General features: G+C 62.8%; 52 protein-coding genes and 1 riboswitch (2 of these 53 cut by a window edge). Of the genes, 13 read left to right on the forward strand and 39 right to left on the reverse strand.

The window, feature by feature from the left end; genetic code table 11:
* From AC1DWZ_RS17845 to AC1DWZ_RS17910, 14 genes are all read right to left on the reverse strand, one after another.
* Positions 1-274 carry the 5' end (the start) of a tetratricopeptide repeat protein gene (locus AC1DWZ_RS17845; protein ID WP_477170280.1) on the reverse strand. 731 nt of this gene lie to the left of the window's left edge, so the window shows 274 of its 1,005 coding nt (coding positions 1-274); the start codon lies at positions 272-274; its stop codon lies off the left edge, out of view.
* Positions 275-383: 109 nt separating this feature from the next.
* Positions 384-962: a hypothetical protein gene (locus AC1DWZ_RS17850; RefSeq protein WP_477170281.1), complete on the reverse strand. Its 579-nt coding sequence runs from the start codon at positions 960-962 to the stop codon at positions 384-386.
* A 35-nt stretch (positions 963-997) separates the two neighbouring features.
* On the reverse strand, positions 998-1,966 hold the full coding sequence (locus tag AC1DWZ_RS17855) for a DMT family transporter (protein ID WP_477170282.1): 969 nt from the start codon (positions 1,964-1,966) through the stop codon (positions 998-1,000).
* A 39-nt stretch (positions 1,967-2,005) separates the two neighbouring features.
* Complete coding sequence (locus AC1DWZ_RS17860; RefSeq protein WP_477170283.1) at positions 2,006-3,406, reverse strand: NAD(P)H-dependent flavin oxidoreductase; 1,401 nt, start codon at positions 3,404-3,406, stop codon at positions 2,006-2,008.
* A 66-nt stretch (positions 3,407-3,472) separates the two neighbouring features.
* Complete coding sequence (gene ugpQ, locus AC1DWZ_RS17865) at positions 3,473-4,222, reverse strand: glycerophosphodiester phosphodiesterase (RefSeq protein ID WP_477170284.1); 750 nt, start codon at positions 4,220-4,222, stop codon at positions 3,473-3,475.
* A 62-nt stretch (positions 4,223-4,284) separates the two neighbouring features.
* Entirely contained in the window at positions 4,285-6,450 is a 2,166-nt protein-coding gene (gene pnp / locus AC1DWZ_RS17870) for a polyribonucleotide nucleotidyltransferase (RefSeq protein ID WP_477170285.1), read from the reverse strand.
* A 263-nt stretch (positions 6,451-6,713) separates the two neighbouring features.
* Positions 6,714-6,983 (reverse strand): 30S ribosomal protein S15, encoded by a 270-nt coding sequence (rpsO, locus tag AC1DWZ_RS17875; protein WP_303979975.1) that lies wholly within the window; start codon positions 6,981-6,983, stop codon positions 6,714-6,716.
* Between the two features lie 19 nt (positions 6,984-7,002).
* Entirely contained in the window at positions 7,003-7,929 is a 927-nt protein-coding gene (gene truB / locus AC1DWZ_RS17880) for a tRNA pseudouridine(55) synthase TruB (protein WP_477170286.1), read from the reverse strand.
* Positions 7,926-8,408, reverse strand: coding sequence for a 30S ribosome-binding factor RbfA (rbfA, locus tag AC1DWZ_RS17885; protein ID WP_477170287.1), 483 nt, complete (start codon positions 8,406-8,408; stop codon positions 7,926-7,928). Before rbfA ends, truB begins: the two co-directional genes overlap by 4 nt.
* 164 nt (positions 8,409-8,572) lie before the next feature.
* Positions 8,573-11,179, reverse strand: a complete 2,607-nt coding sequence (gene infB / locus AC1DWZ_RS17890; protein WP_477170288.1) for a translation initiation factor IF-2 — start codon at positions 11,177-11,179, stop codon at positions 8,573-8,575.
* Between the two features lie 79 nt (positions 11,180-11,258).
* Positions 11,259-11,960, reverse strand: a complete 702-nt coding sequence (locus AC1DWZ_RS17895; protein ID WP_477170289.1) for an RNA-binding protein — start codon at positions 11,958-11,960, stop codon at positions 11,259-11,261.
* 52 nt (positions 11,961-12,012) lie between these two features.
* Positions 12,013-13,539 (reverse strand): transcription termination factor NusA, encoded by a 1,527-nt coding sequence (gene nusA, locus AC1DWZ_RS17900; RefSeq protein WP_477170290.1) that lies wholly within the window; start codon positions 13,537-13,539, stop codon positions 12,013-12,015.
* A 17-nt stretch (positions 13,540-13,556) separates the two neighbouring features.
* The gene (gene rimP, locus AC1DWZ_RS17905) at positions 13,557-14,057 is read right to left on the reverse strand and encodes a ribosome maturation factor RimP (protein WP_477170291.1); all 501 of its coding nucleotides are present in this window, start codon (positions 14,055-14,057) and stop codon (positions 13,557-13,559) included.
* A 252-nt stretch (positions 14,058-14,309) separates the two neighbouring features.
* Entirely contained in the window at positions 14,310-14,930 is a 621-nt protein-coding gene (locus AC1DWZ_RS17910; RefSeq protein WP_477170292.1) for a TetR/AcrR family transcriptional regulator, read from the reverse strand.
* A 107-nt stretch (positions 14,931-15,037) separates the two neighbouring features.
* Here AC1DWZ_RS17910 and AC1DWZ_RS17915 point away from each other — a divergent pair, with 107 nt between their 5' ends.
* From AC1DWZ_RS17915 to AC1DWZ_RS17925, 3 genes are all read left to right on the forward strand, one after another.
* Positions 15,038-16,270 carry an MFS transporter gene (locus AC1DWZ_RS17915; RefSeq protein WP_477170293.1) on the forward strand — a complete coding sequence of 411 codons (1,233 nt, stop codon included), beginning with the start codon at positions 15,038-15,040 and terminating at the stop codon, positions 16,268-16,270.
* A 94-nt stretch (positions 16,271-16,364) separates the two neighbouring features.
* Positions 16,365-16,578: riboswitch (cobalamin riboswitch) on the forward strand.
* A 137-nt stretch (positions 16,579-16,715) separates the two neighbouring features.
* A complete protein-coding gene (locus AC1DWZ_RS17920; protein ID WP_477170294.1) occupies positions 16,716-17,960 on the forward strand; it encodes an aromatic ring-hydroxylating oxygenase subunit alpha in 1,245 nt (414 codons plus the stop codon).
* A gap of 5 nt (positions 17,961-17,965) precedes the next feature.
* On the forward strand, positions 17,966-19,033 hold the full coding sequence (locus AC1DWZ_RS17925; protein WP_477170295.1) for an FAD-binding oxidoreductase: 1,068 nt from the start codon (positions 17,966-17,968) through the stop codon (positions 19,031-19,033).
* Positions 19,034-19,158: 125 nt separating this feature from the next.
* On the opposite strand, the gene AC1DWZ_RS17930 is transcribed toward AC1DWZ_RS17925, so the two are convergent.
* Genes AC1DWZ_RS17930 through AC1DWZ_RS17940 form a run of 3 tightly spaced genes read right to left on the reverse strand, consistent with a single transcriptional unit; the run spans position 19,159 to position 21,574 of the window.
* Entirely contained in the window at positions 19,159-20,514 is a 1,356-nt protein-coding gene (locus AC1DWZ_RS17930) for a sensor histidine kinase (RefSeq protein WP_477170296.1), read from the reverse strand.
* Positions 20,511-21,176, reverse strand: coding sequence for a response regulator transcription factor (locus AC1DWZ_RS17935; protein ID WP_477170297.1), 666 nt, complete (start codon positions 21,174-21,176; stop codon positions 20,511-20,513). The genes AC1DWZ_RS17930 and AC1DWZ_RS17935 overlap by 4 nt, the downstream gene beginning before the upstream one ends.
* Complete coding sequence (locus AC1DWZ_RS17940) at positions 21,173-21,574, reverse strand: PepSY domain-containing protein (RefSeq protein WP_477170298.1); 402 nt, start codon at positions 21,572-21,574, stop codon at positions 21,173-21,175. The genes AC1DWZ_RS17935 and AC1DWZ_RS17940 overlap by 4 nt, the downstream gene beginning before the upstream one ends.
* 219 nt (positions 21,575-21,793) lie before the next feature.
* On the opposite strand from AC1DWZ_RS17940, the gene AC1DWZ_RS17945 reads away from it, so the two are divergent.
* Both AC1DWZ_RS17945 and AC1DWZ_RS17950 read left to right on the forward strand, forming a co-directional pair.
* Positions 21,794-22,105 carry a PepSY domain-containing protein gene (locus tag AC1DWZ_RS17945; RefSeq protein ID WP_477170299.1) on the forward strand — a complete coding sequence of 104 codons (312 nt, stop codon included), beginning with the start codon at positions 21,794-21,796 and terminating at the stop codon, positions 22,103-22,105.
* Complete coding sequence (locus AC1DWZ_RS17950; protein WP_477170300.1) at positions 22,105-23,445, forward strand: sugar-transfer associated ATP-grasp domain-containing protein; 1,341 nt, start codon at positions 22,105-22,107, stop codon at positions 23,443-23,445. Before AC1DWZ_RS17945 ends, AC1DWZ_RS17950 begins: the two co-directional genes overlap by 1 nt.
* A 143-nt stretch (positions 23,446-23,588) precedes the next feature.
* On the opposite strand, the gene AC1DWZ_RS17955 is transcribed toward AC1DWZ_RS17950, so the two are convergent.
* Positions 23,589-24,593, reverse strand: coding sequence for a Gfo/Idh/MocA family protein (locus AC1DWZ_RS17955; RefSeq protein WP_477170301.1), 1,005 nt, complete (start codon positions 24,591-24,593; stop codon positions 23,589-23,591).
* A 13-nt stretch (positions 24,594-24,606) separates the two neighbouring features.
* Entirely contained in the window at positions 24,607-25,305 is a 699-nt protein-coding gene (locus AC1DWZ_RS17960; protein ID WP_477170302.1) for an aspartate/glutamate racemase family protein, read from the reverse strand.
* Between the two features lie 165 nt (positions 25,306-25,470).
* Here AC1DWZ_RS17960 and AC1DWZ_RS17965 point away from each other — a divergent pair, with 165 nt between their 5' ends.
* Together AC1DWZ_RS17965 and AC1DWZ_RS17970 are read left to right on the forward strand one after the other, a co-directional pair.
* Positions 25,471-26,577: an aromatic ring-hydroxylating oxygenase subunit alpha gene (locus AC1DWZ_RS17965; RefSeq protein WP_477170303.1), complete on the forward strand. Its 1,107-nt coding sequence runs from the start codon at positions 25,471-25,473 to the stop codon at positions 26,575-26,577.
* A gap of 171 nt (positions 26,578-26,748) precedes the next feature.
* Complete coding sequence (locus AC1DWZ_RS17970; protein ID WP_477170304.1) at positions 26,749-27,255, forward strand: hypothetical protein; 507 nt, start codon at positions 26,749-26,751, stop codon at positions 27,253-27,255.
* Between the two features lie 12 nt (positions 27,256-27,267).
* Here AC1DWZ_RS17970 and AC1DWZ_RS17975 read toward each other — a convergent pair whose 3' ends face one another.
* The 5 genes from AC1DWZ_RS17975 to AC1DWZ_RS17995 all read right to left on the reverse strand — a co-directional run bounded on the left by AC1DWZ_RS17975 (position 27,268) and on the right by AC1DWZ_RS17995 (position 32,215).
* Positions 27,268-28,758, reverse strand: coding sequence for a tripartite tricarboxylate transporter permease (locus AC1DWZ_RS17975; protein WP_477170305.1), 1,491 nt, complete (start codon positions 28,756-28,758; stop codon positions 27,268-27,270).
* Positions 28,759-28,761: 3 nt separating this feature from the next.
* On the reverse strand, positions 28,762-29,316 hold the full coding sequence (locus AC1DWZ_RS17980) for a tripartite tricarboxylate transporter TctB family protein (protein WP_477170306.1): 555 nt from the start codon (positions 29,314-29,316) through the stop codon (positions 28,762-28,764).
* On the reverse strand, positions 29,313-30,314 hold the full coding sequence (locus AC1DWZ_RS17985; protein WP_477170307.1) for a Bug family tripartite tricarboxylate transporter substrate binding protein: 1,002 nt from the start codon (positions 30,312-30,314) through the stop codon (positions 29,313-29,315). Before AC1DWZ_RS17985 ends, AC1DWZ_RS17980 begins: the two co-directional genes overlap by 4 nt.
* Before the next feature lie 345 nt (positions 30,315-30,659).
* Positions 30,660-30,782 carry a hypothetical protein gene (locus AC1DWZ_RS17990; protein ID WP_477170308.1) on the reverse strand — a complete coding sequence of 41 codons (123 nt, stop codon included), beginning with the start codon at positions 30,780-30,782 and terminating at the stop codon, positions 30,660-30,662.
* 383 nt (positions 30,783-31,165) lie between these two features.
* Positions 31,166-32,215: a zinc-dependent alcohol dehydrogenase family protein gene (locus AC1DWZ_RS17995; RefSeq protein WP_477170309.1), complete on the reverse strand. Its 1,050-nt coding sequence runs from the start codon at positions 32,213-32,215 to the stop codon at positions 31,166-31,168.
* Between the two features lie 126 nt (positions 32,216-32,341).
* Between AC1DWZ_RS17995 and AC1DWZ_RS18000 the strand changes: the two genes are divergently transcribed.
* Positions 32,342-33,244 carry a LysR family transcriptional regulator gene (locus tag AC1DWZ_RS18000; protein WP_477170310.1) on the forward strand — a complete coding sequence of 301 codons (903 nt, stop codon included), beginning with the start codon at positions 32,342-32,344 and terminating at the stop codon, positions 33,242-33,244.
* 702 nt (positions 33,245-33,946) lie between these two features.
* On the opposite strand, the gene mutS is transcribed toward AC1DWZ_RS18000, so the two are convergent.
* Entirely contained in the window at positions 33,947-36,556 is a 2,610-nt protein-coding gene (gene mutS / locus AC1DWZ_RS18005) for a DNA mismatch repair protein MutS (RefSeq protein ID WP_477170416.1), read from the reverse strand.
* A gap of 325 nt (positions 36,557-36,881) precedes the next feature.
* Here mutS and AC1DWZ_RS18010 point away from each other — a divergent pair, with 325 nt between their 5' ends.
* Complete coding sequence (locus tag AC1DWZ_RS18010) at positions 36,882-37,547, forward strand: hypothetical protein (RefSeq protein ID WP_477170311.1); 666 nt, start codon at positions 36,882-36,884, stop codon at positions 37,545-37,547.
* Positions 37,548-37,554: 7 nt separating this feature from the next.
* Here AC1DWZ_RS18010 and AC1DWZ_RS18015 read toward each other — a convergent pair whose 3' ends face one another.
* The 5 genes from AC1DWZ_RS18015 to AC1DWZ_RS18035 all read right to left on the reverse strand — a co-directional run bounded on the left by AC1DWZ_RS18015 (position 37,555) and on the right by AC1DWZ_RS18035 (position 42,873).
* A complete protein-coding gene (locus AC1DWZ_RS18015) occupies positions 37,555-38,382 on the reverse strand; it encodes an ABC transporter permease (RefSeq protein WP_477170312.1) in 828 nt (275 codons plus the stop codon).
* Positions 38,382-39,254, reverse strand: coding sequence for an ABC transporter permease (locus AC1DWZ_RS18020; protein ID WP_477170313.1), 873 nt, complete (start codon positions 39,252-39,254; stop codon positions 38,382-38,384). The genes AC1DWZ_RS18015 and AC1DWZ_RS18020 overlap by 1 nt, the downstream gene beginning before the upstream one ends.
* The gene (locus AC1DWZ_RS18025; protein WP_477170314.1) at positions 39,251-40,354 is read right to left on the reverse strand and encodes an ABC transporter ATP-binding protein; all 1,104 of its coding nucleotides are present in this window, start codon (positions 40,352-40,354) and stop codon (positions 39,251-39,253) included. The genes AC1DWZ_RS18020 and AC1DWZ_RS18025 overlap by 4 nt, the downstream gene beginning before the upstream one ends.
* A gap of 203 nt (positions 40,355-40,557) precedes the next feature.
* On the reverse strand, positions 40,558-41,739 hold the full coding sequence (locus tag AC1DWZ_RS18030; protein ID WP_477170315.1) for an ABC transporter substrate-binding protein: 1,182 nt from the start codon (positions 41,737-41,739) through the stop codon (positions 40,558-40,560).
* Between the two features lie 324 nt (positions 41,740-42,063).
* On the reverse strand, positions 42,064-42,873 hold the full coding sequence (locus AC1DWZ_RS18035; RefSeq protein WP_477170316.1) for a helix-turn-helix transcriptional regulator: 810 nt from the start codon (positions 42,871-42,873) through the stop codon (positions 42,064-42,066).
* A gap of 173 nt (positions 42,874-43,046) precedes the next feature.
* Between AC1DWZ_RS18035 and AC1DWZ_RS18040 the strand changes: the two genes are divergently transcribed.
* From AC1DWZ_RS18040 to AC1DWZ_RS18050, 3 genes are all read left to right on the forward strand, one after another.
* Entirely contained in the window at positions 43,047-44,081 is a 1,035-nt protein-coding gene (locus AC1DWZ_RS18040) for a zinc-dependent alcohol dehydrogenase (protein ID WP_477170317.1), read from the forward strand.
* Between the two features lie 257 nt (positions 44,082-44,338).
* Positions 44,339-46,621, forward strand: a complete 2,283-nt coding sequence (locus tag AC1DWZ_RS18045; protein WP_477170318.1) for an NADP-dependent malic enzyme — start codon at positions 44,339-44,341, stop codon at positions 46,619-46,621.
* A 2-nt stretch (positions 46,622-46,623) separates the two neighbouring features.
* Positions 46,624-47,535 (forward strand): hypothetical protein, encoded by a 912-nt coding sequence (locus AC1DWZ_RS18050; protein ID WP_477170319.1) that lies wholly within the window; start codon positions 46,624-46,626, stop codon positions 47,533-47,535.
* Between the two features lie 90 nt (positions 47,536-47,625).
* Here AC1DWZ_RS18050 and AC1DWZ_RS18055 read toward each other — a convergent pair whose 3' ends face one another.
* From AC1DWZ_RS18055 to AC1DWZ_RS18075, 5 genes are all read right to left on the reverse strand, one after another.
* Positions 47,626-48,522: a prohibitin family protein gene (locus AC1DWZ_RS18055; protein ID WP_477170320.1), complete on the reverse strand. Its 897-nt coding sequence runs from the start codon at positions 48,520-48,522 to the stop codon at positions 47,626-47,628.
* 255 nt (positions 48,523-48,777) lie between these two features.
* Positions 48,778-49,128: a VOC family protein gene (locus AC1DWZ_RS18060; protein ID WP_477170321.1), complete on the reverse strand. Its 351-nt coding sequence runs from the start codon at positions 49,126-49,128 to the stop codon at positions 48,778-48,780.
* A gap of 10 nt (positions 49,129-49,138) precedes the next feature.
* A complete protein-coding gene (yczE, locus tag AC1DWZ_RS18065) occupies positions 49,139-49,759 on the reverse strand; it encodes a membrane protein YczE (RefSeq protein ID WP_477170322.1) in 621 nt (206 codons plus the stop codon).
* A 180-nt stretch (positions 49,760-49,939) separates the two neighbouring features.
* Entirely contained in the window at positions 49,940-50,332 is a 393-nt protein-coding gene (locus tag AC1DWZ_RS18070; RefSeq protein ID WP_477170323.1) for a hypothetical protein, read from the reverse strand.
* Positions 50,329-52,038 carry a methyl-accepting chemotaxis protein gene (locus tag AC1DWZ_RS18075; protein ID WP_477170324.1) on the reverse strand — a complete coding sequence of 570 codons (1,710 nt, stop codon included), beginning with the start codon at positions 52,036-52,038 and terminating at the stop codon, positions 50,329-50,331. Before AC1DWZ_RS18075 ends, AC1DWZ_RS18070 begins: the two co-directional genes overlap by 4 nt.
* A 693-nt stretch (positions 52,039-52,731) precedes the next feature.
* Here AC1DWZ_RS18075 and AC1DWZ_RS18080 point away from each other — a divergent pair.
* Positions 52,732-53,250, forward strand: coding sequence for a helix-turn-helix domain-containing protein (locus tag AC1DWZ_RS18080; RefSeq protein WP_477170325.1), 519 nt, complete (start codon positions 52,732-52,734; stop codon positions 53,248-53,250).
* Positions 53,251-53,289: 39 nt separating this feature from the next.
* Here the strand turns inward: AC1DWZ_RS18080 and AC1DWZ_RS18085 are convergent, their stop codons facing one another.
* The 4 genes from AC1DWZ_RS18085 to AC1DWZ_RS18100 all read right to left on the reverse strand — a co-directional run.
* Positions 53,290-53,853: an HNH endonuclease gene (locus AC1DWZ_RS18085; protein WP_477170417.1), complete on the reverse strand. Its 564-nt coding sequence runs from the start codon at positions 53,851-53,853 to the stop codon at positions 53,290-53,292.
* Positions 53,854-54,044: 191 nt separating this feature from the next.
* On the reverse strand, positions 54,045-54,722 hold the full coding sequence (locus AC1DWZ_RS18090; protein WP_477170326.1) for an alpha/beta hydrolase: 678 nt from the start codon (positions 54,720-54,722) through the stop codon (positions 54,045-54,047).
* 279 nt (positions 54,723-55,001) lie between these two features.
* Positions 55,002-55,511, reverse strand: coding sequence for a PAS domain-containing protein (locus AC1DWZ_RS18095; RefSeq protein WP_477170327.1), 510 nt, complete (start codon positions 55,509-55,511; stop codon positions 55,002-55,004).
* Positions 55,512-55,518: 7 nt separating this feature from the next.
* Positions 55,519-56,305, reverse strand: partial view of a pirin family protein gene (locus AC1DWZ_RS18100; protein ID WP_477170328.1) — the 3' portion only. Its footprint extends 92 nt past the window's final position; the window shows 787 of its 879 coding nt (coding positions 93-879); its start codon lies beyond the right edge, outside the window; its stop codon occupies positions 55,519-55,521.

A 56,305-nucleotide genomic window follows, 5' to 3' on the forward strand; every position in this document is an offset into this window, starting at 1 on the left:
CCGCGGCATCGCCCTGCTCAAACAGGATGCTGCCCAGCAGCAGCTGGAAATCGGCGCGCTCGGCGCAGGGTGGGCAGATCTCGATGGCTTTGCGATAGGCGGCGATGCCCCCGTCGACATCGCCATCGGCCAGCATGTCGTCCGCGGTCGAAATGGTCATGACAGAGGCAATGAACCGCCGCGACGCCCCATCGCCCCGAGCAAGGCCGCATGCCTGGCCGCTGTTGATCTCTGCATCGTCCTTGCTGTCGTCCTTGATGTTTGCCGGCCGCATGTCCATTGCCTCAATTGTTCATCTTATGTTCCATTCTAAGAACAATGCCCGTAGGTTGTAAATACGAAACTTATACAATTTTTAAAATTTATAGAGCAGCCGGCGGATGTTATGGCTGCGCCGCCATGAGGGCCATTTCGGCCTTGGTCATCGCCTGGACCGGGTCATCGCGGTTGCAGGTCTTGCTGGCCTTTTCCAGGAGGGCCTGGGCGAACTTTGCCTGCCCGTCCGCCGCAGCGAAGGCACCGGCATAGAATGCCAGCTCACAGATATGCTGGCGCTGGATTTCGGCATTGTTGCCGGAATGGCGCTCGCCGTCGGCCACCTCCTGCAATTTCTGCTCGCCCAGCAGATAGGCGATGATCGGCCGTGGCCATTCATGGCTCTCATGGGCACCTGTGGCGGCACCCAGCAGGCTGCGCCCATCGCTGCCCATGCGTGTCGCGATCAGCCCCTGGAGCAGCGCCAGGCGGTTGAAATCATCGTTGGTGGCCAGGGCAATGGCGGCACGGATATTTTCATCGGCGAGACCATATTGGCCGGCGATGAAATCCGCCTGCGCTGCCGCTTCAAGGCTGGAGAGGGTCGGCGGGTCTTCGGCCCGTACGGTGGTTGGGCGGAGCAGCGGGCAGAACAGCACGGCCAGCAACACAGCGCTGCGCAGAGTCCGCCCCCGCTTTCCCCTCATTCCCACGATGCGCGTCCCCTTTGCGCGGACAATCTTCAGTCGAGGTGCTGCCCCAACTGCCTGGCCCCCATCTGCCGAGCCCGGGCCTGCCGGCTGCTGACCCAGCCAAGGCCTGCAATCGCCACCAGGATAAGCCCCATCCCCACCCCTTCGACAAGCCCCGGCCGCTCACCCAATTGTAGGGTTGAGAGAAGAAGCCCCAGAAGTGGTGTCAGCAGAATGCCGAGCGAGGCCAGGCCCGCATCCAACCGGTTGAGGAGCGTGAACCAGATGACATAGGCCAAGGGCGTTGCCGGGCCGATATTGTAGAGGAGTGCCGTGATGAAGCCCGGCGTCCAATTGATGGGCGCCTCCGGCACGATGAGCGCCACGATGCACAGCATGATGGCGCCAGCCAGCATCTGCCAGGCTGTGAGCGCCAGATTGTCCATGGCGCCGTCGCGCGTCGCGCGCTTGGTGACGACCACGCCGAGGCCCCAGGTGAGGCCAGCCCCCAGCGCCAGCATGACGGCGGGCAGTGACCCGGACTTTCCGCCAGCCGCCGAGATCAGCACGATGCCGATGAGGGCGAGGCCCGCCGCCCACCATTGAGCACGCGGGACACGTTCCTTGAGCAGTAGCACCGAGAAGACCAGGACCCAGAGCGGCATGGTGTAGTTGAGGACGGCACTGCGCCCGGCCGTCCCGGTCGAGAGCGCCCAGGTCACGAGGCCGAAACAGAGCGCCGTCTGCAGGGCGCCGATGAGCACGACGATGCGCCAGCGCGGCAAGAGTGCCCGAAAATGCAGGGATCGTCCCATCAGCTTGAACGTGGTCATGAGGACGATGCTGCCGCCGAGGAAGCGGATCGCCGCAAAAGCAAACGGCGGTGCATACATCACCGCCGTTTTCATCATCACCCAATTATAGCCCCAGATCAGCGACAGCGAGGCGATGAGCGCCAGGGCCTGCCAATGCTTGAGGCGCGCTGGCTTGAGATAAGCAGGCGCGAGTGGTGCGTTCATGACATCAACCCGCGCAGGAGAAAATCAATCGCCCGTTAATCAATCACCCGTCACCAGGCGTTCGACCAGCTGCTTCACCGTGGGCACGAAGCCGTTCGAGTAGAACGGGTCGTCGGAGAAGCGATAGGCCTTGTTGCCGGCGAACATCAGCTGGTCTTCGATCTTGTCGGAATGGCTGATCTCCTGAAGCGTCTTCTGGATGCAGAAGCTCCGGGGGTCGGCCTTGTGGCCGGTGGTGCCGGCCTCGTTCTGCGCCCAGTTCGAGAACGCACAGGCGGAGAGGCAGCCCATGCAGTCGATCTGGTCCTTCAAGATCTCGTCGGCCTTTTCGCGCGTGACGAAAATCAACGTCGATTCCGGCGTGCGCAGGGTTTCGGTGAAGCCCTGGGCCACCCATTGCTCCGCGCGCAATTTGTCAGCTGCGGTCAGGTACACCAGACGGCCGCGCGCACCCACGGCAAACGCCCATTCATGTTCGCCGACCTTGTGCTGCGAATAGGCGACCTGATGTTCCGAACGCTGGCGCAGTTCCTGGATGAAATCATTGTTGACCGCCGACGAATAGAAACCGGTCGGGCTGAAGCGGTTGAGGAACACATCGCCTGCCTTCAAGGTCACCAGGCGGCGCTTCCAGGCGTCCGAGATCGGGCTTTCCTGGGTGAGCAGCGGACGCGTACCGAACTGGAAGGCGATCGGGCCCAGTTCCGGATTGCCGATCCAGTTTTCCCATTCGCGCAGGTACCAGACGCCGCCCGCCATGATGATCGGCGTTTGGCCAAGACCGCATTCGTCGCGCATGGTGTTGCGCAGTTCGCGCACGCGCTCATAGGGCGCCTGCGGCTCGTTGGGGTCTTCGCTGTTGGAAAGGCCGTTATGGCCGCCGGCCAGCCACGGATCTTCGTAGACGACACCGCCCAGGAGATCCTGGAATTTGTGATAGGCGCGCTTCCACAAGGCACGGAAGGCGCGGGCCGAGGAGACGATCGGGTAATAATGGATGCCATATTGCGCGCAGATTTCGGCGATGCGGTAGGGCATGCCGGCGCCGCAGGTGACGCCGTGGATGAGGCCCTTCGCCCCTTCGAGAACACCGTGCAGCACGCGCTCGGCGCCCGCCATCTCCCACAGCACGTTCATGTGCAGGCGGCCATTGCCACCCATGCAATCATGAGCGATGCGCGCCTGGGCGATGCCGCCCTTGATCGCGTAATTGAGCAGTTCCTCATGGCGGTCGCGGCGCGTCTTGCCGTGATAAAGCTGCGGGATCGGCTTGCCGTTCTCGTCATAGGAATCGGCATTGACGCCGGAGAAGGTGCCGACGCCGCCGGCCAGGGCCCAGGCGCCGGAGGATTGCCCGTTCGACACCGAAATGCCCTTGCCGCCTTCGATAAGCGGCAGGACTTCGCGTCCCGAAATGATCAACGGCTGCAATGATTTCACCCGAGCCTCCCGCTCGCCGCCCCCGTCCCAATGCCCTGGTGGGAAGCAGCATCCATACTTATATAATTATTGTGCGACGGCAGCCAAGATGCGCGCCGGCGCATCGGTAAACACACCGTCCACACCCCAGCTGATCAGCTGCTTGGCGCGGGCGGCATCGTTAACGGTATAGACCAGAAGGCCGTAACCTTCAGCCTTGATTTCAGCGGCCCATTCCGGGGTCGCGTCACGGTCCCAGATATTGACCGTGGCCACTTTCAAATTCTGGGCCAGGTCCAGCCAATTGGCCGGATGTTCCTCGAACAGCAGGCCGCGCGGGAATTCCGGCGCCTGGTCGCGGGCGATTTCCAGGCATTCCAGCACGAAGCTGGAGACGAGCGGCTTGGGCTTGGCTTGTGGCCACAGATGCTTGAGTTCGTCGAGGACGATAATGGCCGTATCGCGCGCCCGGCCCGGGCAGGGCTTCAGTTCCAGGTTGAACTGGATATCTTCCTGCGCAAAGAGCTTCAGCGCCTCAGCCAGCAGCGGCATCTTCTCGCCAGCGAATTGCGGACCCTTCCAGCTACCCGAATCGAGCACGCGGAGCTCGTCATAGGTCAGCGCCCGCGCCGGACCCGTGGCGTTGCTGGTGCGGTCGAGATTATCGTCATGAAGGAGAAAGGCACGGTTGTCGGCCGACAGCTTGGCGTCGAATTCGACCCAGGCGGCGCCTTGGCGCTTGGCCTCGCGGAAGCTGGCCAGGGTGTTCTCCGGGGCCGCTTCGGCGGCACCCCGATGGCCGATCACCCGTGGCAGGGAAAGCGTCGGTATTGGCATCGGGCTAATATATCAGAAGCGAAGAGCGGGGATGATGGCCAAAAGCCATCATCCCCAAACCTTCACGATTCCACGCGTTCGGCACCGCGCGAGGCGCGACGCTCGGCATCGGCCTTGGCGATCTCTTCCGAGAGGTCGGCGCCGGTCTTCTGGTCGACGACACGCATGGAGAGCTTCACCTTGCCGCGATCGTCCATGCCCAGCACCTTGACCTTCACGGCCTGGCCGACTTCGACCACGTCCGAGGTCTGCTTGACGCGCTGCGGCGCCAGCTCGCTGATATGGACGAGGCCGTCCTTCGAACCCAGGAAGTTCACGAAGGCGCCGAAATCCATCAGCTTCACGACCTTGCCGTCGTAAATGACGCCGACTTCCGGCTCCGCGACGATGCCGCGGATCCAGTTGATGGCTGCTTCGCCAGCCTTGGCATCGACCGCCGCCACCTTGATGGTGCCGTCGTCTTCGATGTCGATCTTGGCGCCGGTGACTTCGCAGATTTCGCGAATGACCTTGCCGCCCTGGCCGATCACTTCACGGATCTTGTCCTTCGGGATGTTGATAACCGTGATGCGCGGGGCGTTCTGGTTGACGCCGTCGCGGGCGCCGGTCATGGCCTTGGCCATTTCACCGAGGATGTGCAAACGGCCATCCTTGGCCTGACCCAGGGCGATCTGCATGATCTCGGCCGTGATCGAGGTGATCTTGATATCCATCTGCAGGGCGGTGATGCCCTGGTCGGTACCGGCCACCTTGAAATCCATGTCGCCGAGATGATCTTCGTCGCCGAGGATGTCGGAGAGAACGGCAAATCCGTCCTTTTCCTTGATCAGGCCCATGGCGATACCGGCGACCGGGCGCTTCAGCGGCACACCGGCATCCATCATCGCAAGCGACGAACCGCAGACCGAGGCCATCGACGAGGAGCCGTTGGATTCGGTGATCTCGGACACCACGCGGATGGTGTAGGGGAAGTCTTCCTTGCCCGGCATCATCGGATGCACGGCGCGCCAAGCGAGCTTGCCATGGCCGATTTCGCGGCGGCCGGGCGAACCCATGCGGCCGGCTTCACCGGTCGAATAAGGCGGGAAGTTGTAATGCAGCATAAAGGTCTCGCGGAATTCACCTTCCAGCGCATCGATGATCTGCTCGTCATCGCCGGTACCGAGCGTGGTCACGACCAGCGCCTGGGTTTCACCACGGGTGAACAGCGCCGAACCGTGGGCGCGCGGCAGGATGCCGACTTCAGCCGTGATCGGACGAACCGTCTTGGTGTCGCGGCCATCGATACGCAGGCCGGTTTTGAGGATGTTGCCGCGAACGATGTTCTTCTCAAGCTCCTTGAACTGCTTGCCGACGAGTTCGGCCTTCTTGTCATCGGTGCCGATCGTCTTCTTGGCTTCGTCCTTCACAGCCGCGACCTTGTCGGTGCGCGCCTGCTTGGCGGTTTCCTGATAGGCGGTCGTGAGCTTTGCGGAGAACTGGGCCTGCAAGGCGTCGTACACTTCGGCGGCAGCAGCGTCCGGCGGCGTGAGATCGCGCGGATCCTTGGCACATTGTTCGGCCAGTTCGATGATCGCATTGATCACCGGCTGGAAGCTCTGGAAGCCGAAATTGACGGCGCCCAGCATGACTTCTTCGGACAGCTCCTGTGCTTCCGATTCCACCATCAGAACGCCTTCCGAGGTGCCGGCGAGGACGAGGTCGAGCTTCGACTCGGCAAGGTCGCTGCGCTTCGGGTTGATGACGTATTCGCCGTTGATGAAGCCGACGCGCGCCGCACCGATCGGCCCCAGGAACGGGATGCCGGAAATGGTGAGAGCGGCCGACGCGCCGATGAGGGCGACGATGTCCGGATCGTTTTCGAGATCGTGGCTCAAGGTCGTGCAGACGACCTGGGTCTCGTTGCGATAGGTCGAATGGAACAGCGGGCGGATCGGGCGATCGATGAGGCGGCTGGTCAGCACTTCCTTTTCGGTCGGACGGCCTTCACGCTTGAAGAAGCCACCGGGGATCTTGCCCGCGGCGAAGGTCTTTTCCTGGTAGTTGACGGTGAGCGGGAAGAAGTCGATGCCGACCTTCGGCTGCTTGGCGCCGACGGCGGTGCACAGCACGACGGTTTCGCCATAGGTCGCCAGCACGGCGCCATCGGCCTGGCGCGCGATGCGGCCGGTTTCGAGCGTCAGCTTGCGCCCGCCCCACATCAGTTCCTTGCGATAGATCTTAAACATGTAATGGTCCTTTCAGGGCTCCGCCCGCCAATTGGGACGATAGCCAGTCATCTCGACCGGATGAATGCCGGACCCGCGAAAGCAACGCATGGAATGTCGGTGTGCGTTGCTTGCGTCGGCCCGGCTCGTTGCGGCTTGGGCGCGGCGGTCGATGAACCGCGCCGGCCGGTTTGGGAAGGGAATCGTATCGGAAAGAATCGCAATTCCCCCAATACGACAATCCCGCCCATGACACTTGGTCTTGGGCGGGATCCCCGATGGGTTTAGCGGCGCAGGCCCAGCTTGGCCAGGATTTCCTGGTAACGCTGGTTGCTGGTCTTCTTCAAGTAATCGAGCAAGCGGCGACGCTGCCCGACCATGACCAGCAGACCGCGACGGGAATGGAAATCCTTGTCGTGGCTCTGCAGATGCTCGGTCAGATTCTTGATCCGCTCGGTGAGGAGCGCGATCTGCACTTCAGGCGAACCGGTATCGTTGGCGGCCTTGGCAAATTCCTTGAGAACTTCTTGCTTACGTTCGGCAGTGATCGACATCGACCTTCTCCTTCTGGTCCTAATGGTTGATGACGCGCACCGGGACGAGCTCGCCGCCCTCGTAACGGGTGAGGGCCACGATTTTGCCTTCCGACATGGCGCAAACCATGCCGCCGGGAGTGAACTCCCGAAGTCGATCGCGGTCTTGGCGGTGGAGTAATCCAACCGGTTGCCCGGACCGAAGGCGTATCGCCTCGGTGGCCGATAAGGCCAGTGCCGGGATGTCGTCCAGCGCGGTCTCTATCGGCAACAAATGCTCAAAAGCGGCCGGAATATGCCCCAATGACTTGAGAGCGTCCAGCGAAATCGCCTTTTCTTCGGTGAAACCCCCAACAGATAGTCGGCGGAGGGCGGAAATATGGCCGACAGACCCAACATGTTGAGCCAGATCCCGCGCGAGGCTCCGCATATAGGCGCCTTTCCCGGATTTGACCTCAAATACGGCCTCGTCCGGACCCAGGAATTCGACCAGGCGGAAATCGTCGATGCGGATCTTGCGGGCGGCCAGTTCCACGGTTTCACCGTCGCGGGCGAGATCATAGGCCCGTTCGCCATCGACCTTGATCGCCGAAAACTGCGGCGGCACCTGGTCGATGAGGCCGATGAAAGTGGGGAGTGCCGCCACGATGGCAGCCGCATCCGGGCGGACGTCGGACCGGGCGATCACCTCGCCCTCGGCATCGTCGGTCGAGCGCTGCTCGCCGAATTTCAGGGTGAAGCGATAGGCCTTGGTGCCGTCCATGACATAGGGCACCGTCTTGGTGGCTTCGCCCAAGGCAATCGGCAGGATGCCGGACGCCAACGGGTCAAGCGTGCCGCCATGCCCCGCCTTCTGCGCATCGAAGATGCGCCGTACGGCCGCCACGGCCTGTGTCGAGGTGATCCCTAACGGCTTGTCGAGGATGACCCAGCCATCGACCTTCTGGCCCTTCTTGCGCCGGCTCATTCTGATGAATCGTCGCCCGGGTTAATAACCTTGGGCTCGGCCTCCGCGAGCTTCGCGGCCTTGGCTTCTTCCTTGGCCTTGGCAAGGTCGGCCCGCACCACGGGATCGTGCAGCAGGGCCTCGATGCGGCTTGCCTCATCAAAGCTGTCGTCGATCTTGAAGCGCAATTGCGGGCTGACGCGCATCTCGACCTGGCGGGCGAGTTCGCCGCGGAAATAGCCGGCAGCACGGTTGAGCGCGCGCACGACCTTCTCTGCATCGCCCGGCTCATGGGCGCCGCCGAACGGCGCCATGAAGATGGTGGCATTGCGCAGATCCGGGCTGATCTTCACCACCGTCACCGTGACCATGCGGCCGGCGAGATCGGGATCGGCAAGATTGTTATCGGCGATGATACCCGCCAGCACATGCCGGATTTCTTCAGCAATGCGCAACTGGCGCTGGCCGGCCTTGGGTGTGACGGTTTTCTTCTTTTGCATAATTTGGCGTCCAATCGCCCCCTCTCCCTAACCCTCTCCCACTTAGGGGAGAGGGGATCTGAGCCAGCTTGAACGCAAGCGTCTCAGCGAACTCGGTCGGGCTCCCTCCCCCCAACGTGGGGGAGGGTTGGGGAGAGGGGGATTGAGGTGATTTCCGGCTTAAATCAAGCCAGTTCGCGGGCGACTTCTTCCATCTCGAAGCATTCGATGATGTCGCCCTTGTTGATGTTGTCGTAGTTCTCGAAGGCCATGCCGCACTCGAAGCCTTCCTTGACGTCGCGGACTTCGTCCTTGAAGCGGCGGAGAGTCTTGAGCGTACCTTCGTGGATGACCACGTTGTCGCGCAGCAAGCGCACCTTGCCACCGCGCTTGACCATGCCTTCGGTGACCATGCAACCAGCGACCTTGCCGGTCTTGGTGACGTTGAACACTTCGCGGATCTCGGCATTGCCGAGGAACTTTTCGCGCAAGGTCGGTGCCAGCATGCCGGACATCGCCGCTTTGATATCATCCACGACGTTGTAGATGATCGAGTAGTAGCGGATGTCGACATGGTCGCGCCGTGCCATTTCGCGGGCCTGCGGATTGGCACGCACGTTGAAGCCGATGATCATGCCGCCCGAGGCACGGGCCAGCGTGATATCGCTTTCGTTGATGCCGCCGACTGCCGCATGCAGGATGCGCGCCTTCACTTCCTCGGTGCCGAGCTGCTTCAAGCTGCCCGAGATTGCTTCCACGGAACCCTGCACGTCGGCCTTGATGACCACGGGCACTTCCTTGGCTTCACCGGCCTGGATCTTCGAGAACATCTGCTCCAGCGTCGAGCGGCCGGCAGTAAGCGCCAGCTGTTCGCGCTGACGATGCAGGCGGAACTCGGTGATCTCGCGGGCACGCGCTTCGGTATCGACCACGACGAAGACGTCACCGGCAAGCGGTGTGCCCTGCAGGCCCAGCACTTCGACCGGGCTTGCGGGACCGGCACTGTCGATGGTGCGGCCGCGATCGTCCTGGAGCGCGCGGACGCGGCCCCATTCGGCACCGGCCACGAAGATATCGCCGACTTTGAGCGTGCCTTTCTGCACCAGCAACGTCGCCACCGTGCCGCGGCCACGCTCGACCTTGGCTTCGACCACGGCGCCCATGGCCTGGCGATCGGGATTGGCCTTCAAGTCGAGGATTTCGGCCTGCAGCAGCAGGGTTTCCTCAAGCTTGTCGAGGTTCATCTTCGACTTCGCCGAGACTTCGACGCTGAGCACGTCGCCACCCATGTCTTCGGTGACGAGTTCATGGTTCAAGAGTTCGCGACGCACGCGGGTCGCATCGGCACCGGGCTTGTCCATCTTGTTGATGGCAACGATGATCGGCACCTTCGCGGCCTTGGCGTGATGGATGGCTTCGATGGTCTGCGGCATGATGCCGTCATCGGCCGCCACGACGAGGACGACGATGTCGGTCACGTTGGCACCGCGGGCACGCATTTCGGTGAAGGCCGCGTGGCCCGGCGTATCGATGAAGGTGATCTTCTTGGCCGAAGGCAAGGTCACCTGATAGGCACCGATATGCTGGGTGATGCCACCAGCTTCATGGGCCGCGACATCGGTCTGACGCAAGGCATCCAGCAGCGAGGTCTTGCCGTGATCGACATGGCCCATGATGGTGACGACCGGGGGACGCGGCAGCAAATTCTCTTCGACATCGACTTCGCCTTCGAGACCGACTTCGACGTCGGCCGCGGAGACGCGACGCACGGTGTGCCCGAACTCACTGATGATGAGTTCAGCCGTGTCGGCATCGATCGTCTGGTTGATTGTGGCCATAACACCCATTTTCATCAGCGCCTTGATAACGTCGGCGCCGCGTTCGGCCATACGGCTGGCCAGTTCCTGAACAGTAATCGCCTCGGGCAGCACAACTTCGCGCAGCACTTTCTGCTGCTGCTGGTTGGCCAGCATCATGGCGCGCTTTTCTTTTTCGGTGCGGCGGCGGAAGGCTGCCAGCGAGCGTTGACGCTCGCCACCCTCGGAATCCAGCGCCTGCGTCACCGACAGCTTGCCGGCGCGACGCGCTGGCTGGTCCTTGCCACGACCGGCGACGGGCTTGGCAGCCGGCGCACGGTGGCCGGTGGTACGGCGGCGGGCTTCTTCGTTTTCTTCCTCGCCCTGCTTGGCGACGGCCTTGGCAAGATGCATGCGCCCGACATGGGGCACAGCACCCGGCACGGCGACCGGCACGTCAGGCTCGGCAGCAGCAGCAGCGGCAGGCTTGGTCGCAGGCGCCTCAGCCACGGTCTCGCGCGCCTTGCGGGCGGCGTCTTCGGCGGCTTTGCGCTCTTCTTCCTCGCGGCGGCGGCGATCCAGCTCGACACGTTCGCGCTCTGAACGCTCTGCGGCGAGGCGGGCTTCCTCGGCTGCCGAGACCTTGCGGACGTCTTCGTCCTTCTTGGCCTGCTCCAGCACCTTCAAGCGGTTCTGGCGTTCCTGGTCGGTCAGCGTGTGGTGCGGACGGTCGTCGACCTCGACAACCGGCGCCACCGGTGCCGGTGCCACGGGCGCCGCCTTCACCTCGATCTCGGGAACTGCTTCGGCCGCCTTGCCACCGGCGCCGGTCGTATAGGTACGCTTCTTCTTCACCTCGACCGCGACCGTCTTCGACCGGCCATGCGGGAAGCTCTGGCGCACCTGGCCGCCATCCACCGTCTTCTTCAACTCGAGCTTGCCCGACGAAGAAAGCTTCAGCGGCTTGCGGGTTGGCGTATCGGTATCACTGGACATGCTGCGCGTATTTCCGTTCGTAAAGTACGTCGTTAGGTAGACATCAGGTTGCGCCACAAGGGGGCGTCGTCAAATCTCATTAAAGTGTCCCGGGCACAGCGGTCCCTCCCGTGGAACCCACAGCCGCGGAATCCGCCGCCGGCATGAAGCCAGCATGGCGCCGCAGCGTGACACTCAGTCGGTCGGCCATACCGCCCGGCTTAACCGCCACATGCACCGCGTGCAGCCGGCCAAGGGCCGGCGCCAGGGCTTCGGACGGCAGGGGCGCCCATATCTCTACTCCAGGACCGGCCAGTCGCGCCAGCTTGCCTCGACCTTCGGCGGCCCCATCGCTGGCTTCGAGCAGCAATTTGACCTTGCCGGCCCGAAGGGCGATCTCGACCTTGTCGAAGCCAGCGACCAGATGGCCCGACTTCTTGGCCAGGCCCAGCTGATCGAGCAACTGGCGTTCCAGAAGATGCGCCACCTGCTCCGGCAACCCGGCAGCAGCCTTGGCTGTGCCCTTGGTAACCTTGGAAAAAATGTGCTTTCGCACGGCTTCTTCCAAGGTCTTTCGATCCGCCGTCACCCAATAGCCGCGGCCCGGCAGATCGGCCTTGAGATCGGGCACAATATCACCGGCAGGGCCGGCCACGAAACGGATCATCTGGCTTTTATCCAGAACCGTCCGCGTGACGATGCAGGTACGGGCAGGTCCGGTCATCTCAAGATCCGGCATCTCAGGGACAGACTCGTCCATATCCACCGCCGCCGGGTCGATTTCGTCCGGTTGCGGGGTCATGACTGCCAGGTCCTGATGATGGCTGCGATCCATTGCGCCTCGATTTTCCGCCTTACTTCTTCTCGTCTTCGAACCAATGGGCCCGCGCCGCCATGATGATGGCGTTGGCGTCGTCGGCCGTGAGGTCGAATTCCTTCAGGATGCCATCCTTGGCATCGACCAGCTCGTCGGCGGCGAGGTCGGCAAGGTCGTCGAGGGTTTTGACACCCTTTTCGCCCAGCGCCACCAGCATCGGCGGGGTCAGCTTGTCGATGGCGGCCACCTCGTCGGTGACGCCCAGTTCCTTGCGCTTCTCCGTCGAACGCTCCGATTCAGCCTCGATCCAGGCCTGGGCGCGCGCCTTCAATTCGCCGGCGACGTCGGTATCGAAACCTTCGATGCCAGCGAGATCCTCGGTCGGCACGAAAGCCACTTCCTCGACCGACGCGAAGCCTTCGGTCACCAGCAGGTGGGCGATGACATCGTCGACGTCGAGCGCATCCATGAAGGTCTGCGAGCGCGACTTGAACTCTTCCTGCCGGCGCTCGGATTCCTGGGCTTCGGTCAGGATATCGATGTCGAAATCGGTGAGCTGCGAGGCCAGGCGCACATTCTGGCCGCGGCGGCCGATCGCCAAGCTAAGCTGGTCGTCCGGCACCACGACTTCAATGCGGCCGGTATCCTCGTCGATGACGACCTTGGAGACTTCGGCCGGGGCCAAGGCGTTGACGACGAAGGTCGCCTGGTCCTGGCTCCAGGGAATGATGTCGATCTTTTCGCCCTGCAGTTCTTGAACAACCGCCTGGACGCGGCTGCCGCGCATACCGACGCAGGCGCCTACGGGATCGATGCCGCTGTCGTTCGACATGACGGCGATCTTGGCGCGGCTGCCGGGGTCACGGGCGACCGACTTGATTTCGATGATGCCGTCATAGACTTCCGGGACTTCCTGGGCGAACAGCTTCGCCATGAAGTCGGGATGCGTACGCGACAGGAAAATCTGCGGGCCACGCTGCTCTTCGCGCACATCGAAGATGATGGCGCGGACGCGGTCGCCGGTGCGGAAGGTTTCGCGCGGCAGCAATTCGTCACGGCGCAGCATCGCTTCGCCGCGGCCGAGATCGACCGTGATGTTGCCGAACTCGACGCGCTTCACCAGGCCGTTGATGACCTCGCCCTTGCGGTCCTTGAATTCGTCGAACTGGCGCTTGCGCTCGGATTCGCGCACTTTCTGCACGATCACCTGCTTGGCGGTCTGGGCGGCGATGCGGCCGAAATCGATGGGCGGCAGTTCGTCGATCAGGAAATCGCCGGCCTTGGCATCCGGCTTACGGCGTGCCGCGGCCTTGACCGGGATCTGGGTCACTTCGTTCTCGACCACGTCGACCACTTCCTGGACGCGGATCAGCTTGATCTCACCGGTCTTGCGGTCGATCTGCGCGCGGATGTCATGCTCATGGCCATATTTTGACCGGCCGGCCTTCTGGATGGCCTGCTCCATGGCGGTCAGCACGTCGTCGCGGTCGATGCCCTTCTCGCGTGCGACCGCGTCGGCGACCTGCAGAAGCTCCATACGGGGAATGGCGATGCTCGTTTCCATAATGACCTCGGTTGGCGTCAATTCAATTCGGCTTCTGCCGCCGCCTCATGCGCCGCAATGAGCGCATCGGTCAGCACCAGTTTAGCCTTGGCGATTTGGTTGAGCGGCAGGGCGACTTCCGCCCCTTCGCTGTCGATCTGGACGTTCTCGGCCGCGACACCCTTCAAGATGCCCTTGAAGCGCTTGCGGCCGTCGATGGGTTCAAAGGTCTCGATCTTTGCTTCATGCCCGGCAAAGCGCACGAAATCCTTGGGGCGTGTCAGCGGCCGGTCGATACCGGGCGACGAGACTTCCAGGGAATAGGCGTCGGTGATCGGGTCTTCGACATCGAGGATGGCCGAGACGGCACGGCTCACCCGGGCGCAATCCTCGACCGACATCACACGGTCTTCCTTGGGCTCAGCCATGATCTGCAGCACCTTCCTGGTGCTGCCGGCAAGCGTCACCCGCACCACTTCGTAGCCGAGGGCCTCGATGCTGGGTGAAATCAGGTCAGCGATGTGATCGGTCAAAGACATGCAATCTGGCAAAAATCCGGGTCGTGAAGATGGTTTGATCCCAGGAAAAGGCGTCCAAAACGGACGCTGGCCAAAAGCTGCCCAACAAAAAAGGCGGGCCGTTGGGCCCACCCTCTAGCTGGATCTCATCGGACCCTGGGATTTGCTCGGGAATATAGGCATTTCAAGGCGGGATGCAAGGAGATTCGGGTTCGGCCCGGCCACCCCTCCTAACCGCGCCTATCCGCGCTAACGACTTGATCTGGCGCGGTCTTACCGGGTCGGCCAGGCGCGGAGCGCGGTCTCGGCCACGGCTTTGAGATCATCTGGCCCCACCCCGTCGCGGGCCTGGATGGTCATGCCCTGCAGCACTGTCCCGAAAAAGCGCGCAAGGCCGCAGGTATTGGTCCCCGCTGGCAATTCGCCGTCCGCCAAGGCCTGGTCGAAGCGCTGTTTGAACAGGCCCAAGGACAGGCCGCGCCGCTCGGCGATGGCGTGCTGCAGCGTTTCGGCGGTGGGCGCGCAATGGGTCACCGCATTGGCCAACATGCAGCCGGCCGGCCGGTCCTTGCGGGTGAGCTCGCTGGCCGATGTCATCAAAATTTCTTCGACCGCGGCATAGGCTGTGGGCGCCTTGTCGAGGATCGAGGCGGTCAGGGCGCCGGGCCCAGCGCGGTAGCGATCGATCGCCGCCTGGTAGAGCTTTTCCTTGTCGCCGAAGGTCGCATAGATGCTGGACGGGCTGACGCCCATGGCGGCACTGAGATCGTCGACCGACGTGCCCTCATAGCCCCGGTCCCAGAACAGCATCATGGCGCGGTCCAGGGCGGTATCGGGATCGAAGGCCTTCGGCCTGCCCCGCCCCCGCTTCTGCGTGTCTCCAGCCATTTCCATAGCGATCGTTCCAAAAATATCTTGACGCGATCGCTCCGGCCACCTAGCTTCCGGTGAACACCGGAACGATCGTTCCATAAATACATAAATAATGCGGGAATTGGCAAATGGCAAGCCTTGAACATGTAAAGACAAATGACGGCACCATCGGGGCACCACCCTCGACCCTCTCAGCCTGGGCGGCCGTCCTGTCGGTGGCAATCGGCGCCTTTGCCCTGGTGACGACCGAGTTCCTGCCCGTGGGCCTGCTGCCGGCCATTGCGGCGGACCTCGGTATCACCGATGGACAGGCAGGTTTGATGGTCACCATGCCGGGTTTGCTCGGCGCACTCGCGGCCCCTGCGGTCACGGTCGCTGCCGGCAGGCTCGACCGGCGCTATGTCCTTCTTGGCCTGATGGTCCTGCTGTTCACCTCAAACGTCGCCGTGGCGCTTTCGACAAGTTTCGTGCCGCTGCTGATCGGCCGGCTGCTGCTGGGGATCGGTGTCGGCGGTTTCTGGGTGATCGGTGTCGCGGTCGGGCCCCGGCTGATGCCCTGGGCTGCGGTTCGTGCCACCTCGCTGATCTTTGCAGGTGTGTCGCTGGGCACCGTGGCCGGCGTGCCGGCAGGGTCGCTGGTGGGCGAACTCCTTGGCTGGCGGACAGCGTTTGCCGCGGCGGCCGGCATTGCCGTCCTGGTGATCGTCGCACAATGGATATTGGTACCGCCTTTGCCGACGGCGCGGGCAACACGCATCCGCGATCTGCCGATCCTGTTCACGATCCCCAAGGCCAGGCTCGGCCTCATCGCCACCCTGCTGCTCTTCACCGGCCAGTTCGCCGCCTACACCTATATCTCGCCCTTCCTTATCGACGTGTCGGGTATCAGCGTCAGCACGGTGACGTTGCTGCTGCTGGTCTATGGGCTGACCGGTTTCGTCGGCAATGTCGCGGGCGGCTGGGTTGCCGGCAAGGATGTCCGCGTGGCGCTGATCGGCACATCGCTGCTCCTTGGCCTCGCCATCCTGTCGTTGCCGGCCTTCGGCGAAAGCAAGATCGCGGCCTCGGTGATTGTGGGGATCTGGGGCCTGGCCTTCGGCGCCCTCCCCATCAGCATCCAGACCTGGATGTTCCGCGCGGCACCCGAAGCCTTGGAAACGGGCGCTGCCATTTTCGTCTCCATGGCGCAGGTGGCGCTTGCCGGCGGCGCGCTGGTGGGCGGCCTGGTGGTCGATGCGCTGGGTGTCCCCAGCACCATGATGCTGGGTGCTGCCTTCGTCCTGGCCAATGCAGCCCTTATCACCACCTTTGGCCGCGGGCGGGTCACGGCCCCCGTCCTCGCGGAGCAACCCGCGGAATAACAAGCCCTGTCGGCGCAGTCGCAAATGGAACGATTGATTGGCTTGATTGCGACAGGCAAGGTCGCAACCAAACGCGGCAGGACCCGTTTCTCTCTCTTATGTTTCGTCCCGAGGTGCGACGCCGTTTTTCTGGGAGAACGGTGCCGATAATTGGGAAGCCGGTTGAACACCGGCGCTGCCCCCGCAACGGTCATGGCGGAGATGGGCGCAGCTAAAAGCCACTGGGCGATCGGCCCGGGAAGGCGCTGCACCCGGCTCGAAAGAGCCACTGCCTGAGCCCGGAAACCAGCCTCAAGGATTTGGTCCGTGATCGCGGTGGGCGATTGGGCGAGGATGCTTGCGGCTGCCTTCCGCGACATCATCGACCAGCTACCCTCAGCGACCACCCATCATCAACTTGCCCCGCCGGGAGCGTTTCCCGGTGCGCTATCGCTGAGGTGCTTTCATGGTGTCGCATTCCACCCAGATGCTGGTCGAACTCCTGGGCCGCCAGCCCAATTTCAGCCTGCCGCAGAAATTCTATACCGATGCGGACTTCTTCCAGCTCGACCTTGAAAACATCTTCTACCGCGAATGGCTGTTCGTCGGGCATTCCTGCGAGATCATGAAGCCTGGCGAGTTCATGACCGTGAAGATCGGCGCCTATCCGATCATCGTCACCCGCGGCAATGACCGTGTCATCCGTGCCTTTCACAATGTCTGCCGCCATCGCGGGCAGCAGCTGTGCACCAAGGACAAGGGCGCCGGCGCACGGCTGGTATGCCCCTATCATCAATGGTCCTACGATCTCGACGGCCGCCTGGTCTATGCGCGCGACATGATGAAGGAGATCGACACCAAGAAGTTCGGCCTGAAGCCCGTGCATTGCGAGGAAATGGCCGGCTACATCTTCATCTCATTGGCCGAGCAGCCATCCTCCTTCGCCGATTTCCGCGCCCAAACCGAAGGCTATATGGCGCCGCACAATCTCGAAAACGCCAAGGTCGCCTTCGAGTCGACCATCGTCGAGGAAGGCAATTGGAAGCTGGTGATCGAGAACAACCGCGAATGCTATCACTGCGCCGGCAGCCATCCGGAACTGTGCCGCGTCTATTCCGACAGCCCGACCCTGACCGGGGTCGATCATGTCGGCGAAGACAATCTCATCGCCGCCCATGCCGCCCGCTGCGAAGCGATGGGGCTTCCCAGCCAGTTCCGCATGTCGGCAAACGGCCAGTACCGGACAGCGCGCATTCCCTTCAACAGCGATGCCGTCTCCATGACCATGAGCGGCGCGCCGGCCGTCACCCGCAACACCGGCGACTATCCGTCCAACAATCTCGGCTCCATGCTGCTGTTCCACTTTCCCAACACCTGGAACCATCTGCTGGCGGATCACAGCTTGAGCTTCCGCATCCTGCCGTTGAGCCCGACGCAGACACAGGTCACCACCAAATGGCTGGTGCATAAGGACGCCCTCGAGGGTGTCGACTATGATGTGAAGACGCTCACGGAAATGTGGACTTCCACCAACGACCAGGATCGCCGCATCGTCGAGGACAATCAGAAGGGCATCCTCTCGCCGGCCTATGAGCCCGGACCCTATTCGCTCGCCCATGAAGGCGGCGTCATCCAGTTCATCAAATGGTATGTCGACCTCATCACGCCGCGCCTGAAACAGGTGACGGCCGCCAACCGCTACGTCGCGTGATCACGATGGACACGCCGATCGCCAACGAGGCCGTGCGTTTCTGGGATGCAACGACGACGCCCTTGCGTTGCGTCGACATCATCGCGGAAGCACCCAGCGTGAAGACCTTTCGCTTCGCGGCAACCGATGGCAGCTGGTTCCGCTATCGGCCCGGCCAGTTCATCACCGTCGAGCTGCCGGCGCCGGGAGGCACGGTCTATCGCACCTACACGCTCTCTTCCTCGCCGACGCGGCCACAGCTCTGCAGCATCACGGTGAAGGCGCAAGGAAACAGCATCGGCTCGCGCTGGCTGCTGGAGAGCTTCAAGGTCGGCGCGACATTGAAGGCCTTCGGCCCCGCCGGCGATTTCACGCTGAAGGATGCGCCCACGAAACTGCTGCTGGTTTCGGGTGGCAGCGGTATCACACCGATGCTCTCCATGACGCGCCATCTCTTCGACACGGCGGCCAAGGTTGATATCCGCTTCCTGCATTTTGGCCGCGCGCCTGCGGATCTTCTCTGCCGCGGCGAGCTGGAAAGCATGGCGGCATCATGGCCCGCGCTCAAATTGCGCTGGGTGGTGGAAGATGACAGCGGCGCGCCCTGGTCTGGCCCCACCGGCCGCATCGACCGGGCGATGTTGTCGCTTCTGTGCCCCGACGTCGCATCGCGCGATGTGTTCTGCTGCGGGCCGGAACCCTTCATGAAGGCGACACGGGATGCAGTCACGGCCATCGCCGGCTCGCTCAGCCGCTATCAGGAGGAAAGCTTCCAGCCCACCGCACCCGCCCCGGCGCCAGAAGCCGCCACCGCGGCCCCTGCGGTCGGCGATTGCGAGGTGAGCTTCACCAAGAGCAAGCGGTCAGTGAAGATCGGCGGCGATGCAACCATCCTCTCGGCTGCACAGGCGGCTGGCCTTGCCATCCCCTATGCCTGCCAGATGGGCCTGTGCGGATCCTGCCGCGTCATGAAAACCGAGGGCGAAATCGCCATGCAGCATGATGGCGGCATCTCCGATGACGAGATCGCCGAAGGCTACATCCTCGCCTGCTGCTCGAAGCCGGCCAGCGCCTCGATTGCCATCGATCTCTAAAACAGAGTCACCCCTCACCCCCCCCTCTCCCCGCTATCGCGGGGCGAGGGGGATTCGAGCGAGTTCGCTTTTAAGCCCCCCGCCCCTCTGGGGAGAGGGGTTGGGGTGAGGGGCCTTTTCTAAATTCACGCCAGCGGCAACCTTACCTCGGCGGTCAGTCCGCCTTCTGGTGCATTTGCGAGACGCAGACTACCACCATAGGCGTCGAGCAATTCACGCACGATGGCAAGGCCGAGGCCGCTGCCCGCGACGCGCTCGTCAAGCCGCAGGCCGCGTTTGCCAAGATCGTCGAGCGCCTCGGCCGGCACGCCCGGCCCGTCGTCGCGGATCACGGCAACCGCCATGCCGCCATCGCTGGCAACCGTGGCGTGGATCTCGCTCTGCGCCCATTTCGCGGCATTGTCGACGATGTTGCCGAGCAGTTCGGCAAGGTCATGTGGGTCGATCGCCACATTGATCTCGCCGGTTGCGTCGACATGCCAGGTCTTTTGCTCGCCCTGGGGAGAGCGCTTGATGGTCTCGGTGATGCCGCGCAACACATGGGGCAGGTCCGCCCTGGCACCCTGACGGCGCGTGTTCGCTGCCACCCGCACCCGCGCCAGTTCATGATCGACATGGCGCTGCATGGTCCTGACCAGATCCTCGATCTCAGCAGCAATTTCCGGCTGCCCATGGCGGCGCAATTTGTGGGCATCGTTGGCCAGCACGGTAAGGGGTGTCTTGAGACCATGCGCCAGATCGGCCGCCCGCATGCGCGCCCGTGCCACCGCCTGCTCCTGCACTTCAAGGAGATCGTTGACCTCCTGCACCAGCGGCATGATCTCGTCCGGGAAATCGCGCGCCAGGCGCCGCTCGCGGTTGGTGCGGATGGCGATGACGCCTTGGCGGATCGCCTCCAGCGGCTTCAACCCGACATTGACCTGCGCCCAGGCCGCCATGGTGAGGACCAGGGCCAGCACGATGAGCGCCGGCGCGATATCCTCGACGAATTCGTCGCGCGCATTATCAAGTTCATGCTGATCGACCGCGACGACGATGCGCAGGATGTGCTCGGTACCCGCCCGGTCGAACACGATGCGCCGTTCATAGGCATGGACCGGCCGGTTTTCCGGCCCACCCAGATCGTAACGCTGCGGCCGGCCGATGGCGACCGTCGGCGGCGGCAATGCCAGCACATAATCCCACAGCGAGCGCGAGCGCACGACCGCGGCGCCGTCGCTCACGATCTGCCAGTAGAGCCCGGCATAGGGTCGCTCGAATCTGGGATCGGCCAGCGCATGGGCGAGTACCGGGGTTCCGTCGGCCTGGAATTCGACCGCACCGGCGATCTGCGTCACGAAAGTATGGAGTTCCGCATCGATGCGCCGTTCGACATGCCGGTCGAACAGGGTCACCAGGCCGAATCCGGCCAGCACCAGGGCCAGCCCCACCGAGATCGCCGCCGCCAGCAGCAGCCGCAGGCGCAGCGAGCGCCGGCTCATATGCCGACATCATTGACGATATAGCCGAAGCCGCGCCTTGTTTCGATGAGATCCGCCTTCAGCTTCTTGCGCACGCGCCCGACCAGCACCTCGATGGCGTTGCTGTCGCGCTCGAAATCCTGGGCATAGAGATGTTCGGTGAGCTCGATCTGGGTCACCACGCGCCCGGCATGATGCATGAGATAGCTCAGCAGCCGATATTCCTGTGGCGAGAAATTGATCGCCTGGCCGTCCTGGGTCACGCGCATCTGGCGCGGATCCAGCGTCAGCGGGCCAATGCTGATGGTGGTCGTGGCATTGCCGGCCGAGCGGCGGATGATGGCACGGAGCCGCGCCAGCAACTCGGCCATGTGGAAGGGTTTGGGCAGATATTCATCGGCACCGCTGTCGATGCCCTCGACCCGCTCGCTCCAGCTGCCGCGCGCCGACAGGATGAGGATCGGGAAGTGCCGGTCGTTGGCCCGCCATTTCTTCAAGATGGAAAGCCCGTCCATATGGGGGAGCCCCAGATCCAGGACCACGGCATCATATTCTTCGGTATCGCCGCGGAACCAGGCCTCTTCGCCATCGGTCACCGCATCGACGACATAGCCGGCGCCGCGCAGCGACAGGGCCACTTCTTCGGCGATACGGCTGTCATCCTCAACCAGAAGAATTTTCATTTCTCGAGCTCGATGGTGAGAACCTCGGCGGTCTTGCCGTCGACGTCGATTTCACGCACATGGCCATCGGTGTCGATGATTTCGATCTCATAGACCCATTTGCCTTTCTTGCGTTCCAGCTCGATCTCGACGACATCGCCAGTATAGGCCGCCTGGATCCGCGCCAGAACCTCTCCCAGCGGCAGGATTTCCTTGTTCTCGAGCGCCTTCCGGGCCGTTTCCTGGTCTTCCACGGTCGGCTCCGACGCCTCGCTGCCTTCGGCATGGGCTGGCGCCGGCAGCAACGGCCAGAAATTGGCACCGAGGCAAAAGGCCGCGGCCAGAAGAGCCCCGGCCCGCCGCCCAGCCCATCGCCCAGCCGATCGGTTATGCGGAAAAGATTGAGAAACGAAACGCATGATGAGGCTGACCTAACCCCGCTGACGACCCTGATGGACCTACCTGGGGCCCTACATGGCAAAATCAAGCTGACAGATCGCTGACAGGGGCGGTTAGCCGCTGGTCAGCCCGACGCGCTTAGTGTGCCCGATATCGGCGGCCAATGCCAAGCAAGCGCAATCCGGCAAAGTCCAACCAGCAAAGTCCAATCTGGCCGCCCCGATTTGAGGGAGAACATCATGTGGAGAACCATTCTGTCAGCCGCCATCCTGTTCGGTCTCAGCAGCCTGCCTGTGGTGGTGGGCCTCGCTGTGGCGAGCGACGAACAGGTCTGCCGGGCACCGCTGGCCACGACATCCACCATGAGCGCCGCCGAGGCGCGAAGGATCGGCGAACAGCTCGGCTATGTCATCACCAAGGTTCATGTCGATGACGGTTGCTATGAGCTCAAGGGCAGCGACCGCAACGGCGCCGAAGTTGAACTCACCCTCGATCCCAACACCGGCACCGTCTTGCCGGCCCGTGGGACAAATTCGCAAGGAACAAACTGATGAACGCCCCTGTCATCCGCTCCCGGATTCTCAACACCCCCATTCTTGACAATGGCGGTGAGGCCTTGTCTTCAGCCGAAGCCTGGCGTGCCCTTCTTGACAGCGACCAGGCGCGCACCATCGCCCCACCCCGCTCTCAAGAGCCCGTTGGCCACAAGGCACGGCGCCTGTTCCGCGATCTCAGCCTCTATAGCGCACCGAAGCATCCCGCTCTTCGATTGCTGTACACGCCGGTATTGCGGCAGATCGCGCTCAGTGCCCATGCGGCTTATTGCCTGTTCCGCGTCGGTGGCGATGTCCAGCGCCGCTTCGGGAAATCGCGGCTGCGGCAAGCCGGCGAAATTGCGGCCCTCGCCTTTCAGGAAGGGTTCGACGCCAATACCTATTACATGCAGGAACTCTATCGCCCCCTGGGGCGGCGGCGCGCCAGCCGGACACTGACGCGGTTCGAGACCAAGAACGGCCTGCTGAAAGAGTTGAAGGAGCTGGTGCCGCTGCTTGCCCCGAAGCGGATTTCACTGGGTGACAAGCTCGCCTTCCACGACCATTGCAAGGCGCATGCGATCACCACCATTCCGGTCCTGCTGACAGCGACGAATGGCACGATCGATCGGCGGGCCAAAGGATTGGCACCCGAATTCGCAGGGGGCAGCGATCTTTTCATCAAGCCGCGCCATGGCAAGGGCGCACAGGGAGCGGCCTTCCTGCGGCGGCTTGGCGATGATCATTATTGCACGAGCGATGGCCGGATCATGACCCACGCGCAACTGCTCGACGATCTGGCGCGCCGATCACTGACAATGCCCTATCTATTGCAGCCGCGGCTGGTCAACCACGCCGATATCGCCGATCTGGCGTCGGAATCGCTGCTGGTGGTGCGGGTGATCACCTGCCTCGATGCGCGAGGAATCCCCAGCATCACCCATGGCATGCTGCGGGTCATCGGCAAATTGGAGCCGGATTGGAACGACATCACCGAATATGCGGCACCCATCGATCTTGCCACCGGCCGGATGGGCGCCATGACCGGCGACAAGCTGGGTGCAGCCCTCTCCTGGCATGACCGCCATCCGATAACGGGCGCACCTGTCACCGGCCGCATCCTCGCGGCCTGGCCGGAGATACGCCGTGCCGCCCTTGCAGCACACAAGGCTTTTGCCGATCGCCTGCTGCTCGGCTGGGATATCGCCGTGACACCGCAAGGCGTCATCATCGTCGAAGGCAATGCGCTCCCCGACGTCGCCTTCCTGCAGCGTGTCCACCGGCAAGCGATCGGCGACAGCCCCTTGGGCCCGTTGCTGCAGGGATATCTGGATTTGCTGGAAATGACGGAGCCTTAAACTATCCCGTCATGCTAGCCCTGCCGTCATCCCCGGGCTTGACCCGGGGATCTGTCGGCAACAGCTTGGCGGCGGAAGCTGATCCCCGGGTCCCCATGTTTCAAGATTAGGCCCGGGGATGACGGCTAAAACAGAGAGTACGCCTACACATTCTCCCACTTGCCGCTTTTGGCCGCAGCGAACATCGCGTCGATGACACGCATGTTGGCGATGGCGTCCTCCAGTCCGAACTCCAGCTTGGCCTCGCCGCGGATGGCGCTCGAGAAGACTTCGCCCTGCAACGTATATTGATCGCAGGCCGGCAATGTTTCCGACACGATGTTGGCACCGGTGAGGTCGCTGCCATCGTCGATGCGCAGGATGGTGGTCTGGTTGGGGGGCGCATTGAAGGGGATCATCACCTCGGCCCGCGCCTTGGTGCCCAGGATCTGCACATGCTGGCGCGGCACCAATTGCGTCGCCGTGGCAAACACCAGATGCCGCCCGCCGGGAAACTCCGCCAACGCCGAGGTCAGCCGGTCGGTCTTGAATTTGGGATCCCAATCGATGGCGGCCGTGACGCGGACGGGCTCCGCACCGAACACGAAGCGCGACGTCACGATCGGATAGCAGCCGATATCGTAAAGCGCGCCACCACCGATATCCCCCATGTTGCGCACATTGGCCGGATCGACATTGTAATAGGAAAAGACCGAGCTGATCAGCTTGACCTCGCCGAGCTTCCCCGATTGCGCAAGCTCCCGCGCCCGGCGCCATTGCGGATGATAGCGCACCATGAAGGCCTCGCTCACCAGCTTGCCGGACTTTTTCGCAGCCTCGGTCAGCTGGCGCGCTTCCGCGGCATTCAATGCAATCGGCTTCTCGCACAACACATGCTTGCCGGCGGCCAAGGCCTGCAAGGTCACCGGCACATGGAGATGATTGGGCAGCGGGTTATAGACCGCCTCGATCTCCGGGTCGGCGAGCAGCGCCTCATAGGAGCCATAGGATTTGGGAATGCCGAGCTTGGCGGCTGCTTCTTTGGCGCGCGCTGCGTCACGGGACGCAATGGCCACGATCTCGACGCCCTTCGCGCGCAGCATGGCCGGAATGACCTTCTTCATGCCGATGTCAGCCGTGCTGACGATGCCCCATTTGACCGGTTTCATGTCATTTCCTCTTCTAGATGTCGCCTAATGCGCGGCTGAGCGCCGCTTCGGCATGCAAGGTGGTTGTATCGAACAGCGGTACGGCGGAATCGTTCTCGTCGACCAGCAGCATGATCTCGGTGCAGCCCAGGATGATCGCCTCGGCACCCGCCTCGATCAACCGCCGGATGACGGCACGGTAAATCTCGCGCGACTCGTCGCGCACGATGCCCTTGACCAGTTCCTGGTAGATGATGCTGTGCACCGCGGCACGCCCCGCCTCATCCGGCACCAAGACGTCGAGACCGAATTTGCTCTCCAGCCGCGACCGGTAGAACGGCTGCTCCATGGTGAAGGCGGTACCCAGCAGGCCGATGCGCTTGAAACCGGCATCCTGGATCGCAGCCCCCGTCGGGTCGGCGATGTGAAGGAGCGGAATCTTCACCGCGGCCTCGATGGCCGGCGCCATGCGGTGCATGGTGTTGGAGCAGATGATCAGGAAATCGGCGCCACCCCGTTCCAGGCGCACCGCGGCATCGACCATGGCCGCACTCGCGTCCTCCCATTTCCCTACATGCTGCAGGGCCTCGATCTCGCCGAAATCGAAGGAATAGATGAGGGACCGCGCCGAATGCACGCCGCCCAGCCTGGCCTGCGCGCCGCGATTGAGGATGCGGTAATATTCCGCCGTCGATTCCCAGGAGAGGCCGCCGATAAGGCCGATCAGTTTCATGTGCCGCGATCTCTTTTTTTGGAACGGCATAGGATCACAGCGCTTTTAGGACGGCAACCCCACTGCAATCCTTGCGGCAAAGACATGTGGGCGGTGACAATGAGCGCTGGCACGCCGCTAAGAGGCTGATATGATACAAATGAATTTTAGCGGGACGGCGACTTCATGGCACCAGATACTTTTGCGTCGGCAGATACTGGCACCCACAACGCGCCCAGGGCGGCGATGATCGACGGCAAGACCACGCCGCTCTACACACTGCCCGCGCGCTGGTACCACGATGCCGCGGTCTATGAGGCCGAGCGCTGGTCGATTTTCGCCAGCACCTGGCAATTCGTCTGCCGCGAGGCCGACCTGCCGCAGCCTGGCGACTATACCGCCGTCAAGATCGCCGGCTTCGACATCTTCGTGCTGCGCGGCCGCGACGGGCAGCTGAAGGCGTTCCACAATCTCTGTTCCCACCGTGCCGCTCCCCTCTTTCCCGAGGGCACCGGCCATTGCGATGTGCTGCGCTGCCGCTATCACGGCTGGGTCTTCGACCATGACGGCAAGCTGAAGGCAGCGCCGCATTTTGGCGAATGCGACTGGTTCAGGAAGGATGAGAACGGCTTGAAGAGCATCCGGCTCGACAGCTGGCGCGGTATCGTCTTCGTCAATATCGACGGCAAGTCCGAAGATCTCCTCGATTTCCTCGGCGACGTCCCCGATCTGGTCGCACCCTATCCGATCGAAAGCTTCAAGAAGCGCCAGGACGAAGACTTCGCCATCAAGTGCAACTGGAAGACCTACACCGACAATTTCGTCGAGGGCTACCATATTCCCGGGATCCATCCGGGCCTCAGCCAATCGATCGATTTCAACGGCTTCGAGACCACCTATGGCAAGCATGTGGTGATCATGAAGGCGCCGCAGAAATCCGGCTCGATCTATGGCGGGCTGTGGCTGTGGATCTGGCCCAACATGACGCTCTCGGTCTATCCCGACGGCATGAACGCGTCGCGCATCGTGCCCCATGGCACGCGCTCGACCAGCCTCCATTACAGCTTCTATTTCCAGGATCTGTCGCCGGCACTCATCCCGGCCCAGCAGAAGACCATCGACACCAATTGCCAGATCGTGCGCGAAGATTTCGGCATCTGCGAACAGTCGCAGGCCAATCTCGAAGCCGGCATCTACCAGCGCGGCCCCTTGAGCCCGCGCCACGAGATGGGCGTCAAATATTACCACGACGAAGTGCGTGCGGCGCTGGCGACGCAGGATGTCCGCGAGTAGCAAACCCCTCACCCCAACCCTCTCCCCGCAAGCGGGGCGAGGGAGTTTCGAGCGAGTTCCCTATAAAGCCCCTCGCCCCTCCGGGGAGAGGGGTTGGGGTGAGGGGCCTTCGCCCATCACATTTCCGTGTCTGGACTAGGCCCACGGCCCGATCTGCGCCACATTTCAGCGATGCAGACCGGACGCGTCCTCACCCTTCTGGCATTCCTGGCCCTTGCCGCGTGCGGCTACAATTCCGCACCACCCGGCGGGATCGACGAATCCGTCACCACCACCATCAGTCCCGAGGATGCAGCGGTGATCGTCGTCCGTGTCAGCGATCCGCTGCCGGTGAAATCCGCCCGCCTCATCGCGCCTGACGGCAAGCTCACCGAGGCCTTCGCCATCGATCGCGACCGCCAGACCTATTCCAGCAGCGGCGGCGGCCAGCCGAATGTCGGGGTCGGTGTCAGCGGCGGATCCAGTGGCGGTGTCTCAACCGGCATCGGCATCGGCTTTCCGATCTTCTCCTCGGGCAGCGGACAGGCGACACACCGCATCACGGAGAGCCGCATAGAGATCCGCATTCCCGACCTCGCCGCCTACCGCCTGAACTGGCAGCGTTATGCGATCGCGGTCGATCTCGATGACGGCGTCAACCGCCGCGCGTTCCAGATGATTCCGCCCGCACCCCGCTAAGCTCAGGGTGATCTAGCCGCGGGCAGCCTTCCGCCGCCGCAGCAACGCAGGCCCCACCACGCAGGCGATGGCCAGCACCAGCAACCCTGCCGAAATCGGGTGTGTCACGAAGACGCTCATATCCCCCTGCGCGATGGCATAGGCGCGGCGGAACTGTTCTTCCGCCATCGGCCCCAGGATCAGGCCCACCACCAGCGGCGCCACCGGATATTCGAACTGACGCATGGCAAAGCCAAGGAGGCCGATACCAAGCAGCAGCCACAGATCGAACACCGAATTGTTGAGCGAATAGACACCCAGCATGGAGAGAACCAGGATGCCGCCATAGAGCAAGGGCCTTGGAATGAGCAGCAGTCGGGCCCATAGCCCCACCAGCGGCAGGTTCAACACCAGCAGCATGATGTTGCCGAGATAGAGGCTGGCAATGAGCGCCCAGACGAGGGCGCTGTTGCTGGTAAAGAGCAATGGTCCCGGCTGGATGCCATATTGCTGGAAGGCGGCAAGGAGGATCGCGGCCGTGGCCGAGGTCGGCAGGCCGAAGCTCAGGAGCGGCACCAGCACGCCGGCCACCGCGGCATTGTTGGCAGCTTCCGGGCCCGCCACCGCTTCAATGGCGCCCTGCCCGAATTCCTCCGGCTTTTTCGAGAGCCGCTTCTCGATGAGATAAGAGAGGAAGGTTGGAATCTCGGTACCGCCCGCCGGCAGCGCACCCAACGGAAAGCCCAGCGCTGTTCCGCGCAGCCACGGTTTCCAGGAGCGTTTCCAATCCTCCTTCGACATCCACAGGCTGCCGACGACGCGCGACAATTCCTCCGGCCGCCGCGCTTCGCGGAAGGCGACATGGAAGGCTTCGCCCAGCGCGAAGAGGCCGACCGCCACCACGACCACATCGATGCCATCCAGAAGTGGCAGCAGGCCGAAGGTGAACCGCGCCTGCCCCGTCTGCGTGTCGATGCCGATGAGGCCGATGGCCAGACCGATGAAGAGCGCCGACATGCCGCGCAGGATCGAACTGCCGAGCAGGGCAGAGACCGTGACGAAGGCCAGCACCATCAGGCTGAAATATTCCGCCGGCCCGAACAGCAAGGCGATCCGCACCATGATCGGCGAGAGAAAGCTGAGGCCCGCCGTGGCGATGGTGCCGGCAACGAAGGACCCGATGGCGGCGGTCGCCAGCGCCGAGGCGGCCCGGCCTTTCTTTGCCATCATATGGCCGTCGATCGCGGTCACAATCGACCCGGTCTCGCCTGGCACGTTGAGCAGGATCGAGGTGGTCGAGCTCCCATACATGGCGCCATAATAGATGCCACCGAAGATGATGAAGGCGGCCGTCGGATCGAGGTGATAGGTGACCGGCAGCAGCAGCGCGATGGTGAGCGCCGGGCCGATGCCCGGCAGCACGCCGATTGCCGTGCCCAAGGTGACGCCGAGCAGCGACCACAGGAGATTGACCGGCGTGAAAGCGACCACGAAGCCCTGTAACAGGGCGCTCCAGGTATCCATGATTCAGTGTCCCCCCAGGATCCCGTGCAATATTCCGGTCGGCAGCGGCAGGCCAAGACCCCGGGTGAAACCGACAAAGGCGATGATGACGACGATGAGGCCGATCAAGGCGTCGCGTTTGCTCCAATGCCCCGCGAATCCGCGCGCGGTGAGGACGAACACCACCCAGGCCGAGGGAATGAAGCCGACAATCTTATAGCCAAGTGCACCGATGCAGAGGCCGGCGATGACCCATAACACTGTCGGCCAGTCGCCAGGCTCCGTCACATTCTCCGCATCGCTCACGGGGATGAGCGCGCCTTCATGGGGTGCTCCATCGCGCAGCGTCACCCAGCCGGCCCACGCGTTCGCAAGACCCAGGATGATCAAGCCACCGCCGATCAGGACCGGAAACAAACGCGGCCCCAGACTGTCCTGGCCCGGCAATGTGCCGACACCGAAGGTGACGACACAGATGCCAAGGCCGACGGCCAGCAGGGCACCGCCAATGACGATGCCCTGCCAGCGTTCGAAACCGCCGGGCTGAACGCCGCCCGGCTGATATTTTGGTGTACTCACGAAACCAGACCGATTTCCTTGAGCACGGCGGTGACCCGCGTTTCCTCGTCGGCGAGGAAAGCCGCAAAGGCATCGCCGGCGAGATAGGTGTCGATCCAGCCCTTGGTCTCCAAGGTCTTCTTCCAGCCGTCGGACTTCACCATCTGGTCGACCGCATCGAGGAGCCCTGCCTTGTCGGCATCGGCGAGTTCACCGGCACCGAACACACCGCGCCAGTTGGCGAGTTCGACATCGAGACCCGATTCCTTGAGTGTCGGCGCATCGAGGCCCGGCAGACGTTCGCCGGACGAGATGGCAAGGGCCCGCAATTCGCCGGCCTTGATCTGCGCTTCAAACTCACCGAGACCGCTGACGCCGCAAGTGACATGGCCACCCACGATCGCCGCCAGCGCTTCGCCGCCGCCGGAGAAGGCGACATAGTTGAGCTTGGTGACGTCGGCACCGGCTGCCTTGGCGATGAGGCCGGCAAGGATATGATCGGTACCACCGGCCGACCCGCCGCCCCAGGAGACGGACCCGGCATCGGCTTTCAATTTCGCGGCAAGATCGCCCATCGATTTGAGTTCGGAGGCCGCCGGCACGACGATCACTTCATACTCACCGGTGAGACGCGCGAGCGGCGTCACGTCCTTGAGCGAGACCGGCGATTTGTTGGTGAGAATGGCGCCCAGCATGACGAGGCCACCCACCAGAATGGCGCTGGCGTCGCCTTTGCGATTGGCAAATTGCGCCAAGCCTACCGTGCCGCCGGCGCCGGCGACATTCTCGACCTGCACGGCCTGGACGATGCCGGCCGTCTGCAGCACTTCCTGCATCGAGCGCGCGGTCTGGTCCCAGCCGCCGCCGGGCTTTGCCGGGGCAACCAGTGTCAGGGCCTCAAGCGCTGCAAACGCAGCACCCGGCAGCAGGATGCTGCCGCTGGTGGCAAGGGCAGCAAGAGCCGCGCCCGTTTTCAGGGCCTGGCGCCGCGTAATCTGGCGGCTTGTAAAATTATTCATTCTTATCCTCCCAGTTCATTTTTACGACGCTGCAACCATCTCCCCAGAGTTTGCGCGTCGCTGCGGAAAAAGAGGCAATGCCAGACACTCCCCTGTCCACACAATGCTGGGCCCAAGATTACAGGCCGATGCCGGGTGGTCAATGCGGCCATCACCCTGCTTTGGTCGGTAGTGCTTTTTTATGCGGCGCTGTTTTGGGTGAGTCGGAGAAAGCGAGATACTTGTTCGGATGTTCAATAATGGGGCGTGCAAGAGCGACGTCAAAAAACAAAGGGCGCGATAATCGCGCCCTTTCGGTTCAACCAGCTCAATCCAATACTGTCCCGGGCTTCTGGCCCGAACTGCCTAGCGGTTGAACACCGTCAACGGCGCCTGCAGGCTGTTTGCCTGAGCGTGCACGCCGCCCGCCACCAAGCCGGTGAGCAGCAGGACAGCCAGCCCCAATCTTGCCAAATTACGTAATGTCATTGTGAAACTCCTGACCCAAGAATTACACAACGTATATTTCACAGTCTTCGACTCTTTCAAGCACAAGGTCTGTGTGAATAGGCGATTATAACTGGTGTGAGAGTTTAGAAAAACTCAAGGCGGGAGATGGTGCGGAGCCATTATGATATTGATATATAATAATTATGCTCGTCCTCAGGCTTAGCTCTAGAGCCGCCCCCTAACACGCGTCATCCCCGGGCCTGACCCGGGGATCTACTTCAACCGCCAAGTTGTTGCCGTCTGACATATTCGTCATCCCCGGGCTTGACCCGGGGATCTGCCTCCACTGCCGAGACGCTGCGTCCAAGTACGCGTCTTCCCCGGGCATGACGGTTGAGGGTGGTGACAGCTGCGTTCCGCCCCTAAACCTCAATCACGACCTTGCCGAACGGACCACGGTCGAGATGATCGAGGGCTTCAGCCAATTCCCCGAAGGCATAGGTCCGGTCGATCACCGGCTTCAACCCCAGATGATCGACGGCGCGCACAAGATCCTCGAGTGCCCTTCGGTGGCCGACGCTGATCCCCTGGATGACCGGCGATTTCATGAGCAGCGGAAAGACCGGCCCCGAGATCTCGAAGCCTTCCAACACGCCGATGACCGAGATGATGCCCTCGACCGCCACCGCTTCCAGCGACCGGCCGAGGCTGGCACCACCAGCGATCTCCAGAATATGGTCGGCACCGCGATCCTGTGTCAGCCGGTGCACCGAAGCCACCCAATCGCCTTGCCGGCTGATGCCGTGATGGGCACCCAGCGCCTTGGCGCGGGCGAGCTTCTCCTCGCTGCCCGAGGTCACGATCACCTCGGCGCCGAGGGCCTTGGCGATCTGCAGGCCGAACAAGGCAACGCCGCCCGTGCCCTGCACCAGCACGGTATCGCCGGCCTTCAGTTTGCCCAGCTCCACCAGGGCAAACCAGGCGGTGAGACCGGCAATCGGCAAGGTGCTGGCTTCGGCATCGGTAAGACTGGCAGGCGATGCACTCAGCCAATCTTCCTTCAGCACCACATAGTCCGCGAGCATGCCGGGATAGAAACCGCCCAGCGTCTGATAGGCGGGCACGCGCGCAGTGCCGGGCCGCTTGCCGTCGATCCAGCCGGGAATGAAGGTCGACATCACCCGGTCGCCGCCCTTGAAGCGGGTGACACCGCTGCCGACAGCATCCACGACACCCGCCATGTCCGAGGCCGGCACGAAGGGGAAGGCCAACGGCAATCCCATGCCGGTCTCGATCACCAGCTTGTCGCGGTAGTTGAGCGAGACCGCCTTCACCTTGACCCGGATCTCGCCGGGGCCAGGGACCGGCACGGGTGCCGTGCCCTCTGCGAGATTCGCCCGGCCGATTGCCGACATGTGCCAGCTCTTCATGTCGCGGGCCGGTAGTTTGGCGGCCTTCAATTCCTGCATCATCTGCCACTCCTCTTGTTGAATGTCTGAAGAGAGGCTAGCGTCGAATATTCATCGTCAGTGGCGACAGTTTTTCCCATGATTGACGATCACAAGGATACAATGGAGATAGCATGTCGGACCGCCTGAATGTCTGACCGTCTTACCGGGGTCGCCGTCTTCGTCGAGGCTGTCGAAGCGGGTGGCTTCGCGGCCGCCGCAGCCAGGCTCAACCAGTCGCGCTCGGCGGTCGGCAAGACCGTGGCGCGGCTGGAGGCACGGCTCGGCACCCGCCTCTTCCACCGCACCACGCGCACGCAGAGCCTGACCGAAGACGGCCAGGCCTTCTATGAAAGCTGCCTCAAAGCACTCCACGAAATCCGCGCCGCCGAGGACATGCTGGAATCCGGCAAGCGCGACGTCGCCGGGCGCCTGCGCATCACCATGCCGGTCTTGTTCGGCCGCCGCTGCGCGGTCCCGATCCTCATAGCGCTCGCCAAGCAATATCCAAGGCTCGAGCTTGAGCTCTCCTTGAACGACCGGCTGGTCGACCTGGTCGAGGAAGGCTTTGACCTTTCCCTCCGCCTCGGCCCGATCGGCGCCGGCGACGGTTTGATGTCGCGGCGCCTGGCCAATCTGCGCCTGAGCGTTTGGGCGGCACCCGCTTATCTCGCTGCCCATGGCGAACCACGCAGCCTGCAGGACCTAGCCCAACACACCGCCGTCAACTATAGCCGGGGCGGCATCGACAAGGGCTGGCTGTTTCCGGACGGCAACGGTCAGCCGCGCCAATGCATGCCACCCACGGCCCTCCGCCTCGATGATCTGGAAGCCATGGCCGATGCGGGTGCCGCGGGGCTCGGCCTTGTCTGGCTGCCCTGCTGGCTGGTGCGCAGCTATGTGCAGGCGGGCCAGCTCGTGCGCATCCTCAGCGACATCCCGCCTTTTGAGATGGAAACCCATCTCCTCTGGGCGCAAAGCCCGCACATGCCCCATCGCCAGCGAATCGTCATCGACGCCCTGGTCGCCGGCCTCTCCGTGCCGATTACGTAATCAGGCGCCCGCAAGCAATATGTTCCTATTTTGTTCTTGACAAACTTATAGGAATTTCGTACCATCTGGCTTGCGCGCAGATCTGACGAACGGGCCGCCTGCATCCCGGGCCGGTCATCTGGAATTACTCGGTTGTCCCCGGCGCAAGCCCGCTTGTTTGGCGGCGCATGCCGGAGCCCTCGCGTTGGGGGTCTGGATGGTGGGGGCCGGTACCTTGGCCACACCGCCGCAACGCATCCTGGCCGGGGGATCGCCCCGGCCTCCTGGATCGGACGGAGACCGATCCCGTGACGGACCGGCGCGTGACCGGTGTCCCCCTGGACCGCGGTGGTGAGCGTCCCCCTTGGTACCGGCTGGGTGATCGGTCCGCCCATGGCCCCGCGGGAAAAAGCGGTGCGCCCCCCGGTTCCTGGGAGAAGGATCCCGGCAGCCAGCCCGTCGTCAACGGGGCCGGCAAAGGTGCCCGAGTGATTCCAGATGAACGGCCGCGTGAAAGATGAAAGGGCGTATGATGTTGCCGGATCGAAACCAGACTTCCAGGACCAAATGAGATTGCGCCCTTTATCGATTTTGACATTGCTGCTGGTGCTGACAGCCTGCGACTCTTGGGACTGGCGCGGGACCGGGCATAACATCCTGATGTCGGCCTGCGATTCCTTGAGCAACTGCACGGCAGGCCAATAGCCGACCACGTTGCGCCCTCTATGGCGCGAGCAACCCGCGCAGCCTGTAGAGCTGTTCTAGCGCTTCGCGGGGCGACAGCTCATCGGGGTTGATGTCTTTCAAGCTGGCCTCGACGGCACTGCCCTTGATCATGGGCGCCGCCGGTGCCTGCACCGAGAACAGCGGCAGATCGTCGGTCAGGCGCGAGAGGGCGCTCGCCTGGTCGCCCTTTTCCAGTGTCGCCAGCACTTCCTCGGCGCGGTGGATCGCTGCTGCCGGCAGGCCGGCAAGCTTCGCCACATGAATGCCGTAGGAGCGATCGGCGGCCCCCGGCCCGATCTCGTGCAGGAACTTCACTTCGCCCTGCCATTCCATGACGCGCATCGTGTAGGGCTTCAGCGCGGAAAGTGTCGAGGCAAGATGTGTCAGCTCATGATAATGCGTGGCAAAGAGTGCGCGGCAGCCATTCACCTCATGGAGATGCTCCAGGCACGCCCAGGCGATGGACAATCCGTCGAAGGTCGCCGTCCCGCGACCGATCTCGTCCAGGATCACCAGCGACCGCGGCGTCGCCCGGTTGAGGATCGCCGCCGTCTCCACCATCTCGACCATGAAGGTCGACCGCCCACGCGCCAGATCGTCGGCAGCACCCACGCGACTGAAGAGGCGATCGACGATGCCGATGCGGGCAGCCTTCGCCGGCACATAGCTGCCCATCTGTGCCAGGATCGCGATGAGCGCATTCTGCCGCAGAAACGTCGATTTACCGGCCATGTTCGGGCCCGTCACCAGCCACAGGCGGCGCTCGGGCGACAGGTCGCAATCATTGGCGACGAAGGCACCACCTTGGGTGCGCATGAGTGCTGCCTCGACCACCGGGTGACGGCCTGCAGTGATGATGAACTCAGCGCCCTCATCGATTTCCGGCCGCACCCAATCGCCGTCGCGCGCCAGTTCCGCAAGGGCGCTACCCACATCGATGAGGGCAAGCGCGCCTGCGGCCTTGGCGATCATCTCCTGGCGGCCGATCGTCTCGCCCACCAGATCGTCGAAGAGGCGCAGTTCCAGCGCCACCGCGCGGTCGCCGGCATGGACGATCTTGCTTTCCAGTTCCGCAAGCTCAGCCGTCGAGAAGCGCATCGCATTGGCCATGCTCTGGCGATGGATGAAGCGCGCGTCGCCTTTCAGCTTCTCGGCATGGAGCGGTGTTATCTCGATGTAATAGCCGATGACATTGTTGTGCCGGACTTTGAGGCCCGAGATGCCGGTCTCGTTTTTGAGGCGCGCTTCCAGCTCCAGGATGAGGGTGCGCGAATCTTCCTTCAAGGATCGATATTCGTCGAGTTCCGCGTGATAGCCCTTGGCGATGAAACCGCCGTCGCGGGTGAGCAGCGGCAGTTCCTCGGCAAGCGCCCGGCCCAGACGCTCGACCAGATCGACATGATGGCCAAGATCGGCATTGGCGGCTTGCAGCATCGCCGGCACAGGTGCCATGCGCTGCTTTTCGATGAGCGCACGGAAATCGGCAGTGGCCGCCAGACCGTCACGGATGGCGGCCAGATCCCGCGGTCCACCGCGCCCGGCGGTCAGGCGCGAAAGGGCGCGCTCCAGATCCGGGACACGGCGCAAGGCTTCGCGCAGCTGGTTGCGGAGATCATCCTCGCTCACCAGATATTGGACAAGATCGAGCCTGGCACTCACACCCTCGACCTCGGTCAGCGGGGCAGACAGCCAATCGGAGAGCAGCCGGCCGCCTGCGCCGGTCAAGCTGCGATCGATCGCCGCCAGCAGCGATCCCTGGCGTTCACCGCTGAGCGAGCGGATGAGTTCGAGATTGCGCCTGGTCGCGGCATCGATCTCCATCAAGGCGCCGTCAACCACCTGGCGCGGGGCGGAGAGACGCGGGATACGGCCCTGTTGCGTGAGCTCGACATAATCGAGGACAGCGCCGGCCGCTGCCACTTCGGCGCGGGTGAAGCTGCCGAAAGCATCCAAGGTTGCTGTCCCCAGGAACTTCTGCAGCCGTTTCCGCGCATTGTCGCTGTCAAAGCGTGCCGAGGGCAAAGGCGACAGGCGGCGCTTATAGTCAGCGAAGAATTCGAAGAGGTCGGGCCGCGCCAGCAGCCGGTCGGCAATCAGGATCTCGGTCGGATCGAGCCGCGCCATGGCGGCGGCGAGGTCGCGCTCGGAAACCTTCTGCACGAAGAAACTGCCGGTCGAGATATCGACCCAGGCCAGCCCCAGCTCACCACCGGCTTCGGTGACGGCCGCGAGAAAATTGTGGCGCCGCGCATCGAGGAGCGCATCCTCGGTGAGAGTGCCTGGTGTCACGATGCGTGTCACCGCGCGCTTCACCACCGATTTCGAGCCGCGCTTCTTGGCTTCCGCCGGGTCCTCGACCTGCTCGCAGACCGCGACCTTGAACCCCTGCCGCACCAGCTTGGAAAGATAGGCCTCATGCGCATGTACGGGCACGCCGCACATCGGGATTTCTTCGCCGGCATGGCGACCGCGCTTGGTGAGCGCGATGTCGAGGGCGGCCGAGGCCTTGACCGCATCCTCGAAGAACATTTCGTAGAAATCGCCCATGCGATAGAACAGCAACGCGTCCGCATGCTCGCGCTTGGCGCTCAAATACTGCGCCATCATTGGCGTCGCATCCGCCGAGTCGCGGGCCCATTGGGGCTGCTGCACCGCCGATTCCGTCACGCTGTTGATCCCGTCATCGCTCATGGGCGGCAGGCTTAGCATTGACCCCCAGGATTCGCTACCGGGGCATCCGCTGTCGGGGGCATCACTGCCCGGCACAGGGGCTGGATTTAATGCTTGACTTTATCGATCCGAAATTACTCGTTATACGATACATTATTGTATGGTGATTAACCATAAATGGTGAGCATCCGGCCACCAAAATAGGCTAATCATCTTAGACCATGTCGCCACAATGAACGCAAGAAAGCGTCAAAAGAAAATCATGAAAAAGTATCTCCTTCCCCTGCTCCTCCTGCTCGCCGCCTGCACCACCAACCATAAGCCCGTCGGAAAGATCACGCTGACCCACGAAACCTGGGGCTCCTACCAACAATATGCCGAGGCGATCAAACCGAACCGGCCGGGCGCTTTCGCCGTCAGCGTCGATGGCCGCAACTCCTATTACATTTGGTGCAAGGAACTCATGTGCATGGGTGGCCCGACCTATAAGCACGATGCGTTGAAGGCCTGCGAACGCTACGGCAAGGATTGCGTCGTGTTCGCGTTCCGGGGTGATATCCTGGTCAATTACGAGGTCGAGGAGATCGCCAAGGTGGCGCAACAGCAGAATACCCAGCCCGCCACACCAATCGTGAGCGCGCCGCCGGCCAAACTGCGCATCTCCAGCGCCTTGCGCAAAGAGGTCGAGAACTATCTCGCCAATTCTTCCGCAAAGGGCAACGAGTACCGCTATCTCGCGATCAACGATTCCGGCGACAAAATAGGCGTGTCGACCCGTTGCACGATCAGAAAGTTCGGTTGGAAGGCCGAAGGGTGCACGGGCGAACCAATGGCGGAACGCCGGGCGCTCGACGATTGCGGCAGCGAGTGCCGCATCATCTATCACGGCACCCAAAAGATTGGCCGGTTCGAGATCGAGTGGTATTGACCGGTCACTATCCCTTTCGGCGCATCCGGTCCGCAAGGATCACCAGCAGGATGCCTGGCACAAACACCACCGTGGCGATCGCCGGATAGAGCGGCGAGGACCCGGTGGCGATGCCGGAGAAGACGAAGGTGGGCAGGGTCCGCGTCGAACCGGCGAGGCTGTAGGTGAGATAGAAATTCCCCCAGCTCAGCAGGAAGGCAAAGATCCCGGCCGAGAAGATGCCGGGCCACAGCAGCGGCAGCGTCACATAGCGATAGACCTCGAACGTGGTGGCGCCGCAATCCCGCGCGGCATCTTCCAGGGTGCTATCGAAATTGAACACCTGCACCGCCACGATCACCATGGCGAAGGGCGTGATGTAGACGATGTGGCCGATGATCGCCGTAACAATCCCGGTGTTGAAATTGAAGGTCCGTCCCAGCACCGAGAACCAGAGCAGCAAGACGATCCCCAGCAGCAATTGCGGAAAGGCAAGCGGTGCCGCGCTGAGGCCCGTGAACGGTATCCGCAAACGAAAGCGATAGCGAACGGCCACGATCGCCGCCGCCGAGCCGATCAATGTTGCGAACAAGGTGGCCACCACCGCGATCACGGTCGAATTGTAGAGCGCATCGCCGGCACTGCTGTTCTCGAACAGGCTCGCATACCATTTCAGCGAGACACCCTCGAACGGCAGGGTCGGATAGCGGCCTTCCTGGAACGAGAAGGCGATAAGCGTGAAGATCGGGATGTAGAAGAAGATCAGCACCGCTGCCGTGGCGCCGTAGAGCAGCACATTGGCGAGCCGTGCCTCGGTCCGCGCGTTCAGCCAGGGTGTGGGTGTCGGATAGGCCATCACGTTGGTCCCATATGGCGCTTCAGCGAATAGACCCGGTTGAACAGCAGCACCAGGAACACCGCCACCACCATGAGGACGAGCGTGAGGGCTGCCCCCAGCGGCCAGTTCACGCGGGTCTCGAATGTCTGGCGGATGAGTTCGGCCGACATCGGTGATTTGCCGCCACCCAAAACCTTGGGCTCAAGAAACACACCGACCGCGAGGAGGAAGATGAGCACCGAGGCCGCCCAGATGCCGGGCCGTGCCAGGGGCAAGGTCACTTCCCAGAACGCGCGGAACTTGCTGGCACCCGCATCATAGGCAGCGAGGATCAGCGACCGGTCGATGGCGTCGATCGAGAGATAGATGGTGAAGATGGCAAAGGAGAGCAAATTGTAGACCATGCCCAGCATGGTCGCCCAATCGGTGAACAGGATGTTGACCGCATCGCCTTCGAAGCCGGTGAGCCGTGCGATGTAATTGGCGGCCCCGTTCTTATCGAGAAACAGCACCCAGCCGAAGGTCTTCAAGGTGGCGTCGGTGAGGAAGGCGAAGGTGATCAGCACCTTCACATGATCCTGGTAGGCGCGGAGCCGTGTTGCCAGCGCATAGGCCACCGGAAAAGCGATCAGCAGACAGAGCAATACGCAGGCGACGGCCATGAACAAGGTATGGCCCAGGATCGTCCAGTAATGCGGCTTGGTGAAAATATCGGTCCAGGTTTCCAGCGACCAAGTCCAGGTCAGCTGGAAATTCTTGGTGCGCTGGAAGGTGAGCGCCACCGTCATGAGAAGGGGGGCGAGGAAAAAGCCGGTCTGCAGGATGACACTGGGCAGCGCCTTGCCCAGCAACTCCGGATCACGCCAGGACCGGTCGATCTCGCCGCTCATGCTGCTGCTCGTTCGCGGAACACATAGATATCGCGCTTCGCCCAGCCAAGGCGCACCTTGTCACCGATATCCGCGGGCTGGCGCGAGGCACCGGGCAGTTCAAAGATCACCGGTGCTCCATCTGCCATGCTGCTGCGAAACTGCACGGTGCCACCCTTGCAGAAGACCTCCGTGATGATGACCTCGATGCTGAAATCGGCGTTCTCGCCGGGTGCCAGCGGAATCATGAGTTCCGGGCGCACCATCAGCAGGGCCGGGCCGGTGCCGAGACCTGCTGCCACGAAGCCCGCCGGCACACGCGGATCGGCAGCGACGAGACCTGGCGCCCGCAGGACCGCGCCCTGGGAATTATTCTCGGCAATCTCGACCGGAATAAGATTGGTATCGCCAATGAAGCCCGCCACGAAACTGTCCGCCGGGTGATAGTAGATGTCGTTGGGACCGCCCATCTGTAGAATCTCGCCGGCCCGCATGACGCAGATGCGATCCGCCAGCATGATCGCTTCTTCGAGATCATGGGTCACATGGACGAAGGTCACGCCGACGCTGCGGTGCAGGCGCTTCAGCTCGGCCTGCAGCACTTTCTTCAGCTTCACGTCGAGGGCCGAGAGCGGCTCGTCGAGCAGCAGCAATTTCGGCTCCGAGATCATCGAGCGCGCCAGCGCCACGCGCTGCTGCTCGCCGCCCGAGAGCTGGCGCGGGAATCGGGTGAGATATTCCGGCTTCAGCTGCATGAGCTCAATCATCGCCATGACGCACTTGGCGATCGTGGCCGCATCGACTTTGCGCAGCTTCAGCGGAAAGCCGATATTGTCGGCCACACTCATATGCGGAAACAGCGCCAGCTTCTGGAACACCATGCTGGTCGGCCGCGCCGCTGCCGGCACACCCAGCATCTTCTGCCCGTCGATGGCGATGCTGCCGCTATCGGGTTCCTCAAAGCCGGCGATGTGTTTCAAAAGCGTGGTCTTGCCACAACCGGACGGCCCCACCAGGGCGATGAACTCGCCCTGCGCCACGTCGAGCGAAACGCCCTTCAGCGCCTGATAGGCGCCGAAGTTTTTTCGCAGATCGCGAATTTCCAGAATGTTGCCCGCCATGCCGTTTCTTATTCCTTCGCCCTATACAACCTTGTCATCCTCCGCGAAGGCGGAAGATCCACGAGTTGCTTTCGTCAATTGCCAACAAACTCGTGGATGGTCCGCCTTCGCGGACCATGACAATAAGTAAAGAGTTATTAGAGAATAAACGCCCCCGGCCTCTTTGAATAGGCCGGGGGCGTTTACGCGCCGTGCGCCAGCGCTTACTGCGCCGCTGCCAGTTCTTCCTGCCAGATCGCCAGCATCTCGTCGATGTTGGGGGCGATCCGGTGCATCTGGGAATTGTCCCAGGCGTGCCACATGTAATCGGTCTGCAGGATGCTCTTTTCTTCCGGCGTATAGAGCTCTTCCACAGCCTTGTTGGTCACGACGTTGCAGGTAGTGTCGAGCAGCGACAGCACATGGCCCGCATCCTTGGAAACCACGTGCTTCAGGAGCTTCTGCGCCAGTTCCGGCTGGTCGGTTTCCTTGACGATCGCCGTGGCCTCGACCCAGATAATGCCCTGCTTCAGGCCGTTCTTGGGATCCGGCACCGTCGCCATGATGTTCTTGTGGCCCTGCTTCCTGACCGCCGAGGTGAGGTAGGAACCGGCTCCGATGCAGCCCAGCAGCGACCCGTCAAGCAGGCCCTTCTGCGCTTGCGTGAGATCCGCCACCAGCGTGCGGGTGTTCTTGAACATGGCGCGCAACACCTTGCGCACTTCTTCCAGCTGTGCGGCATCCAGTTCCTGATAGGGATCGATGCCGGCATGGAGCGCCATGGGCAGGATCGGCCAATCGCCCCAATCCATGACGCAAATCTTGTCCTTGTTCTTGGCATCGAACACCGGGTCGTAGGAGCGCCAGGTGTCGGGATCGGTGATGTCGGTGTTGATGCAGCCACCGACCCAGCCCCAGCGTGTGGCGACACCGATGGTCTTGCCGTCCGAAATCAAAGGCTCGAAGGGCGGCTTGAACTGGTCATAGAAGGTCGCATAGACGTCGGCATAGTCATCGGGGTTAAGTTCCATGGCAAGACCCGCCGGACCCATGCGCGTGACCCAGGGCATGTCGGTGGAGACGATATCGACCTCGCGCGAAGCGCCGGCCTGCAATTTTGCAAAACCGCCCGGCGAGTCGACGATGAGATCGAAGGCGATGTCGACATCGTTGGCGGCCTTGAAAGGATCGATGATGCGTGGGTCGTTATAGCCTTCCCAGCACATATAGCTCATCTGGCTCGCAGCACGGGCGGGCTTGCCGAAGGTGAGCCCGCTCATCGCCGCGACACCCGCGGCGGCACCGGCCGATTTCAGCAGGCGGCGTCGCGTCATGCCGGCATCGTCGAGGCCCATCGCCTTGATCTGGTTCTGATAGAATTGCGGCAGGTCACTGTACCAGGACATCTCAAACCCTCCCTAGGAACGTGCGGCCATGAAACGTGCGGGCTGGCCGGATGTTGCGCGAATGCGTCTTCTGGGCCGCCGCAAAGCCGAAGGTATCTTGAGCCCTTTCATGGGGGCTGGCGATATCCCCGGGGAGATAGAACGGGACTGACGGGATATTGCCAGCATGATCTCATCCCCTCTCCCCTCGCGAGAGAGGGTCAGGGTGAGGGGGGTGGTCGGTTCGAGCGCGCTGAAAGACCCCCTCACCGGCTCGCTTTGCTCGCCACCCTCTCCCGCGAGGGGAGAGGGTTCAATATCGCGAGTTACCAACGAGCGTGGACATCACCCCACGAAACTCAGAAACGCGGCGAACAGCTCGGCCTGGGTCGACAAGCCCAGCTTCCGGTAGATGTTCTTCCGGTGCACCTTCACCGTGCCTGCCGAGATGTCGAGGAGATGCGCGACCGAGCCCGTCGAGTGGCCCTGGAGAATGAGCGAGACGATCTGGCGCTCTCGCTCGGAGAGTTGTTTGGCGCCGAATTCGGTATAGGCGGCAGTGACTTGTGCGGCATCCCGGTGGCGGGGGCGTGTCAGGCTGGCAGGTGCCGCAACACTTGCCCAATGCCGCGCACACAGGCCGGAAATGGCCGGCGCCAGGGCTGCCAGAAGATCCATGTCGGACCGGCCCAGGTTTGACCGAATGGGGGCCTGACCGTCGTCCCAGCGCGCCAGCGACAGCACCCCCGTGGCATCGGCGAGCGGGAAATAGAAACCAACCTCCTCGCGGATTCCGGTCAGGGAATAATGGGTGCGGAAATATTCGCTCTGCCGGAACCGGTCGGGGGCGATGTCGCGCAGGCGGTAGCAGCCGGATTGCACGCCCGCCGCCACTTTCTGGAAAAACGGGTCCAGCACATAAGGCGCCGCGCAATAGGCGTTGATCACCACCTGGCGCTGCGGCGCCGGCAAAGTGTCACCCAGCGCCAGTGGCCGGCCGGCACCGCGATAGGCAAAGACCATCAGGAAATCGAAATCAATGAGCCGCGTCACCGCGCGCAGCAGGGTGGGGCCGAAACTCTCCTGGTCCAGCTCCGCCAGCATCTCGGCCATGCCCCGGTTCCACTGTTCCAGCAACTGGCTGGAACGTGTCATCGGCAGGCGGCGCTCTGGCAGCGCGGCACTTTCGGGCGCTATCGCTTTGGAGATATGGGGGCGGGCGTGGGTCAGGGTCTATACTCCGGCCATCGGCAAGGGTTGTGTCGCGCGCCAGAATGCCGGTGCCGGCGCAGAACTGTCAAATTGACGGCAGATATGAGGGGAACACCATGCAAGGCACCATGAAGGCTGCAATCCTGCGCAAGGCCGGCACGGCATTGAAGATCGAGAAACTGCCGATCCCGCAGGCCGGCCCCGGCGAAATCCTGATCAAGGTCACTGCCTGCGGTGTCTGCCATTCCGATCTTCATGCGGTCGATGGCGATTGGACCCCAGGCCCCGTCTTGCCGCTCATCCCTGGCCATGAAGTGGCTGGCCATGTGGCGGCCATCGGCACCGGCGTGAAGGGTTTCCGTCTGGGTGATGCGGTCGGCGTGCCGTGGATGTACAGCGCCTGCGGAACCTGCGAATTCTGCCTCGCCGGCATGGAGACGATCTGCAAGGCGGGCGAAGCCACCGGCTATTCCAAGCCCGGCGGCTATGCCGAGTTCATGGTGGCTGACGCGAAATTCGTGGCGCGCCTGCCCAAGAACACCGATCTCTATGCGATGGCGCCGATCCTTTGTGCCGGTGTCACAACCTATCGCGGATTGAAGCGCACCAAGACCAAGCCCGGCCAGTGGATGACGGTGTTCGGCATCGGCGGTCTCGGGCACATCGCCGTTCAATACGCCGTCGCCATGGGCATGCGCGTGGTCGCCGTCGATGTCGATGACGAAAAGCTGAGGCTCGCGAAGAAGCTCGGCGCCGAGTTGACCGTCAACGCCAAGAAAGTCGACCCGGTTGCGGAGATCCAGTCCAGCATCGGCGGTAGCCACGGCGCCGTCGTCACCGCCGTCGCCCCGCAGGCCTTCGAGCAGGCGGTGGGCGTCCTGCGCCCGGCCGGCACTGTCGCCTATATCGGCCTGCCCGGCGGCAAGTCGGATCAGATCCGCACCTCGATCTCGCAGATCACCAATTGGGAACTGACCGTCACCGGCTCAAATGTCGGCACGCGGCTCGACCTCAACGAAGCCGTCGCCTTCGCCCTCAATGGTCTCGTCAAAGCCAAGATCCAGAAGGCGCCGCTCACCCAGATCAACAAGATCTTCGCCGACATGCGCAAAGGCAAGATCGTCGGCCGCATGGTGCTGGATATCGCGTGATACGGACGCGCTATTGTTCCCTCTCCCCTACGTGGGAGAGGGGGTCGTTCGTGCGGACTCGTTGAGAGGTCCCCCTCGCCCGCTCGCTGACGCTCGCCACCCTCTCCCACCGCCGACGAATGTCGGCCTTCGCCGACTGTGGGGCGAGGGTTTCCGTGCCACCCCTCACATCTTTGTTCTTTTCGCTGTTCCCCTTTAACTCCGGGCGGTTTCATGCAAGCCTGCGGGAAAGAGATCAGGGGAGAACGCGCCGTACCATGACGACGAAGAAACCGACGATTACCGAGGAAGATGCGCTGCAGTTCCATGTCATGGGGCGGCCGGGCAAGATTGAGATCATCGCCTCGAAGCCATTGACCACGCAGCGCGACCTCTCCTTGGCCTATTCGCCGGGCGTGGCCTATCCCTGCCTCCATATCGCCAAGGATCCCAGCACGGCCTATGACTATACCGCCAAGGGCAATCTGGTGGCGGTCATTTCAAACGGCACGGCTGTCCTCGGTCTTGGGGACCTCGGTGCCCTGGCCTCGAAACCGGTGATGGAGGGCAAGGCGGTCCTCTTCAAGCGCTTTGCCGACATCGATTCTATCGATCTTGAGGTCGACACCAAGGACGTCACCGAATTCGTCAATTCCGTGCGCTATCTCGGCCCCTCCTTCGGCGGCATCAATCTTGAGGACATCAAGGCGCCGGAATGTTTCATCATCGAGCAGCAATTGCGCGAGCTGATGGACATCCCCGTCTTCCATGACGACCAGCATGGGACAGCCATCATCGCCGCCGCCGGCCTTCTCAACGCCATGCACCTCACAGGGCGTACCTTCAAGAACACGAAGATCGTGGTCAATGGTGCGGGTGCTGCCTCGATCGCCTGTGTCGAACTAGTGAAGGCCATGGGCCTGCCCCACGACAATGCCATCCTGTGCGACACCAAGGGGGTCATCTATCAGGGCCGTACCGAGGGCATGAACCAATGGAAATCGGCCCATGCGGTCAAAACCGATGCGCGCACGCTGGAAGAAGCGATGAGCGGCGCCGACGTGTTCCTCGGCCTCTCCGTGAAGGGCGCCGTGACCCCTGCCATGGTCAAGAGCATGGCCGACAAGCCGATCATCTTCGCCATGGCCAATCCCGACCCCGAGGTAACGCCGGAGGAAGTGCACGCCATCCGCTCTGACGCCATCGTCGCCACCGGGCGCTCTGACTATGTGAACCAGGTCAACAACGTCTTAGGCTTTCCCTATATCTTCCGCGGCGCCCTCGATGTCCGCGCTTCCACCATCAATGATGCGATGAAGATCGCCGCCGCCCACGCCATCGCCGATCTGGCGCGCGAGGATGTGCCGGACGAGGTCGATGCCGCCTATTCCGGCCGCCGCCTGCGCTTCGGTCCGGAATATATCATTCCGGTCCCCTTCGATCCGCGCCTCATCACCCATGTGCCGCCGGCGGTTGCCAAGGCCGCGATGGATAGCGGTGTCGCACGGAAGCCGATCATCGACATGGACGCCTATGTGGCATCCCTGGCCGGCAGGCTCGATCCCGCCGCGGGTTCCCTGCAGCTCATCTTCGAGCGCGTGCGCCACAACCCGAAACGCATCGTGTTTGCGGAAGGGGAAGAGGAAAAGGTCATCCGTGCCGCCATCGCGTTCCGCTCGGCCGGCTACGGCACGCCGGTGCTGGTAGGCAGGCCGGAGCGCATCGCAGAAACGATCAAGAACCAGAGCCTCCATGATGCTGAAGGGCTGGAAGTCGTCACGGCCGCCACAACACCGCACCGCCAGCACTATCACGACATGCTCTATGAACGCCTGCAGCGCAAAGGTATCTTGAGCCGCGATGTGCAGCGCATGGTCAACCAGGACCGCAATGTGTTCGCGGCCTGCATGGTGGCGGCGGGACATGCCGATGCGATGGTGACCGGTGTGACGCGCAGCTTCAATGTCTGCCTCGACGACGCGCTCCGCGTCATCGACCCCAGGCCCGGCCAGACCCTGATGGGGCTCACCATCCTGGTGGCCGGCGGGCGCACGGTGCTGCTGGCCGACACCAACGTCCATGAACTGCCGGACGCCGAACAGCTCGCCGACTTCGCCATGCAATCTGCCGCCATCGCGCGGCATCTCGGCCATGAGCCGCGTGTGGCTTTGCTCTCCTTCTCGAACTTCGGCAACCCGCCGCGCGAGAAGGCGGTACGCATCCGCGAAGCCGTCCTGGTGCTCGACCAGCGCCGCGTCGATTTCGAATATGAAGGCGAGATGCAGGCCAACGTCGCGCTCAACTACGGCCTGATGAAGGAGCTCTACCCCTTCACCCGTCTCTCCGGCCCCGCCAACATCCTCATCATGCCGGCCCTCCATTCCGCCAACATTGCAGCGAAGCTGATGCAGGAACTGGGAGGTACGTCCTTCGGCCCGGTGCTGGTCGGCCTCTCGAAGCCGGTCCAGATCGTCCAGACCGGCGCCACGGTCAACGAACTGGTGACGGCGGCAGCGTTTGCGTCACTAGCCACCACGCCCTTGAGTACGCAGCACCGGTGAGCATGATTTTTCGCCGACTGGCTCTCGGCCTCGCGCTGATCTCTCTGCTGCCGGCCGCGGCTGCGGCCGAGGACCGCACGGTGCTGCTGGCGAAATTCTTCGATGGGATGAGGACGGAGAATTACGCCCAAGCGGTCGCGAGCTTCCTGCCGATCATGCTGGGACCGCGACAGCCGCAGACGAAAGTCGGGCGCCATTGCATCGCCGCGCTGAAAGCGACTGATACGGCGGCAGCCAACAAGGCCTGTGCCGCCTTCGCCAAGGAATCGCCGGGTGATGCGCAGGCGCCTTTGTCGCTGGGACTTGCCAGGCTGTTGGCCAACGATCCCGACGCGGCATCGCGGGAATTCTTCGCGGCGGCGAAGATCATGCCGCCTTTTGAACCGGCTCTGTTCATCTCTCTCTTCGGACGGCCGAATTCCAGTCGCGGCATGACAGCACTCGACCGCATTCATATCCCCGCCACCGAGCAAGCGAACTTCGACCAGGCCCTACTGGATTTCGGCAAAGGTGATTTCGCCGCCGCTGCGCATGGCCTTCAGCAGGTCTACGATGCCGGCGCTACCACAGGCACAGTGCCGCTGATGCTATTCGTGGCTGATAAACACGCCGGCAGGAAGCCAACCGTAGATCTGGCAAGCGATCCGAACGATGATGCCGACTATCACATGTTGGCGCAGGCCCTGCGCGGTGACAAAACGCCGAAGGAGGCCTTCAGCGAGTTCAGTCTTAAGCGGGGTGAGAACGCAGCCGACTATGCCCGCAATCGATTCTTCCTGGGTGAAGCTGCCCTCCTCCAGGGGGACAAGGAGGGTGCGATCCGTTATTTCAAAAAGGTGCTCGCGGCGAAACAACCGAGTGCCATCGAATCCGACCTCGCCACCGCCGAACTAAAGCGCCTGGCAGTGCAATAGACACTTGTCTCGCTGCCCGCCACGTCGCTCAGCACACGGCAGGGCAAAAGAAAAATGCGGGAGGTGGGTTTCCCCATCTCCCGCACCCAGCTACTTGGTGACGTTGACGAAGGGCACGGATGAGCCCGGCACCATGGTCGACGGCAGCTTGCCATCCCAGCGCTCGGCAGCGATGAGCGCGATGAGATCAGGGTTGGCGCGCAAGGGTTCCGCACGGGCCTTGATCGCCGCCGCTTCAGCCTCGCCGCGGGCCTTGATGGCCGAGGCTTCAGCTTCACCCCGCGCCTTGGTGGCATAGGCTTCGGCATCGGCGGTAGCGCGCGTCGCCTGGGCCTTGGCCTCGGCTTCAGCAACCTGACGCTGGGCATTGACCTTTGCATGCTCCAGTTCCTGGCGTGCACGCTTCACGTCTGCTTCCGCTTTTGCCGCCGCTTCGGCCGCATCTTCGTATCCGTCCGAGAAATCAATATTCTCGATCTGCAGGCTTTCGACGATCAGGCCACGGCCAGCCATGTCAGCTGAGATGAGTGCCAGAATGGCACCGCTGACCTTCTCGCGCGCACCAATCACCTCGGCTGCAGCGTATTGGCCGAAGACTTCCTTCAGGCGCTTCTGCACCACCGGCAGCAGCAGCTTCGATCCATAACCGGTGCCGACGGTCGAATACATGTCGAGCACACGATCTGGCGCCAGCCGCACGTTGACGGACGCTACGACATCCGCCTGCTGAATATCTCGGCTATAGGCCTGGATATTGTCGAACTGAACCTTTTCGGTCTGTACCGACATGTCGACGACACCATCGATCAACGGCACTTTGAAACCGAGACCAGGTGCCGCTTCACCGACGACAGCGCCGTTGCGCACGAGCACGCCACGATAGCCTTCCGGCACGGTGTACCAGGAGCCCATGACCGCCAGAAAAAAGGCGAGCACGAGCAAGCACATGAAGCCGATGCCGGCAACACGCGAGAGATACATCTTCATTGTCTCCAGGAGTTAGCGATGGATCTTGACCGATCCGGTCGGCGTGGATTGATCTCCGCACCGTTCCAAGGAGATTGTGGACCAATCGTAAATATTCAATCCGCTCCAACTGCTGTTCGCTGAATAAGCGCAATTTTCAAATCGCGACAGGCACTTGCACCGACCGATTTTTTTATGCCGCCCTCTGGGATTGCGACCGATTCTCGGTCTCATTCTGATGTGGCGGGACGCGCTGGGCGTTGAATATGGCGGGCTCTAGACGTGCTGCAGGATGTTGAGGAGCTTGCCGAACGGATCGCGGATATAGAAGCGGCGGACACCCCAGGGTTCGTCGGCGGGGCCGTATTCGAGTTTGATGTGCGCTTTCTTGACGCACGCCAGCGCTTCGTCGAGATCGTCGACCTCGATCGAGAGGTCCGGCACCTCTGTGCCGGAGCCGCCCTCCGAGGCGATGCTGATCTGCACGTCCATCTTGGTGCCCACGCCATAGGTGGCGATCCAGCCATGGTCCATGAGGAGATCGAGGCCGAGCACATCTCGGTAGAAACGCTGCGCCGCCGCCACGTCCGGTGTCGCGATATTGGCGACGATGCGCTTCACCTTCATTTCGTCACCTCTAGAGGACACTCTGCGGCACGCCGGTCACGCGTTCCACGAGCCAGCGCCGCGTCTGCAGCATCGCCTGCACCGTAGGCCCGAGGCCCAGCGCCACGACCAAGGTGCCAAGGCCGACCGTGCCGCCCAGCAGCCAACCGATGATGAGCGCCATCACCTCGACGATGGTGCGCGCAAGCCGAATGGAGAAACCGAATTTCTTGTTGAGCCCGACCATCACCCCATCGCGCGGACCGGTGCCGAGCTTTGCCGGCAGATAGAGCGCGCTGCCGATCGCCATCAACAGGATGCCACCCAGCATATAGGCCCAACGCAGCACCATGTTTTCCGGCGCATCCAGGATGGCGAGGAAGAATTCCGCCGACGGGCCGATCACCACGGCATTGAGGACCGTGCCGATATGGGGTTTCATCTTCAGAGGGATCCACAGCAGCAGGACGCCGACGCTGGTCACCACGCCGGCCCAGCCGATGCCGATCCCCAGATGATTGCCAAGGCCCTGATGGAAGACGTCCCACGGCGAAAGGCCGAGATTGGCCCGCACCTGCAAGGCGACCGCGAGGCCCCAGATGACAAAACCGATAAGCAACGGCAAGAGTCGCTTGAAGAGGAAATCGGACATGAAGGGGGCCACGTTGATTGCTGGGTCACCCTGCATAAGCGAGCCGCCGCCCGCTGACAACAGCAGCAGCCTGCAGGCCAGCTATGCAAGCTCCCCCTCTCCCTAACCCTCCCCCACGTTGGGGGGAGGGGGAAAGGGTCCGGACTTTTGCAGTTAACTCCACAGCAATGCGGCAGACGATCACGGCCTGCCCGAGACATCCGCACTGTCGCCCGGACGAGCCTGCAAATGCCGCAGATGGCCGATCATTTCGTCGAGCCGGTCCAGCACATGGCGGCTTGCCGCGGCCAGACGCTGCACTGCAAGATCAACCCCAGGCGGGTCTACGCCTGGATAGGTGCCGACGAAGATCCCGTCTTCCGCCACCAGCGACTGCAGATCATCGGCCAGCTGCGCGCGCAATGTGGCGGCGGCGGCGGCCATGGCGGCAAATTCCCGCAAGGTGCCGGCGTCAATCGCCCGGCTGCCGACCGTCGCCTGCAGGCGACTGAGCGAGGCAAGGCCCGTCTCGATGAAACCGGCCGTCTGGGCAAGCTTCGCCTCGCTCAGAAAATGGAGCGTGTCGCCGCTCACGCCGATTCGCGCACGGTGGCGATGAACTGGGTCACCTGGGCGCGCAACAGCTCCGATTGCTTGCCAAGGTCGGCCGCGGCACTCAGAACCTGCGAGGCGGCATGACCCGTTTCGCCCGCTGCCACGGTGACGCCGGCGATGTTGCTGGACACCTCGCTGGTGCCTTGGCTGGCCTGCAGCACATTCCTTGAAATTTCCTGGGTGGCAGCGCCCTGCTCTTCGACCGCCGCCGCGATGGTGCCGGAAATCTGGCTCATCTCGTCGATGATGCGGGCGATCGACTGGATGGCATTGACCGATTGCTCGGTCGCCTGCTGGATACTGCCGATCTTGGCGCTGATATCGTCGGTGGCCTTGGCCGTCTGTGTGGCAAGATTCTTCACTTCCGACGCCACCACAGCAAAACCCTTGCCAGCATCGCCGGCACGCGCGGCTTCGATCGTCGCATTCAAAGCCAGCAGATTGGTCTGGCTGGCAATCTCGCTGATCAGCTTCACCACGTCGCCGATTGCCTCGGCTTCCGTCGACAGGCTGTTCACCACCTCATTGGTGCGCGTGGTCTCATCCACCGCCTTCCTGGCGACAGCGGCGGATTGGGCAACCTGGCGGCCGATCTCGGTGATCGAGGAGGTGAGTTCTTCGGTTGCTGCCGCCACCGTCTGCACGTTTGCCGTGGCTTGTTCGGCAGCAGCGGCAACGGCGGTCGATTGGCGGTTGGTCTGTTCCGCGGTCGCCGACATGCCCTGGGCCGATTTTTCAAGCTCGGTTGCCGAGGAAGAGACCGTGCCGACGATGCCCGAGACCGAGGCCTCGAACGCGTCGGCCATCTCGTTCATGGCGCGCTGCTGGTCGGCGGCGGCCTGCCGCTTCAACGCCTCCTGTTCGGTGGCGAGGTCGCGCGCCTTGATCATGTTCTCCTTGAACACCTGGGTCGTGGCCGCGATCTCGCCGATTTCATCTTTGCGCTTGGTGCCATAGATGTCGGTCTCGAGATTGCCGCCGGCGAGGCCGCGGAGACACTCGACCATGCGGCGGATCGGCTGCACGATGCCTTTTTGCGAGACGATGAGCCCCAGGCCCAGCCCCACCAGGATGCCCGCGATGGCGCCGATGATCATGGTCTTGCTGGCGAAGGCGTAGAGCGCTGTCGCCTCCGCCGTGACGCTGTCGGCGTGATCGTTCAAGACCTTGGTGTTGGCAATAAGGGCCTGCTCGACCGCTTCGGCCTTCTTGCGGCTGGCCATGGTCTGGTCGAGCAAGGTGCGCTGCGCCTCGCCAATGGCGATGGCGCTGCCGCTGCTCTGTGCCAGTGCAATCGTCTGCTGCAGGGATTCGAGATACTCCTGATAGGTACTGCGTACGGTGGCAAGCACGGCGGCCTGGGCATCGTCCGCCGCGGCCTCGGCCGAGGTCAGGCGCTCTTCCAGCTCGGCCCGCTGCTTGTCGATAAAGGCCACGGCCTCGGTGAGATTGCTGCCCGTGGGATCGACCGTGATGCGGAATTCGCCCCGGTTGAGGGCGATGATGTTCTGGCGCATGCGGGCGCTCAAGACCGATTTATCGCCGGCCGCAGCAAGTTCGCCGGTCGCCTCGTGCAGCGAATGCAGGCTGAACACGCCGGCCGCAGTGATGGCGCCTGCGACGAGCCCGAGGAGGACGATGATGCTCAGAACCTTGGTGGCGATCCGGTAGCTGCCCAAATTCATGTGACTGACCATTTCCAAAAAAGGCGGCGAGCGGCGCGGCCGGAAGGCCTGTCGCTTGCGACGCAGAAAGTGCTTATCGATCGGCTCAAACCTGCGGTGTAGCTGGCCAGCGGTGTCGCCGGCGGGCATGCGCTGCCCTAACCAAGCACCCCAAGACCCCGCAACCCAAACCCCCGCAACCCTGGGTGGGTTTTGCCAATGGCAGGCCGATGGACGCGTGATAGGATGGCCATGTTGCAGGACCGCCCTGTTGACGCCGAGAAGTGCCCCGGGACGTGCCCTGGGAAGTGCCAGCCGTTGCGCGTGGGTCCGTAGCGGGGATGTCCGGGCACGGATTCAGCGTCAGCATGACTCGGAGCAAGGCTCGGAAGCGCCGAAATCTGGTGTTCCATAAATGGACAACCAGGATCCGTACCCCGAAGGTGCTGCGGCATCTTCACACCACCAGCCGGGCGGGGAGATCCACAAAATTGTCCAATACCCTGAAATACTTGAGAGTAAAATCCCGGTGTCGCATGGTTCCCCCAACCCTTGCCGCCCCTGCCATCCACAGAAATAGAGTGCCAGAAATGGATATCCATTTCAAGACTAGATTCTTATTTTTGGACGAATCGTGGGATTCTTGTCCGATTCCATCCATGCAGGCGCGGCCTTCGTTCCTAGCTGACTGTCTCTCCAATGGATCAACGGGCCGTGGCTCAGGCGCGTGACATGGGGGCCATGGACAGCTTCACGAAGCGGCTGCGCAGCGCCGTTGCGCAATCGGGGGGTGCCACGCACGTCGCCCAGACCAGCGGCATCCCGCTCAGCACGCTCAACAATTATCTGGCTGGCAGATCGGAGCCCAAGCGGCTGGCGCTTACCGCCCTTGCCCGCGTCCTGCGGCGCGATCTTGCCTGGCTGCTGACCGGCGATGGCAGAGCCCCGGCAGCTGCCGTCGCCGACGCTGGCCCAGTTCTGGTGCCGGGGCTGGCGGATCCCGATCTCCTGGCCGAGGTGATGGAGGCGATGCTCTCGCTCTATGCCGAACTGGGCCGCCGGCCGGCACGCGCCGGCATCGGCCGCAAATGCGCGCAGATCCACAACGCGATCACCGCCACCGCTGAGACCGCCCATGAACGGCGGCGCATGCTGGATCTCGCCTTGGCCCTCCATCGCCAGGAACTGGCCAGCGACGACACACTTGGCACCAAAGCGGATGAGATAAGTTGAGGGAACGCACTGCGGACAGCAGTTGGTATCGGATGGACCTCAGCCCGTTTCGAGTTCGCTGTCCCAGTAAAGAAAATCCCGCCAACTCCGGTGGAGATAATTTGGCGGGAAGGCTCGGCCGTTTTCCTGAAGTTCGAAGGTCGTCGGTTGCAACGGCCTCCTTTTGGGGAACATGCCGACTTGGTGTGGCAGCTTGCTGCCTTTCCGGAGATTGCAGTTCTGGCAGGCGGCGACGACATTCTGCCACGACGTCCGCCCACCCCGCGCCCGCGGCACCACATGATCGAAGGTGAGGTCGTGGGCGGCGGAATGCCTGCCGCAATATTGGCAGCGGAACCGGTCGCGCAGGAACACGTTGAACCGCGTGAAGGCCGGGCGCCGTTCCTGCGGCACATATTCTTTGAGCGAAATGACCGAGGGGAGGCGCATGGCCAAGCTCGGGCTGTGCACCATTTCATCATATTCGCTGAGGATATTGACGCGGTCGAGGAACACCGCCTTGACGGCTTCCTGCCAGGGCCACAGGGACAAGGGGAAGTAGCTCAACGGCCGGAAATCGGCGTTAAGGACCAGGGCCGGACATGCCTCAGGTGAGGCCATCATCATGCCATCTCCCGCACTTCCCAAGACTCCTCTCGGGACCGCCCGTCGCCCGCTGATATGCGGATGACCGCAGCCCAACACCCTAGGAATAGCCGGGCGGCACGGAAAACTCAAGATGTAGCGGTCACCCCGGTGTGATCTTTCACGATGTTGTCATTCCGGGGTGGCGCCGGTGATTTAGTGACGGGTCTTCAGTGATGGTGATGGTCGTGATGTTTGCACATCAGTTGATGCAGCATCGAGGCACCCAGTTCCAGCCCGCGCTGATCGATGGAATGGGGCAGCCCCGGCCGGCCTTCCGCCACCACCTGGATGCCGGCCGCCTGCAAGGCTGCTTCCGCCTCGCCCATCGCGGCAAAGGGCAGGACCGGATCGGCCATGCCATGGACCAGGAGCACCGGCGGCTTCGATTTGAGCTCGGTGCCCAGCAGTTCCGGCGCCACCAGCATGCCGGAATAGCCGACGATGGCAGCGACCGGCTGCGCCCGCCGCAGGCCGACATGGAGGGCCATCATGGTGCCCTGGCTGAAGCCGATGAGGGCGAGATCCGCCTCGCTCAAGCCGCGTGCCGCCAGCACCTCGTCGAGATAGGCATTGAGGATGGGCGCCGCCTCGCGCGCACCGGCAAGGCGCGTCTCGGCATTGCGCTCTTCAAGCCCGAACCATTGATAGCCGCCAAACGGATTGGCCTCGCAGGGAAAGGGCGCGTTGGGCGAGAGGAATTCCGCCTCCGGCAAGGCCGGCGCCAGATAGGGGGCAAGGCCGATCAGATCTTCGCCATTGGAGCCATAACCATGGAGAAGCACCACCAGTTGCTCAGGCTTGCTGCCGGAGAGCGCCGGATGCGAGGGGCCGTCAAGTTTGATCATGGCAGGATTGCTTTCGAAGGATTGCACATGGCCATCCTCATATCAGGGGAAGTCGAGGCGGGGAAGATGCTACCCCCTTGCCCGACGGCAGGGGCAATGCATGGGGCAACTGCTCATCAATTTAAACCGTCATCCCCGGGCTTGACCCGGGGATCGGTCAGCAACTGATGAACCGCGCCCAGTCGTACCAGATCCCCGGGTCAAGCCCGGGGATGACGGATAGAAATGTGCCACATCCGATGATTTGGCCCGCGCGAACTTCCAAGTCTGAAGTCCCGGCTACGGCAGGGTCTTGTGGATGAAATCGAAGAACATGATCTGCATGGCCCAGCCGGCCTGCGGGACGGCCAGCGGCAGCAGCACATTCTCGACGGCGATGAAATCCTTGTGCGGCCCGATATAGGTGGGCCGCTGGAGCATCGGCTGGCCATTCTCGTCGGCGAGCTTGTGCCGCGGCCAGAGGGTGCTGTTGGCGTCGTAATTGGGCAATTCCGAGAACCAATGCCCGACATAGTCACGCGATAGATTCTGCCGCACATAGCTGCCGACCAGGCGGAACCGGAAATCGAGCGGCGCGCGGCGCACGTCGAACAGGATGATACGCGAGACCAGTTTGGGAATGTCGATCACAGGGTCGAGGTCGGTGCGCATGGGCACCTTGCGGCCCCGGCGGCATCGATCCCAATAGCGATAGCCGGCGATGATGAACGGCGACGACATCTCCAGGGCCGCCATGCCACGCGCCAGCCCGTCAGGATCGTCGGCGTCGAATTGTACCGCCTGTTGCATGCCATCCCTATTCCGGCAACGGGATGAACTCCGTCTCGCCGGGGATTCTGACGCCGAACTGGTTCCGGCGCCAATCCTCTTTCGCCTGGTCGATGCGCTCCTGGCGCGAGGAGACGAAATTCCACCAGATATGCCGCGGCCCATCCATCGGTTCGCCGCCCAGCACCACCAGCCGCGCCGGTGTCACCGCAGTGAGATAAATTTCCGCAGCCTTGCCGAAGGCAAGCAGGCGCCCCGGTTCGTAGACAATGCCGTCGATATCGACCTGCCCTTCGATAAGATAGGCAGCGCGCTCCTCATAGGTGGCATCCAGCACGAACCGCGCGCCGGCCGCCAGCGTCACATCGCCATAAAAGAGATCGGAATGCGTCTTCACCGGCGAGCTCAGCCCCTGGATCGAGCCCGCTATGACCTTCAATTGCATGCCATCGGCATCGCCCTCCGGCAGGACGGCGCCGCCATAATGGATGAAGGCGGGATCGGCCTCCTCATCCTTCTGCGGCAGAGCCACCCAGGATTGCAGGCCGTAGAGCATCTGCGGATGCTTGCGGATCTCGGCATCCGATCGTTCCGAATGCACAATGCCGCGACCCGCCGTCATCCAATTGACGTCGCCCGGCTCGATCGATTGCGCAAAGCCCAGGGAATCGCGATGCAGGATCGATCCTTTGAGCAGATAGGTGACGGTGGAAAGGCCGATATGCGGATGCGGCCGCACGTCCATGCCCTTGCCCGCCGGTAGCGTGACCGGTCCGAACTGATCCAGGAACACGAACGGCCCCACCATGCGCCGT

The sequence above is a fragment of the Dongia sp. P2_B8 genome, from assembly GCF_056404715.1.

Excerpts from the sequence above, each read along its gene's own strand:
- AC1DWZ_RS17970 (WP_477170304.1), top strand. The coding sequence starts at position 26,749 with ATGCAGACCGGACGCGTCCTCACCCTTCTGGCATTCCTGGCCCTTGCC.
- nusA (WP_477170290.1), bottom strand. The coding sequence starts at position 13,539 with ATGGAAACGAGCATCGCCATTCCCCGTATGGAGCTTCTGCAGGTCGCC.
- AC1DWZ_RS17850 (WP_477170281.1), bottom strand. The coding sequence starts at position 962 with ATGAGGGGAAAGCGGGGGCGGACTCTGCGCAGCGCTGTGTTGCTGGCC.
- AC1DWZ_RS17945 (WP_477170299.1), top strand. The coding sequence starts at position 21,794 with ATGTGGAGAACCATTCTGTCAGCCGCCATCCTGTTCGGTCTCAGCAGC.
- AC1DWZ_RS17895 (WP_477170289.1), bottom strand. The coding sequence starts at position 11,960 with ATGACCCCGCAACCGGACGAAATCGACCCGGCGGCGGTGGATATGGAC.
- AC1DWZ_RS18060 (WP_477170321.1), bottom strand. The coding sequence starts at position 49,128 with ATGAAGGTGAAGCGCATCGTCGCCAATATCGCGACACCGGACGTGGCG.
- AC1DWZ_RS17950 (WP_477170300.1), top strand. The coding sequence starts at position 22,105 with ATGAACGCCCCTGTCATCCGCTCCCGGATTCTCAACACCCCCATTCTT.
- AC1DWZ_RS17995 (WP_477170309.1), bottom strand. The coding sequence starts at position 32,215 with ATGATGCAGGAATTGAAGGCCGCCAAACTACCGGCCCGCGACATGAAG.
- rimP (WP_477170291.1), bottom strand. The coding sequence starts at position 14,057 with ATGTCTTTGACCGATCACATCGCTGACCTGATTTCACCCAGCATCGAG.
- AC1DWZ_RS18040 (WP_477170317.1), top strand. The coding sequence starts at position 43,047 with ATGCAAGGCACCATGAAGGCTGCAATCCTGCGCAAGGCCGGCACGGCA.
- rpsO (WP_303979975.1), bottom strand. The coding sequence starts at position 6,983 with ATGTCGATCACTGCCGAACGTAAGCAAGAAGTTCTCAAGGAATTTGCC.
- AC1DWZ_RS17925 (WP_477170295.1), top strand. The coding sequence starts at position 17,966 with ATGGACACGCCGATCGCCAACGAGGCCGTGCGTTTCTGGGATGCAACG.
- truB (WP_477170286.1), bottom strand. The coding sequence starts at position 7,929 with ATGAGCCGGCGCAAGAAGGGCCAGAAGGTCGATGGCTGGGTCATCCTC.
- AC1DWZ_RS17935 (WP_477170297.1), bottom strand. The coding sequence starts at position 21,176 with ATGAAAATTCTTCTGGTTGAGGATGACAGCCGTATCGCCGAAGAAGTG.
- AC1DWZ_RS17955 (WP_477170301.1), bottom strand. The coding sequence starts at position 24,593 with ATGAAACCGGTCAAATGGGGCATCGTCAGCACGGCTGACATCGGCATG.
- AC1DWZ_RS18085 (WP_477170417.1), bottom strand. The coding sequence starts at position 53,853 with ATGATGGCCTCACCTGAGGCATGTCCGGCCCTGGTCCTTAACGCCGAT.
- AC1DWZ_RS18095 (WP_477170327.1), bottom strand. The coding sequence starts at position 55,511 with ATGCAACAGGCGGTACAATTCGACGCCGACGATCCTGACGGGCTGGCG.
- AC1DWZ_RS18035 (WP_477170316.1), bottom strand. The coding sequence starts at position 42,873 with ATGACACGTTCCAGCCAGTTGCTGGAACAGTGGAACCGGGGCATGGCC.
- AC1DWZ_RS18090 (WP_477170326.1), bottom strand. The coding sequence starts at position 54,722 with ATGATCAAACTTGACGGCCCCTCGCATCCGGCGCTCTCCGGCAGCAAG.
- AC1DWZ_RS18010 (WP_477170311.1), top strand. The coding sequence starts at position 36,882 with ATGAAAAAGTATCTCCTTCCCCTGCTCCTCCTGCTCGCCGCCTGCACC.
- mutS (WP_477170416.1), bottom strand. The coding sequence starts at position 36,556 with ATGATGGCGCAGTATTTGAGCGCCAAGCGCGAGCATGCGGACGCGTTG.
- rbfA (WP_477170287.1), bottom strand. The coding sequence starts at position 8,408 with ATGCAAAAGAAGAAAACCGTCACACCCAAGGCCGGCCAGCGCCAGTTG.
- AC1DWZ_RS18055 (WP_477170320.1), bottom strand. The coding sequence starts at position 48,522 with ATGAAGATGTATCTCTCGCGTGTTGCCGGCATCGGCTTCATGTGCTTG.
- AC1DWZ_RS17920 (WP_477170294.1), top strand. The coding sequence starts at position 16,716 with ATGGTGTCGCATTCCACCCAGATGCTGGTCGAACTCCTGGGCCGCCAG.
- AC1DWZ_RS17975 (WP_477170305.1), bottom strand. The coding sequence starts at position 28,758 with ATGGATACCTGGAGCGCCCTGTTACAGGGCTTCGTGGTCGCTTTCACG.
- AC1DWZ_RS18045 (WP_477170318.1), top strand. The coding sequence starts at position 44,339 with ATGACGACGAAGAAACCGACGATTACCGAGGAAGATGCGCTGCAGTTC.
- yczE (WP_477170322.1), bottom strand. The coding sequence starts at position 49,759 with ATGTCCGATTTCCTCTTCAAGCGACTCTTGCCGTTGCTTATCGGTTTT.
- AC1DWZ_RS17915 (WP_477170293.1), top strand. The coding sequence starts at position 15,038 with ATGGCAAGCCTTGAACATGTAAAGACAAATGACGGCACCATCGGGGCA.
- AC1DWZ_RS17910 (WP_477170292.1), bottom strand. The coding sequence starts at position 14,930 with ATGGAAATGGCTGGAGACACGCAGAAGCGGGGGCGGGGCAGGCCGAAG.
- AC1DWZ_RS18050 (WP_477170319.1), top strand. The coding sequence starts at position 46,624 with ATGATTTTTCGCCGACTGGCTCTCGGCCTCGCGCTGATCTCTCTGCTG.
- AC1DWZ_RS17930 (WP_477170296.1), bottom strand. The coding sequence starts at position 20,514 with ATGAGCCGGCGCTCGCTGCGCCTGCGGCTGCTGCTGGCGGCGGCGATC.
- AC1DWZ_RS17985 (WP_477170307.1), bottom strand. The coding sequence starts at position 30,314 with ATGAATAATTTTACAAGCCGCCAGATTACGCGGCGCCAGGCCCTGAAA.
- AC1DWZ_RS17965 (WP_477170303.1), top strand. The coding sequence starts at position 25,471 with ATGGCACCAGATACTTTTGCGTCGGCAGATACTGGCACCCACAACGCG.
- AC1DWZ_RS17855 (WP_477170282.1), bottom strand. The coding sequence starts at position 1,966 with ATGAACGCACCACTCGCGCCTGCTTATCTCAAGCCAGCGCGCCTCAAG.
- AC1DWZ_RS17990 (WP_477170308.1), bottom strand. The coding sequence starts at position 30,782 with ATGACATTACGTAATTTGGCAAGATTGGGGCTGGCTGTCCTGCTGCTC.
- infB (WP_477170288.1), bottom strand. The coding sequence starts at position 11,179 with ATGTCCAGTGATACCGATACGCCAACCCGCAAGCCGCTGAAGCTTTCT.
- AC1DWZ_RS18025 (WP_477170314.1), bottom strand. The coding sequence starts at position 40,354 with ATGGCGGGCAACATTCTGGAAATTCGCGATCTGCGAAAAAACTTCGGC.
- pnp (WP_477170285.1), bottom strand. The coding sequence starts at position 6,450 with ATGTTTAAGATCTATCGCAAGGAACTGATGTGGGGCGGGCGCAAGCTG.
- AC1DWZ_RS18000 (WP_477170310.1), top strand. The coding sequence starts at position 32,342 with ATGTCTGACCGTCTTACCGGGGTCGCCGTCTTCGTCGAGGCTGTCGAA.
- AC1DWZ_RS17940 (WP_477170298.1), bottom strand. The coding sequence starts at position 21,574 with ATGCGTTTCGTTTCTCAATCTTTTCCGCATAACCGATCGGCTGGGCGA.
- AC1DWZ_RS18020 (WP_477170313.1), bottom strand. The coding sequence starts at position 39,254 with ATGAGCGGCGAGATCGACCGGTCCTGGCGTGATCCGGAGTTGCTGGGC.
- AC1DWZ_RS18075 (WP_477170324.1), bottom strand. The coding sequence starts at position 52,038 with ATGAATTTGGGCAGCTACCGGATCGCCACCAAGGTTCTGAGCATCATC.
- AC1DWZ_RS18015 (WP_477170312.1), bottom strand. The coding sequence starts at position 38,382 with ATGGCCTATCCGACACCCACACCCTGGCTGAACGCGCGGACCGAGGCA.
- ugpQ (WP_477170284.1), bottom strand. The coding sequence starts at position 4,222 with ATGCCAATACCGACGCTTTCCCTGCCACGGGTGATCGGCCATCGGGGT.
- AC1DWZ_RS18030 (WP_477170315.1), bottom strand. The coding sequence starts at position 41,739 with ATGTCCTGGTACAGTGACCTGCCGCAATTCTATCAGAACCAGATCAAG.
- AC1DWZ_RS17960 (WP_477170302.1), bottom strand. The coding sequence starts at position 25,305 with ATGAAACTGATCGGCCTTATCGGCGGCCTCTCCTGGGAATCGACGGCG.